This is a genomic window from Serratia marcescens, from assembly GCF_001902635.1.
In the GTDB taxonomy this organism is placed as follows: domain Bacteria; phylum Pseudomonadota; class Gammaproteobacteria; order Enterobacterales; family Enterobacteriaceae; genus Serratia; species Serratia marcescens_F.
Genome location: NZ_MJAO01000012.1, coordinates 56,633 through 112,562, shown reverse-complemented (window position 1 = coordinate 112,562; position 55,930 = coordinate 56,633). Strand labels below are relative to the sequence as shown.

Sequence of the window (55,930 nt, the reverse complement as noted above, 5' to 3'; positions counted from 1 at the left end):
TGGAAGCGCAGCCAGATCTTGCGCTCCCCCGCCATACGCAGCGCAATCAGGTTGGCGAGCGAACCGATCGCCAACCCGAAGCCGCCGGCGTTGACCGCATAGGCCAGCTGGGCGCTGGAAGGCACGTAATTGAGCAACAAAATGGTGGCCGGCACGTTGCTGACGACCTGCGACAACCCGACGCCCAGCGCATACACCCCGCCGTCGCTCAACCCGGCGATGGCGGCGAACGCCGGCTGGAGCGGCGGCAAACGAGTAAACAGGCCGACATCGATGAACATGGCGGCGAACACGAAAATCAGGCTCCAGTCGATCTGCAGCAACACCCGGCGCGCCAGCAGCAAAAAACCGGCGAATACCGCCAGCAGGCCATACAGCGGCAGGCTGATATCGAGGCACAGCAGGAAGATCGCATACAGTCCTACGCAGCTCAGCAGCAGCGGCCGCTGATAGGGATAGCCCTCGGTATTCGGCGTTTTCACGATTTCGCGCGCCGGGAAGCTGAACCAGGTCAGCGCCAACAGGCTCAGCATCATCGCGGCGCCAAATGGCGCCATCTGGCCGATGAAACTGAGGAAAGAGAGGCCGGAACGGCTCCACAGCAGGATATTTTGCGGGTTGCCGATCGGCGTCAGCAACGAACCGGCATTCACCGCCAGCGCCTGAAAGATGATCAAGCGGCCAACCGGCAGTGCCGACAGTTTTTTCAGCGTGATGGTCAGCGGAATGACGATAAACAGCGCTACGTCGTTGGTAAGAAACGACGACAGCAGCGCGGCGGAAAACACCAGGAACAGCGCCAGCCGCCGTTCACTATGCAAACGCTTGATGATCCTGCGGCCGACGAAATCGAAATAACCGCTGACCTCAACGCCTTTGGTCAACAGCATCAGCCCCAACAGGGTGATGAGGGTGCGGCCGTCGATAAAACCGCCCAGCGCCGGCAGCGGCTGCGGATGAAAGGCGAACATCGCGACGCCGGCCAACAGCAACGCATGGAGGAAACGATCTTTGACAAAGGGATGAATAAGCCGGGAAATGGCGGTTGAACTCATAGCGGCAGCTTGAAACCTCAGCGAAAAGCATGGGCGAGACGTTAGCTCAGGCGCGGCAGCAACGCCAGCAAAATGCTATTTTACCTTTATCCGCTTTTCATTTGCCGCGCTTTACTTTATTTGTAGCGGCTTTCACGGTTTCAAAGGACATGTTATGGCTTCCCTGTTCGCCAAAGGGGCGTTGTTGAGCGCCTTATGCGCCCTGCTCACCGCCTGCGACGACTCCTCTTCCCGCCCGCAAATCGAGATCGACGGCAAGACCATGGGCACCTTCTACAGCGTAAAAGTCAGCGGTGACGTTGCGATCGGTAAACAAGAGCTGCAGCGGCAGATCGACGCAGTGCTGGAACGGGCCAACGACGATATCTCCACCTATCGCGCCGACTCGGTGCTGTCGCGGTTTAACCGCAGCGCCAGCCTCGAACCGCAGCCAATCCCGCGCGGCATGGCAGACATTGTGTTGATGGCCCAGCGCATCGGCCGCGATACCGGTGGCGCGATGGACATCACCGTCGGCCCGTTGGTGAACCTGTGGGGATTCGGCCCCGACAAACACCCGGTCAAGGTGCCGAAGCAAGCGCAGATCGACGCGGCGAAGCAGCGCATCGGCCTGCAGCACCTGAAGCTGATAAGCGACCATCGTGGGGAGTGGCTGCAAAAAGATCTGCCGGACATGTATGTCGATCTCTCGACGCTGGGCGAAGGCTATGGCGCCGACGAACTGGTGCGCCTGATGAACCACAACGGCATCACCAACTATCTGGTATCCGTGGGCGGCGCTGTCTCTTCGCGCGGCGTCAACGGCCAGGGCAAACCCTGGCGGGTGGCGATCCAGAAGCCGACCGATCGTGAAAACGCGGTGCAGGCGCTGGTGGATCTGCACGGCTACGGCATCAGCACCTCCGGCAGTTACCGCAACTACTTCGAACAGAATGGCCAGCGCTATTCCCACGTGATCGATCCGGCTACCGGCAGACCGATCAACCACCGGCTGGTTTCCGCCACGGTGATCGCCCCTACCGCGCTTGAAGCCGACGGCTGGGATACCGGCTTGATGGTGCTGGGCACGGAGAAAGCGCTGAAGTTGGCGGAAGAGAAAGGGCTGGCAGTCTACCTGATCAGCAAAACTGACGAGGGCTTCAGCGCAGTGATGACGCCGCAGTTCAAGGCGTTTTTGGTGCAGTGATATAAAAAAGCCCGGCGCGCAATGGCCGGGCTTGTTGCATGCTACGCGCCGATCACTTGGTCAGCGCGATGATGCCGAGGGTCAGACCGGCAACCGCCGCCGCGCCGCCGGCGATGGCGCCCGCGGTTTCCCAGTTATCCTGAGTGGTGCCTTTCATGCAGGTGTTGGTATGCACCAGACGCCCCTGATCATCGTAGACCGGAACGCAGGGAGAATCGGTAGCGCATCCGGCCAACACGGCCGACAGTAACCCAACCGCAATTAACTTTTTCATACTTCTTGCCTCAATGTTCGATCACTTTAGAAAGCTACGCCGAGCGATAATCACGCTACCGGGCTATTGTATGCCCAACGTGTGTAATGGCGAGGTAATGATGTGTCAGGGGATGTGATTTGGGAAAACTCCGAGCGCCCGTCCGGCGGGCCTCGGGCAGTAAAAAGCCCGCAAAAATGCGGGCTTGATAACGGAGTGAAGCTCAGGCGGGATTATTTCGCCAGCTTGCGCATCACCAGGGTGGCGTTGGTGCCGCCGAAGCCGAAGCTGTTGGACATTACGGTGGTCAGTTCGCGCTGAGTCGGCTGAGTCACGATGTTCATGCCGGCTGCCTGCTCATCCAGGGTTTCGATGTTGATGCTCGGCGCGATAAAGCCGTGCTCCAGCATCAGCAAGCTGTAGATCGCTTCCTGTACGCCCGCGGCGCCCAACGAGTGGCCGGTCATCGCCTTGGTGGAAGAAATGGCCGGGGTATTGTCGCCGAACACTTCACGAATGGCGCCCAGCTCTTTCACGTCGCCCACCGGTGTGGAGGTGCCGTGCACGTTGATGTAGTCGATCGGCGCATCCAGATCCTGCATCGCCATCTTCATGCAGCGCACCGCGCCTTCGCCCGATGGCGCAACCATGTCGGCGCCGTCGGAAGTCGCGCCGTAGCCAACGATTTCTGCGTAGATGTGCGCACCGCGCGCCAGCGCGTGCTCCAGCTCTTCAACCACCACCATGCCGCCGCCGCCGGCGATGACGAACCCGTCACGATCGGCGTCGTAGGTGCGGGAGGCTTTTTCCGGCGTGTCGTTGTATTTGGTGGACAGCGCGCCCATCGCGTCGAACTCGCAGGCCATTTCCCAGCACAGCTCTTCGCCGCCGCCGGCGAACACGATGTCCTGTTTGCCCAGCTGGATTTGCTCAACCGCGTTGCCGATGCAGTGTGCGGAAGTAGCGCAAGCGGAGCTGATGGAGTAGTTTACGCCGTGGATTTTGAACGGCGTCGCCAGGCAGGCGGAAACGCCGGAAGCCATGGCTTTGGTGACCACATACGGGCCAACCGCTTTCAGGCCGCGCGGGCTGCGCATTGCATCGGCGCCGAATACCTGGAAGCGCGGAGAACCGCCGCCGGAACCGGCGATCAGGCCCACGCGCGGGTTGTTTTGATACTCTTCTTCCTTCAGGCCGGAAGAAGCGATCGCTTCCTGCATCGCCAGGAAGGCATAGATGGAAGCATCGCTCATGAAACGCACCGCCTTGCGGTCGATCAGGCCGGTAGTGTCGAGCTTAACTTGCCCCCATACGTGACTACGCATGCCGGAATCTTTCAGTTCCTGGGAAAAAGTGATCCCAGAACGTCCTTCCTGCAGGCTTGCCAGGACCTCCTGCTGGTTGTTACCAATGCTGGAGACAACTCCCAGGCCAGTAATCACTGCACGTTTCATTCAATACCTCTTCCACTATTTACCTACGGGATTTTGCATCGCACTTTAGCGTACAGATGTAAGCCGAACAAGTCCGATCAGCGTTTTTCAGCTTTATTGTTGTCCAGTTTGCGCCGGGGCGCCAGCGCCGTTAGAATTCGCGGCATCCCTTGAATTTCGAGCCATTGACCGTGAACCACGCCCCCATCCAAACCGCAACGCTAACCTGGAACGAACAGGGTACACCTGTTTCGAAACAGTTTGATGACGTCTATTTTTCCAATCAGGATGGGCTGGAAGAAACCCGCTACGTCTTCCTGCACGGCAACCGGCTGCCGCAACGTTTCGCCGTCCATCCGCGCCCGCTGTTGGTGGTGGCGGAAACCGGGTTCGGCACCGGGCTTAATTTCCTCACGCTGTGGCAGGCCTTCGCCGGCTTTCGCCAGGCCGAACCTGACGCAACGCTGCAACGCCTGCACTTTATCAGCTTCGAAAAATTCCCCCTGCAGCAGGCCGATCTGGCGGCGGCGCATGCGCGCTGGCCGGAGCTGGCGCCCTATGCCGACGAACTGCGCGCCCAATGGCCGCTGCCGCTGCCGGGCTGCCATCGCCTGCTGTTGGCCGAAGGCCGCATTACGCTCGATCTGTGGTTCGGCGACGTCAACGAACTGCTGCCGCAGTTCGACGCCAGCATGAATAATCAGGTCGACGCCTGGTTCCTCGACGGTTTCGCGCCGGCGAAAAATCCCGACATGTGGACCGAGCAGTTGTTCGCCGCCATGGCGCGCTTCGCCCGGCCGGAAGGCAGTTTCGCCACCTTTACCGCCGCAGGCTTCGTGCGCCGCGGCTTGCAACAGGCCGGTTTCCAGGTCAACCGCTGCAAAGGCTTCGGCCAAAAGCGTGAGATGCTCGCCGGCTATCTGCCGGCCGACGCGCAACCCGCCGTGCATCCGGCACCCTGGTATCGGCGTCCGGCAGCGGACAACACCGCCGACATCGCCCTGATTGGCGGCGGCGTCGCCAGCGCGCTCACCGCGTTGGCCCTGCTGCGGCGCGGCGCCACCGTCACGTTGTACTGCGCCGACGAGCAGGCGGCCGAGGGCGCTTCCGGCAACCGCCAGGGCGCGATTTATCCTCTGCTGAACGGCAGCGGCGACGCGCTGGAAAGTTTCTTCAGCGCCGCCTTTCCCTTCGCCCGCCGGCAATACGATGCCCTGTTGCGGCAAGGCGTCGCCTTTGATCACCAGTGGTGCGGCGTCAGTCAATTGGCCTATGACGAAAAGAGCGGCGCCAAGATCGCCAATATGCTGAAAACCGCCTGGCCGCCGGCGCTGGCGATGGCGGCCGACCGCGAGACGCTCAGCGCATTGTGCGGCGTCGATACCGGCTTTGGCGGCATCACCTACCCACAAGGCGGCTGGCTCTGCCCGGCCGAGCTGACGCGCGGCGTTATCGCGCTGGCGCAACGCCAGGGCCTGACCTGCCGCTACCGGCACGATGCGCAGGCGCTAACGCGCGAAGAAAACGGCTGGTGCATCGACTTCGCCCACGGTGAAAGCCACCGCCATGCAACGGTGATCCTGGCCAACGGCCACCGGTTGGCCGAGTTGACGCCGACGGCAGCCTTGCCGCTGTACTCGGTGCGCGGGCAGGTCTCGCATATCCCAACCTCGCCGGCCCTCGGTCAACTGAAGCAGGTACTGTGTTACGACGGCTACCTGACGCCGGTCAACGCCGGCAACGGTCAGCACTGCATCGGCGCCAGTTATCAGCGCGGCGACACCGCCACCGACTACCGCGAGCAGGAGCAACAGGATAATCGCGAGCGTCTGCTGCGCTGTCTGCCGGAACAGGACTGGCCGCAGCAGGTGGACGTCAGCGCTCACCAGGCGCGCTGCGGCGTGCGCAGCGCCACCCGCGATCATCTGCCGATGGTCGGCGCGCTGCCGGACTATCAGGCCACGTTGACGCAGTACCAGGATTTGCAGCAGCAGAACCAGCGGGGCGAAACCGTCGCCGATGCGCCGGTCTATCCCGGCCTGTTCGCTATCGGCGGGTTGGGATCGCGCGGGTTGTGCTCGGCGCCGCTGGCGGCGGAAATTTTGGCAGCGCAGCTGTTCGGCGAACCGTTGCCGGGCGATGCGCGCCTGCTGGCGGCGTTGAATCCGAACCGGATGTGGGTGCGGAAGTTGCTGAAAGGACGTGCGGTTTAATCAACCCTGAGGGGCGCGGCGACGCGCCCCGGCATGACGTTCAGGCAGCAGGTATTGCAGCCTGATAGAGGTTTTCCCACATGCCGTGCACCAGGATCTGATCCGGCGGCGAAAGTTCCCCGGCGGCGATCGCCTTGTGCAGGCTCTCTTCCACCCGCACTTTCAGAGCTTCGGCGGTGTGCTCGCCCTGCTCTTCCGCTTCGGCCACCGCCAACGTCAGATGACCGCGCAGGTAGCCACCGGCAAACAGTTCATCATCGCTGGCGTGCTCTACCATGTCATCAATCAGCGCCAAAATGCGCGCTTCAAATTCTGCGATCATCAAATTTCCTCATAAAATAACAGGCTGTGGCGTCAGTTGAGATCTTCCGGGTAAGGAAAATGCTCGGCCGCCAACGGTGGCGTATTGTAGAACGATTGCAACGCCTGAATAAAGCGTGCAGGCCTTGTGGGTATTCCCTGCTCCAGCAGCGCCAACACTCTGGCGCGCACCTTGCGTTGGAACGCGATGCGATCCGGTTCGCAGTCGCCGTTCAGGTTGTCGCAGCTGACGTTGAACGGGAAACCGGCCGCCACGCAGAACATCCACTCCAGCGCCTGCGGTTTGATCTCCACCGCTTCGAATTCACTCTGGGTTTGGGCATCGCGCCCGTCCGGGCAATACCAGTAACCGAAGTCCACCAATTGGCGGCGCGCTTCGCCGGCGATGCACCAGTGCGAGATTTCGTGCATGCCGCTGGCGTAAAAGCCGTGGGCGAACACGATGCGGTGATACGGCAGCTCGTCGTCGGCCGGCAGATAGATCGGCTCGTCGTCGCCCTTCACCAGGCGGGTGTTGTAGTCATCGCTGAAGCACCGATTAAAGATCTCGATCAGTTGCTCATAGTGATGACGGGTCTGCGTGTCTGACATAAAAAAACTCTATAACCACAAAAATAAAGAGGCCATTATACCCGATAACCGGCGGGGGGATATGGGCGCGTAAGCGGCGCCCATCCTGATTTTCAACCGTGCGCGAAAGCCGCCAACCACTGCTGAATCTCCGCGCCGTGATTGTCGTACAGCAGCTTGAGGCTCATCACCAGCGAGACGATCACGATCATCGGCCGAATCAACTTTTGCCCGCGGGTCAGCACCATGTGCGCACCCAGACGCGCCCCCAGCACCTGCCCCACCAGCATCACCAGACCGATGCTCCACACCACCTTGCCGCCGATAATGAACAGCGCCAGCCCGCCAACGTTGGAGGTGAAATTCAGCACCTTGGCGTGCGCCGTGGACTTGGCGAGGTTGAAGCCGCACAGCGTCACGTAGGCCAGCGCGTAGAACGACCCGGCACCGGGGCCGAAGAAGCCGTCGTAAAAACCGATGCAGCCGCCGGCCACCAGCCCAAACGGCAAGGCGCCCAAGCGACGTTGACGATCTTCCTCACCCAGCCGCGGCATCAGCAAGAAATAGAGACCGATGCCGATCACCAGCAGCGGCAACATCTGCCGCAGCAGATCGGCCCGCATGTGCTGCACCAGAATCGCCCCGACGATCGAACCGATCAGCGTCAGAAAAATCGTCAGTTTCTGATCGTTGAGATTCACCGCACGCCGACGAATAAAGTACAGGCTGGCGGAGAAAGAACCGCCGACCGACTGCAGTTTGTTGGTCGCCAGCGCCTGCGCCGGGGGAACCCCCACCGCCAGCAAGGCCGGCACCGTCAGCAACCCACCACCGCCGGCAATGGAGTCGATAAACCCCGCCAGCAACGCTACCGCAAACAAAACCCCGAGCATCTCGGGGCCAATGACGAACCAGTCCATGTATTATTCCGCTGAGAAATGGTGATCCAGCAATGCCTGACAAGTCGGCGGTAACGGCGGCGGCACGGATTTGCCCGGCTTCGCGTTCGGCTGATGCGGCACGAACCAGCTCGCCAGTTCAGCGCCGCAACCGTCGCCCGGCGGCGGCGTATCCTGCTCTTGGCACTCCAGGCTGCCGGCTGGACAACGCAGGCGCACGTGCATATGCGCGCGATGGCCGAACCACGGACGCACCTTGTGCAGCCAGGCGCGATCGGCGCCGGCATCCAGGCACAGACGCTGCTTGATCGCCGGGTTGACGAAGATACGCGTCACCTCCGCATCCTGCGCCGCCAGCTTGATCAGCGACTCAATCTGCGGCTGCCATTGGCTCGCCACCACCTGCTTGCCGTCCCCTGACACCAGGTCGATCGGCTGCGGCTTGAGCAATTGCTGCGCGCTCCAACGCTGACGCGGCAGCTGCAGCCAGATGTCGACGTCAAGCCCCGACTGATGGCTGGCGTGGCCGCTGCTGAAGCGCCCGCCAGCCGGCATCGCCATATCGCCGATCAGCACGGTGCCCAGCGCTTTCCGGTTCGCTTGGCTGCTGAGGCGCTGAATAAACGCCAGCAGATCCGGGTGGCCGAAATAGCGGCGCTGGTCGGTGCGCATCACCTGGTAGTCCGGCGAGTTCAGCGGCAGCGGCTGCGCGCCGATGATGCAACCGTTGGCGAAACCGCCCACCGCCTGCGGCGCGCCGGCCACCGGATGGTCGATCTTCTGCCACGGCGTCAGCGCCATGGCGGAGGCGGAGGCCGTCAGAGCCACCAGGCCCAACATCCAATTTTTCATGGCGATTACCAGCGAGGCACGTCGGAAACCACATCACCGTTTTGCGCACGCTGGCGCAGCAGGTGATCCATCAGCACGATCGCCATCATCGCTTCGGCGATTGGCACGGCGCGGATGCCCACGCACGGATCGTGGCGGCCGCGGGTGACCATTTCCACCGCTTCGCCCTGGCGATTGATGGTGCGGCCCGGCACCATGATGCTGGAGGTCGGTTTCAGCGCCAGATGTGCGATCACCGGCTGGCCGCTACTGATGCCGCCGAGAATGCCGCCGGCATGGTTGCTCTGGAAGCCCTCTGGAGTGATTTCGTCGCGGTTTTCGCTGCCGCGCTTGGTCACCACGGCAAACCCATCGCCGATCTCCACGCCTTTCACCGCGTTGATGCTCATCAGCGCGTGCGCCAGATCGGCGTCGAGGCGGTCAAACACCGGCTCGCCCAGGCCAACCGGCACGTTTTCAGCGATCACGCTGACCTTGGCGCCGATGGAGTCGCCCTCTTTTTTCAGCGCGCGCATCAGTTCGTCCAGCGCTTCCAGCTTGTCCGGATCCGGGCAGAAGAACGGGTTCTGCTCGACCTGCTCCCAGTCTTTCAGCTCGCAGGTCACGTCGCCGATCTGCGCCAGATAGCCGCGCACCTGCACGCCGAACTTCTGCTGCAGGTATTTCTTGGCGATGGCACCCGCCGCGACGCGCATGGCGGTTTCACGCGCCGAAGAACGGCCGCCGCCGCGATAGTCGCGCAGACCGTATTTCTGTTCGTAGGTGTAGTCGGCATGTCCCGGACGGAACACGTCTTTGATAGCGCTGTAGTCTTGCGAGCGTTGATCGGTGTTCTCAATGATCAAACCGATGCTGGTGCCGGTGGTCACGCCTTCGAATACGCCGGAGAGAATGCGTACCTGATCCGGTTCGCGGCGCTGGGTGGTATAACGCGAGGTGCCCGGACGACGGCGGTCCAGATCGTGTTGCAAATCGGCTTCGGTGAGCGGGATGCCGGGCGGCACGCCGTCGACGATACAACCCAGCGCCACCCCGTGAGATTCACCGAAGGTGGTGACGCGGAAAATCTGCCCAATACTGTTTCCTGCCATCACGGCTCCTTACCGTTAGTCTTTTATCGTTATGAGGCCCGCCGTGCGGGCCTTGGAAATGCGGCTTAGCTGCGATAGAGGCTGAAGTGTTCCTTGCAATCCACCAGCTGCTGCTTGGTCAGCATGAACACGCCGTCGCCGCCGTTTTCGAACTCCAGCCAGGTGAATGGAATATCCGGATATTGATCCATCAGGTGTACCATGCTGTTGCCCACTTCACAAATCAGCACGCCGTCGTCGGTCAGATAGTCCGGCGCGCAGGCCAGGATGCGGCGCACCAGCTTCAGGCCGTCGCTGCCCGCCGCCAGGCCCAGCTCCGGCTCGAAGCGGAACTCCTGCGGCAGATCGGACATGTCTTCCGCATCGACGTACGGCGGGTTGGTGACGATCAGATCGTACTGGATCGCGGGAACGTCGCGGAACAGATCGGAACGGATCGGGATCACCTGGTGTTCGACACCGTGCGCCTGAATGTTGCGCTCGGTCACCGCCAGCACGTCGCTGGAGATGTCCACCGCGTCCACTTCCGCTTCCGGGAAGGCGTAGCCGCAGGCGATGGCGATGCAGCCGCTGCCGGTGCACATGTCGAGGATATGGCGCGGCGGGTGCGGGATCAGCGCGCTGAAGCGATCGTTGATCAACTCGCCGATCGGCGAACGCGGCACCAGCACGCGCTCGTCGACGTAGAATTCCATGCCGCAGAACCAGGCCTTGTTGGTCAGGTAGGCCACCGGGATGCGCTCGTTGACGCGGCGGATCACGCGCTCAACGATGCGATGGCGCTCGCTGGAGGTCAAACGGGCGGTATGCATGTCCTCCGGAATGTCCAGCGGCAGGAACAGGCTTGGCAGCACCAATTGCACCGCTTCGTCCCACGGATTGTCGGTTCCGTGACCATAGTAGATATTGGCGGCGTTGAAGCGGCTTACCGCCCAGCGCAGCATATCTTGAATGGTGTGCAGTTCGTTCACTGCTTCGTCGACGAAAATTTTGTCCAATTTGCCCTCCGGCAGGCGCTGTGTTTCATGATTTAGCCGCATAGTTTGCCATGAAGCCCGCGACAAATCACGCTCGCCCCTCGCGCTTTTCACTCTGGCCCGAGTTTTGCGTCGACAGCGCTCATTCACAAGGTAAACTAGCGAAATAAACGATTTCCGGTGAATGAAGCATGAAGAACAAGCACCCTCTGAGCAAAGATGAACTGCAGCTCTTCAGAGAGTCGGTTGCGGGCGCGAAAAAATTGCGTCAGGACACCATCGTCCACCGCCCGCCCAAACCCAAAATAAAACAGATTGCGCCGCAGCGGCTGCTGCAGGAGCAGGTCGACGCCAGCTATTATTTTTCAGATGAATACCAGCCGCAGCTGGAAGAGGAAGGCCCGACGCGCTACGTGCGCCCCGGCAGCAGCCCGTATGAGCTGAAGAAACTGCGGCGCGGCGATTACTCGCCGGAACTGTTTCTCGATTTGCACGGCCTGACCCAATTGCAGGCCAAGCAGGAGCTGGGGGCGTTGATCGCCGCCTGCAAACGCGATCACGTACACTGCGCCTGCGTGATGCACGGGCACGGCAAGCACATCCTCAAACAGCAAACGCCGCTGTGGCTGGCGCAGCATCCCGACGTGCTGGCGTTCCATCAGGCGCCGAAGGAATGGGGCGGCAACGCCGCTATCCTGCTGTTGGTAGAGCTGGCCGAATAGCGCCCCGCAAAAACGACTCAGGGCGATGTCAGACATCGCCCTGGTTTATTCCGCGCCGCAGTCCGCGGCTCACACTTTGGCCATCACCTGCGACGGGCTGACCTGCCATTCAAATTTGCCGTAGCTGCCGTCCGCCGGCAGATCGACGTTGGCGATCGCCGAGGTCGCGAACATCGGCGGGCACTCACCCGGGCACAGTTCGGCCACCAGATACCCCACCAGCGGCAGGTGCGACACGATCAACACCGAACTCACCCCTTGCATCGCCAGCGCCTGCAGATAGCTGCCGACTTGTTCGGCGTTCCCGCCCGGCGTCAACTCGGGCAGCACTTCTGCGCCCTCCGGCAGCGTCAAGGCTTCGCGCACCGTCGCCAGCGTCTGTTCGGCCCGCAGATAGGGGCTGACCAGCACGCGTTCAATATCCACAGACTTGGTGTTCAACCAGGCCGCCATCTGACGGGACTCGTCGCGCCCGCACAGGGTAAGGGGCCTTACCGCATCGCTGGCCGCCTCGAGCGCCGCCTCTCCGTGACGCATAATCAAAACTTGCATATTGCACCGCTGTTGTTGACAAAGTAACGCTATACAGAAACGCCGTGCGTGCTGTACCGCCGAGTTTTACAACCCCAAAGCCAAAGCTTTAAAACGATAACGCGCCGTCTCTTTATGGCGGCCGGGCATTTTGCCTGAAAGTTTGCGTAAAGAAAATGCTGTTTTTTACAGCAACCGCCGCCTGACAGACCTCAGCCGCTCACAGAACAATCAATTCAACGGGTTAAATTTTAACCTTTTCGCCATGAAGTTTATTGATGGCGGTCAAGCTAACTTACCCCTGCCCCATCTCGCTGTACAGCCTCACCCACTGAAGGTGTTGCAAGGAGTGATGGCGATCACAACGCGGCCCTGTTGCAACTATAGTGCAAATCGGGCCGCCCTGCGTTCAGCTTCCCAGCGGGTAAAAACGCTCGCCCTGCTGCGCCATGCGCTGCAGGCGCTCGCACGGTGCGAAGTGCTCGCCGTGCTGCTGGCGCAGGTACTCCAGCGTTTTCACCACCTTCTCGGTGCCGAGCTCATCCATATAGCGGAACGGGCCACCGAGGAACGGCGGGAAGCCGATGCCGAACACCGCGCCGATGTCGCCGTCGCGCGCGCTGCGGATCACGCCTTCATCCAGACAGCGCGCCGCTTCGTTCAGCATCATCATCACGCAGCGCTGGGCGATAGTCGCCGGCAGCATGTGCGCTTTCGGCGTGACGCCGAGCAGCGTATACAGTGAGGTGTCCGCACGTTTACGCCGCTGCCGCTGCTGCCCTTCGCTCGGGTAGAGATAGAAACCGCGGCCGTTCTTGCGCCCTTTACGCCCGTCTTTCAGCACCGCATCGAACGCAGCCGGCGCGGCGAAGCGCGGCCCCAGCGCCTCAACCAAGACCGGGATGATTTTGGTGCCGACGTCGATACCCACTTCATCCAGCAGGGTGATCGGGCCGACCGGGAAACCGAAGTCCACCAGCGCCTTGTCCAGCGATTCGATCGGCTCGCCTTCCAGCAGGCAGCGCGCCGCCTCGTTGATGTACGGCGCCAGGATGCGGTTGACATAAAAACCGGCGCTGTCACCCACTACGATGGCGGTCTTGCCCTGTTTGTGCGCCAGCGCCACGGTGGTGGCGATGGTTTCTTCACTGGTGCCGGCATGCGGGATCACTTCCACCAGCGGCATTTTGTCCACCGGGCTAAAGTAGTGCAGGCCGATCACCTGCTGCGGCCGTTGCGCTTTCTCGGCGATTTGACCGATAGGCAACGAGGAGGTATTGGAGGCGAACACGGTGTGCGGCGCACAGTTCGCTTCGACCTCGGCCACCATCTGCTGCTTCAGCGCCAGATCTTCGAATACCGCCTCCACCACGATATCCACCTGCTCAAAGCCGGTGTAATCGGTGGAACCGGAGATCAGCATCATCTGCTTTTGCCGCTCCGCCGGACGCATGCGCTTGCTGCGCACCCGCTTGCCGAGCACGTCCCAGCTGTATTTCAGCGCGTGGTTGATGCCGGTTTCATTGATATCTTTGATGCGAACCGGTAAACCGCCGCGGGTCGCGGTGACGCAGGCGATACCGCCGCCCATCAGGCCACCGCCGAGAATGCCGACGCGGTGCAAGGCGTGCGGCTGGGCGTTGCCGCCCCGCTCTTTTTTCAGCGCGGTGGAGGCGAAGAACAGGCTGCGCAGCGCCGCCGACTGCGGGGTCATCGCCAGCTCGCCAAAGGCGCGCGCTTCGGCCTCATAGCCGCTGGCGCTGCCGTGATCCAGCCCGGTGCGTACCACCTGAATGATGCGCTCCGCCGCCGGATAATTGCCGTGGGTTTTCGCCAGCGTTTTCTTACGCACGATACTGAACAGCAGGTTTCTGCCCAACGGGCCGTTGAGCAGGCGATCCTGCCACGGCAGCTCGCGCTGGTGCTTCCAGCCCTGTTTCACCCGCTCGATGGCGGTCTGCAACAGAATCGACTGCGGCACGGCGTCGTCCACCAGCCCCATGCGCAGCGCCTGGCGGGCGCGAATGTGCTTGCCGGTCAGGATCATGTCCAGCGCCTTGGCGGCACCGACCAGGCGCGGCAGGCGCTGCGTGCCACCGGAGCCCGGCAGCAGGCCCAACTGCACCTCCGGCAGGCCGAGCGCGGTTTTGTCATCCAGCGAACAGACGCGGCCGTGGCAGGCCAGCGCCAACTCCAGGCCACCGCCCAGGCAGGCGCCGTGAATGGCCGCCACCACCGGCACCGGGAAAGCGGCGATCTGCGCCAGCGTGCTCTGCCCTTTCTTGGCCAGCGTTTCCGCCTCTTTGGCGCTGGTGCAGGCGGCGATCATGGTGATATCGGCGCCGGCGATAAACGAGTCCGGTTTGCCGGAAACGATCACCAACCCTTCCAGCGCGGTATGCTGCTGTGCCCGGATCAACACGTCATTCACCTGCTCGACGAACTCGGCCTTAAGCGTATTGACCTTGTCGCCCGGCACGTCGATGCTGATCACGCCGATATTGTCAGGGCGAATCGTCAGCTGAAAGGCCGACGGTTTGGCGCGCTGTTCGTGCAATGCGTTTTCAAAGCTCATTATTCCACCTCCACGATCATCGCGGCCCCTAACCCACCGGCGGCGCAGGCGGTGGTCAGACCCAACCCGCCGCCGCGGCGTTTCAGCTCACGCAGCGTCTGGGTGATCATGCGCGCGCCGGTGGCGGCGAACGGGTGGCCATAGGCGATGGAACCGCCCAATACGTTGAATTTTTCCATGTCTACCTCGCCGATTGCCTGGCTGCGGCCGAGCTTCTCACGGGCGAATTCTTCGCTGGCGAACATCTTCAGGTTAGCCAGCGTTTGCGCGGCGAAGGCTTCGTGCATATCGATGAGCGTCAGATCTGCCAGGCCGATGCCGGCACGATCCAGCGCCAGCGGCGTGGCGTAGGAAGGGCCCAGCAACATGTCTTCCCACACGTCGATGGCGGCGAAGGCAAAGCTGCGCAAATAACCCAGCGGCTGTAGCCCCAGCGCTTTGGCGCGCGATTCGCTCATCATCAATACCGCCGCCGCGCCGTCGGTCAGCGGCGTGCTGTTGGCCGCGGTAACGCTGCCATGTTTGCGATCGAACGCCGGCTTCAGCTTGGCGTAGGAAGCCAGGCTGGAATCTTTACGGATGTTGTTGTCTTCGGAAAGCTGCGCGCGGTAAGGCGGCACGTAGGCGGTCATCACCTCGTCGCGCAGCCACCCCTGCTGCCAGGCCTTGGCCGCCAGCTCATGGGAACGGTGCGCCAACGCATCCTGCGCCTCGCGGGTGATGCCGTGGCTTTTCGCCATCTGTTCGGCGGTATCGCCCATGCGCAGGCCGGTGGAATACTCCGCCACCGCCGGCGGCACCGGCATCAGATCGCGGAACTTCAGCCGGCTGAACAGTTTGAGACGCTGCGACAGCGTGCGCGCCTTGTTGACATCCACCAGCGTGCGCGCCAGCGCCTTGCTGACGCCGATCGGCAAGACGGAAGAAGAGTCCGCCCCGCCGGCAATGCCGACGCTGATGCTGCCGGCCATGATGCTTTCCGCCACGTTGGCGATCGCCTGGAAGCTGGTGGCGCAGGCGCGCGACACGCTGTAAGCGTCGGTATGGACGCTCATGCCGGTGCCCAGCACGATCTCACGCGCGATGTTTGGCGCTTCAGGCATTTGCACCACCTGGCCGAACACCAGCTGTTCGATAAGCTGCGGATCGATGCCGCTGCGCGCCAACAGCTCGCTCACCGCCGTTTTCCCTAAATCTACCGCCGGAATGCCATGATAGGCGGTCGCCTGTTTGGCAAAGGGGGTACGCAGTCCATCCACAATCGCAATGCGGTCACCATGACGGGTTACCAACGGCAGTGCCTTACTCATAAATGCTCCTGAAGAAAATAACGTCAGCGCAATGGGCAGAAAGAGGTCTGACCTGATGAGGTCATTGTTAACCAAACGGTTACATTTGGCAAACCGGCAGAGATCAAAACTGCGAGCAGGCGCACTTTCTCGCGAGGGCGGTATGGGGGAAGGCAATCCCCGGCGCGCGGCAGGCGGCGCCGGGGGGAAAACGGGGATTAGCGCAGGCCGAGCTGGAAGATCAGCGTTTCCGCCTGGCAGGCGAAGGTGAAATCGGCCACCAGTTGCACGCCGCCGTCAACCGGTTTAATGCTACTGTTGATGTCACAGGGGTCGGATTCTACCGCGCGCGCCTTTTCGCTCAGGGCCGCCAGCATCGCTTCCGCATCTTGTTGATTGCTGAACACCTGGCTGTAGGAAGCGGTGCAATCGGTATTATCCATCACGGTGCCGACATCCACGCAGCAGCAAGCGGCGGTTTCCTGGGCGCTGCATTTATTAATTGCATCTGACATGATTGGTTCTCCTCAAGGGCCTCGGTTATCGGCCCAGATTGCCGTTTGACTCACCGGCACAAAGCCACAAAATTCTGCGGGTATTTTACTCCCCCACGCCGGCAATCACTAGCACTTACTTTTACTGGGTGTTTTAAGTGATGGAAATCACAAATAAAAATGAGCGCCTGCTAAGAAATAGTAAGAATTTTGTTATTTACCGCTGGCTTTTTGTTAAGCAGATCTCTTTTTTGATATCAAGCCAGAAATATTTCAAAAACAAACTTGCAACATTTTCACAGGTCAGACCTATACTTCAGCCACTGGTCTGATTTGTCTGAATGATAACGGACCCTACAATCCCGCGCTCCTTGTTACTTTGCGTAACATAGTTTAAATAATAAACACATAATGATGAGGTTTTGGTCATGAGCCAGAAAAACCTATTGACTAAATCAGCTCTCGCAGCTGCAGTGGCAATTATTTCTTCAAACGTGTCTGCCGCAGGATTCCAGCTGAACGAGTTCTCAGCAGCTGGTTTAGGGCGTGCGTATTCTGGCGAAGGCGCCATGGCGGATACGGCGGCTTCCGCCAGCCGCAACCCCGCCCTTCTGATGATGTATACCCGCCCGGAACTCTCCATCGGTGCGGTATTTATCGATCCGGACGTGGACATTTCCGGCACCTCTCCTTCCGGCGCCAGCCTGGATGCGAAAAACATCGCGCCGACCGCCTGGGTACCGAACCTGCATTATGTGCAACCCCTTAACGACCAATTCGCCGTAGGCGCCTCGGTCACCAGCAACTTCGGTCTGGCGACCGAATTCAACGACGGCTACACCGCAGGCGCTTATGGCGGTAAAACCGATCTGCAGACGGTCAACCTGAACCTGAGCGGCGCTTACCGTCTGAACCAACACTTCAGCTTCGGTCTGGGCTTCGATGCGGTATACGCCAAGGCAAAACTGGAACGCTACGCCGGTGAATTGCCGAAGCTGGCCGCCGCTCAAGGTTTGCAAAACGGCCTATTTACGCCGCAGCAGGCCGGCATGATCGCTCGAATCCCTGGCGATACCCAGATTTCCCATCTGAAAGGCGATAAATGGGGTTACGGCTGGAACGCCGGTATCCTGTACGAAGTGGATGAAAACAACCGTTACGGCTTCACCTATCGCTCCGAAGTGAAAATCAAATTCCACGGCGATTACAAGAGCAGCCTGCCTGCAGGCCAACCCATGTTCCCAGGTTTGCCATGGGGCACCAGCGGCAACACCATCCCAGGCTCTCTGGATCTGAACCTGCCGGAAATGTGGGAGCTGTCCGGCTACAACAAGGTTGCGCCACAGTGGGCCGTCCACTACAGCCTGGCCTACACCAGCTGGAGCCAGTTCCAACAGTTGAAAGCCACCGGCAGCAACGGCCAGACCCTGTTCGAGAAACATGAAGGCTTCCGCGATGCCTACCGCATCGCGCTGGGTACCACTTACTTCTACGACGACAACTGGACCTTCCGCGGCGGTATCGCCTTCGATGACAGCCCGGTGCCGGCACAGAACCGTTCCATTTCCATTCCGGATCAGGATCGCTTCTGGGTCAGCGCAGGTACCTCTTACGCATTCAACAAAGATGCGTCGGTTGACGTCGGTGTTTCCTACATGCACGGCCAGAAAGTCACCATCAACGAAGGCCCTTACACCTTCAACTCCGTGGGCAAGGCCTGGCTGTACGGCGCCAACTTCAACTACCGCTTCTAATCGCGCAGTTTGATCGCGGACTCAAGCGCCCCTCGGGGCGCTTTTTCTTTGCCCGCCGTTTGCCGCCGGCATAAAAAAACCCGCCTGACGGCGGGTTTTCATTGGCGTAAAGCCAGCGATTATTGCGAGTCGATCTCGTCCAGCTCGCCCTGAATCGCCTTGGCGTTCGGATTCTCTTCCGGTTTGAGCGAACCGCCGTTGGCGATGAAATCGTGGCGCTGGAAATAAGCCTCGCGCACCATGATGTAAGGATCGGAGGAGTTGCGCAGCAGGCCGTCGGAATCCAACAGCTGGGCGCGGGTTTCGATGCCCTCGACCACCCATTTGCCCGCCGACATCCAGAAGGTCAGGTAGCTCAGCATCGGATACAGCGTATCCGCAAAATCACCGCCTTCGTCACGCAGCGTGAAACTGCCGTAGCCCGGCAGCATCACGTACGGGCCGTAACCCACATTGTAATGCCCCAACGTGCTGCCGAAGCGGTTCGGTTCTTCCCGCGCCAGTTTCGGGTTGGCCATGCCGGCCACGTCGATCAGGCCGCCCATCCCGAGCAGGGTGTTCAGGAAGAAACGGTTGAAGTGGATCATCCCGCGGTAGGGATCGCCTTTCAGGAAGGCGTTGACCATGCTGGCCGGCTCTTCCAGGTTAGAGGTGAAGTTGCTGATGCCGTTACGCGCCGGCATCGGCACATAGTCGCGCCAAGCCACCGCGACCGGGCGCAGCACATAAGGATCCAGGACGTTGTAGTTGAAGTCGAACATCGTCCGGTTAAATCCTTCCAGAGGATCGGATCGCCCTTGCGGCTCATTGTCTGGCGCGCTGGCGCAGCCCACCAATAATACCGTTGCGAATGCCACCCCAGTCAGGCGAAAGTTCATATTTTTCTCCATAAAAACACGTTCGGTCTTATTTTTCAGGGACCTGCTTGTTTATCTGAACGCTAACCTGCTCTTTACCGCTGAACGTCTGCAGCGCGCTTTCGCCGAACCAGTCCCCCGGCTGCGGCGTAGCCAACCCATCCTGCGAGAGGCGCACACGCACCTGCACCTGATGTTGCGCCGAGAGCAAACGCTCGGGCATCATGGCATTGCTGTCATCCAGAGAGAAAGACAGCGGGAAACGGCTCAACGGCAGTTGTTTTACCGCGACCGGCACCGGGCTGACGCCGTCGGTGACCGATATCACCAGCGTCCCCTGCGGCGGTAAGGCTTTCGCCGCCTGCGGTGACAGCGAAACAGTCACATTCAGTTTAACAGTTTCTTCGCCGGCCTGTGCTTTTGCTTGTGCAATGCTGCGCTTTATCACTTCCGCGCGCGGATCGTTGGCCGGCAGCAATTGCAACATCACCTGCCAGGCGCCGATCGCCTGCTTGAAATCGCCCTGTTCGAACGCATTGAACGCCAACAGGCTCAGCACCCGCGGATCGCTGTGATTTTCCGCGATCATGCGCCGCAGCAGCTGAGTGGCCTGTTTGTTATCCTCTGGATCGTTGGAGCGCGTCAAGACCTCGGCATAACCGAGCCGCACTTCCAGACTATTCGGATCCAATTGATAAGCATGGGCAAATGCCTGCGTAGCGGTAGTGGCGTTGTTCAAGGCCATGCCGACGCGCCCCAGCATCATCCAGTCGTTGATATTGCGATCGTCCTGCTGCAACTCGGTGCGCAGCCCCAGCCCGAGGCGGGCGATCTCTTCCATGCTCAGCGGTTTGGCGCGCTCATTGGCGACGCGCTCGCGCAACTCCGGCATTTGCGCCTGCACCAGACGCCAGTCCAGCACCTGCGCCAGCCCGCCGGTTTTCAGATAAAAGCCAACGGTCACCGCCAGCAATAACAGCACGCCCGGCACCAGTGCCCAGCGGTTGATCGGCTTCGCCTGCTCTATCTGCTCGACGGGGATATCGTTCAACAGGTTCTGTTGCAGCTCTTTGACCAGCTCAGGGCGCTCGGCCACCACGCCCTGCTGCTCATCCTGCTCCAGTTCGCTGAGGCGATCCTGATAAAACGCCTTGTTCAACGCATCACGCGTGGCGGCGCTTTGCTTGCCGTGGCGCATCGCCGGCACCACCAGCAACGCGGTGGCACCGGCCAGCAACACGCAAATAATCAGCCAAAAAGCCATTAGGGTTTCTTCCTGTCAGTCTCTTTCAACAATGCCGCCAGGCGCTGCCGCTCCCGTTCGGAGAATTCATCATCCACCGCCGCGCCAGGCCGGCGACGGGTGCGCAGGATCACCACCGCCCCGCCGATCAACACGAACAGCAGCGGGCCGATCCACAGGATCAGCGTGGCCGGCGTTACCGGCGGTTCGTAGGTGACGAAGTTGCCGTAGCGCGCCACCATATAATCGATGATCTGCTGCTTGCTTTGCCCCTGCATCATCAACTCGTACACCTTGGTGCGCATGTCAGCGGCGATGATGGCATTGGAATCGGCAATGCTGTTGTTCTGGCATTTCGGGCAACGCAGTTGCTCGGTCAGCTCGCGATACTGCTGCTCCTGCTCGACGGAGTTGAAACGATAGGTATCGATCGCCGCAGTGGCGCTCCAGCTCAGCAACGCGGCGAACAGCAGGACAACCAGCCTCATGCCTCACCCCCGTACTTTTTATACAGCGGCAACACTTCCTGCTGCCAGACGCGCTCGTTCATATCGCCGGCGTGGCGATAGCGAATGATCCCCTGACCGTCGATCAGGAAGGTTTCCGGCGCGCCGTACACCCCGAGATCCAGCCCCAGCATGCCGTCACCGTCGAACAGGCTGAGGGCGTAGGGATTGCCGAGGGAATTCAGCCAGGTCACCGCCTTGGCGCGATCGTCTTTATAATTCAGGCCAACCACCCGCACGCCGCGCGCCGCCAGCGTATTGAGATACTGGTGCTCCGCGCGGCAGGTCGGGCACCAGGTGGCCCAGACGTTGAGCAATATCGGCTTGCCGTCGCGCAGCACCGCCTGATCGTAGGTCTTGCCCGGCTGATCCAGCGATTCCAGCTTGAAGGTCGGCACCGGTTTGCCGATCAGCGCCGATTCCAGCATCGCCGGGTCTTCGCCGCCGGCGTTGCGCGTCAGCTGCACCATCAGCGCCGCCACCAACAGCAGGAAGAGAACCAAAGGGATAAACAACAGCTTACGCTTCATGGTTGCGCCTCCAGCTTGCCTTCGCGTTTGAGCTTTTTGCTCATGCGATAACGCGGGTCGAGAATGCACAGCAGGCCGCCGATCGCCATAAAGACGCCGCCGAACCAGATCCAGCGCACGAAAGGTTTGTAATACAGGCGCACCGCCCAGGAGCCGTCCTCCAGCTCCTCGCCCAGCGCCGCATACAGATCGCGGCTGAAACCGCCGTCGATCGCCGCCTCGGTCATCATGCTGCGCGCCACGCTGTAGTAGCGTTTCTCCGCGTGCAGCGTCGCCTCCGGCTTGCCGTTGCGCGTGACGTCGATGATGCCGACGCCGCCGCTGTAGTTCGGGCCGCGAATGTCGTGCACGTCGCGGAACACGAAGTGATAGTTGTGGATATCCACGCTGTCGCCGGCCTTCATCCGCACGTCGCGTTCCACGCTGTAGTTCTGGCTGAAGGCGATGCCGATCACCGTCACCGCCACGCCGAGGTGGCCGAGCACCATGCCCCAGTGGCTGCGGGACAGCTGGCGCAGGCCGCGCCAGAAACCGTGACGGTGGGTGGCGCGCTCATGCAACTCCATCAGCGTCAGGATGATCACCCACAGCGCCATGATCAGGCCCACCACCGTCATGCCGGCGATGCTGTCCTGCAGCAGCCACGGCAGCAGAATCGACAACACCAGCGTTGCCAGCAGCGCCACGCCGAGGCGACGCCACAGCTTGCTCGGCTCATCGCGGCGCCAGCGCACCAGCGGGCCGATGCCCAACAGCAGCGCCAACGGCGCCATCAGCCAGGTGAACATGGTATTGAAGAACGGCTCGCCGATCGAAATGCTGCCCAGGCCCAGCTGTTTGTGCACCAGCGGCAGCAGCGTGCCCAACAGCACCACCAGCATGGCGGCGATCAGCAGCACGTTGTTGCCCAGCAGGAAGGTCTCGCGCGAGAAGGTCTCGTGCTGCACCCGGCTGCGCACCTGGCCCCCCTTGACCGCATACAGCAGCAGCGAACCACCGATCACGATCACCAGATAGGCGAGGATAAACATGCCGCGCGCCGGATCGGAGGCGAAGGAGTGCACCGAGACCAGCACGCCAGAACGCACCAGGAAGGTGCCCAGCAGGCACAGCGAGAAGGCGGTGATCGCCAGCAACACCGTCCAGGCTTTGAACGTGCCGCGTTTTTCGGTCACCGCCAGCGAATGCATCAGCGCGGTGCCGGCCAACCACGGCATAAAGGAGGCGTTCTCCACCGGATCCCAGAACCACCAGCCGCCCCAGCCCAGCTCATAGTAGGCCCAGGCCGATCCGAGCATGATGCCCAGCGTGAGGAACACCCAGGCAGCGGTGGTCCAGGGGCGTGACCAGCGCGCCCAGGCGGTGTCGAGCCGGCCGGCCATCAGCGAGGCGATGGCGAAGGCGAAGGCAACCGAGAAGCCGACATAGCCCATATACAGCAGCGGCGGGTGGAAGATCAGGCCGATATCCTGCAGCAGCGGGTTCAGATCGCTGCCGTCGATCGGGAAGTTCGGCAGCGTGCGGGTAAACGGGTTGGAGGTCATGATGATGAACAACAGGAAACCGGCGGTGATCATGCCCATCACCGACAGCACCCGCGCCACCGCATCCTGCGGCATCGCCCGGCTGCACAGCGCCACCGCCAGCGACCAGCAGCTCAGCAGCAGCACCCACAGCAGTAACGAGCCTTCGTGCGCCCCCCAGGTGGCGGCGATGCGGTAATACACCGGCAACCGGGTATTGGAGTTGGTGGCCACATAAGCCACGGTAAAATCGTTGACCACGAAAGCATGCACCAGGCACAGGAACGCCAGCGCAATCGCGGCGAACATGCCGTAGGTCAGCGGCCGGGCCACCGCCATCATGCGGCTGTCCTGCCGCGCCGCGCCCCACTGCGGGTAAATGCTCAGCAACAGCGCGATCGCCAGCGCCAGGCACAGCAGAAAACTGCCCAGTTCCGGCATCATGACTTGGCGCCCTCCGCCTGCGGCGCGGCATACGCCTCCGCCGGGCCTTTGTGGTTCTCTTTCATCGCGTCGGCCACTTCCGGCGGCGTGTATTTCTCATCGTGTTTGGCCAGCACTTCGCGCGCGTTGACCACGTTGCCCTCGCCCAGCACCCCCTGCGCCACCACGCCCTGCCCTTCACGGAACAGATCCGGCAGAATGCCGGTGTAGGTCACGCCGATCGCGCCGCGCGCATCGTAAATCTTAAAGCTGACCTGCAGCGTATTGGGATCGCGTTTCACCGAGCCGGGCATCACCATGCCGCCGATGCGCAGGCGCTGGCCGACCTCGGGCTTCTCATGCTTTTCGCCCTTGCCCTGCAGAATTTCGCCCGGGGTGTAGAACAGATCGATATTGGAGCGCAGCGCGTACAGCATCAGGGTCGCGGTCAGCGCGATACCGATCAGCACAACGATCGCCAGATAAAGGCGGCTTTTACGACGTGGATTCACAATGATTTCTCCCGCGGTGCGGCGGATTTTTGTTTTGACTGCTGCGCATGGCGAATGCGCCGCTCGCGCGCCTGACGGCGGCCGATCTCGGCGAGCAACTGCCGCCGTTGCCAGACGGTATGCGCCACCAGCCCCAACAGCGAAATCAGCGTGGCGGCGACCGCCAGCCAGACATAGAAGGCGTAACCGCCCATGGCGAAAAACGCCGACCAGGAATCGAACGCGGCATTCATGACTGACGCTCCTTATTCACCAGCCCGGCGACCCACGGGCGCTGGCGCTCCTGGAACAGGATCAGATTGCGCAGGCGCATCAGCGTCAGCGTCACGAACAGCAACAGATAACCGAGGATCGCCCAACGCAGCGGAGTACGCATGCTTGGCGCGATGGATTGCTGCATATTGGTCGAACCCTGATGCAGCGTATTCCACCATTCGACAGAGAAATGGATGATCGGGATATTCACCACGCCCACCAGCACCAGAATCCCGGCGGCGCGGCCCGCCAGACGGCGGTCTTCAAAGGCGTTGTACAGCGCGATGACGCCCATATAAAGGAACAGCAACACCAGCTCGGAGGTCAGACGCGCGTCCCACACCCACCAGGTGCCCCACATCGGTTTGCCCCAGGCGGAGCCGGTCACCAACGCGATAAAAGTGAACACCGCGCCGACCGGTGCCATCGCCGCCACCACGGTATCAGACATTTTCATCTGCCACACCAGGCCGATAAACGCCGCCACCGCCATTGAGGCGTAGATGCCCATCGACCACATGGCCGCCGGCACGTGAATATAAATGATGCGGAAGCTGTCGCCCTGCTGATAATCCTTCGGCGCGAAACCAAAGCCCCATGCCCAGCCGAGCAGCAGGCTGGCCGCCGCCGCCAGCCCCAACCAGGGGATAAAGCGGCCGCAGACGTGATACAGCCGCTCAGGCCGCGCCAGTTGATGTAACCATTTCCACATTGTCGTCAGTGCTCACGGTAATTTTTATGCGTCAGCCGCCCCGAGCGATCGAAGCGGCGAAAACTTTCTGCGGGGATATGCTCTTGTCGGCCTTGCCCCGTCTGTTCATTCAATAAGTTAGCTAGTGCACGCTCACTCGCAGCGCCGCCGCGGTGGCGAAGGGCGCCAATGTCACGCTGCCCGCCAGCATCGCGCCGAGGATCGCCAGGTAACCGTCGATCGGCATACCCATCGAGGCGGCGTCGATCGCGCCGGTGGCGAAGATCAGCACCGGGATATACAGCGGCAACACCAACAGGCTGAGCAGCACGCCCCCTTTACGCAGGCCGACGGTCAGCCCCACGCCGATGGCACCGATCAGGCTCAGCGTCGGCGTGCCGAGCAGCAAAGTGCCCGCCACCGCCAGCCAGGTCTGCATATCGAGCGACAGCAGCAGCGCCACCAGCGGCGACAGGATCAACAGCGGCAACCCCGTCACGACCCAGTGAGCACACACTTTGCCCAGCACCGTCATCGGCAGCGGCGTCGGCAGCAGCAACAGCTGCTCCAGCGAGCCGTCGAGGAAATCGTCGCGAAACAGCCGCTCCAGCGACAGCAGCGAGGCCAACAGCGCCGCCACCCAAACGATGCCCGGTGCAATGCGCGCCAGCAGCTGCGGCTCCGGGCCAATCCCCAACGGAAACAGCGTGATCACAATCAGGAAAAACCACAGCGGGTTGACGATCTCCGAGCCTTTACGGCAGGCGATCTTCAGTTCGCGACGCACCAGGGTCAAAAACATCACACCGTCCCCACGTCATGTTCCGCCAAACGGATTTTGCCCACCGTTTGCGTGGCGCCGGTCAAATCCTGATGAGTGGTCAACAATACCATGCCGCCCCGCTGCGCATGTTGTTCAAAAAGGCTAATCAACTCAGCCACGCCCTGTTTATCGATCGCCGTCAGCGGTTCATCGAGGATCCACAGCGGCGCCGCGCTGAGCCACAGCCGCGCCAGCGCCACGCGCCGCTGCTGCCCGGCAGACAGCTGCGCCACCGGCAGATCTTCGTAACCCACCAGCCCCACCTGCTCCAGCGCGCGCCAGATGGCCTGACGCTCGGTTGCACCGCGCACCGCCTGATAAAACTGCAGATTCTCGAAGGGCGTCAATACGGCTTTGATGCCAGGCTGATGGCCGATAAACAGTAACTCCTGCTGGTAGGCCGCACGATCGCGCAACGTGTTGCGCCCGTGCCAGCACACCTCACCGCCGTCCGGCCGCGCCAGGCCGGCAAGGATGCGCAGTAAACTGGTCTTGCCCGCGCCGTTCGGCCCTTCCACCTGAACGATATCGCCCGGCTGAACTGAAAAGCTTAGCTCGCTAAACAGGATGCGTTCATCACGCACGCAACTCAGACTTTTGGCTTCCAGCATCGGGGGAACTCATATGTTTCTTTGGGATAGCGAATCATAGCATAAGCCCTCCCCCGCACGCAGCCCGCGGCGGGCGCGCCAATGGGCCAATATGGCGAGTCGGATCAAGAATGCGTGGAAAAAACCGGCGGATTTTAACTCTTGTTACTTTTTTCTGTATTTCGCCGCATTTAGACCCGGCATCGGCGTTCAATCGCACGCCTTAACGCGCAGGATGCAAATGCGGTGCGACGCAGCGAAAAAAGCGTGATCGCCGTCGGTGAGACGAAGACATTTCGGCGCAAACTGGCGAGGTATTGAGCAAACGAACCGCTAAGCGCTTATTCTGCGGGTAAAAAAGGGTATACTGCCCCGGCAGCTTCGGTTGCCGCCCACAGCGTCCCCGTAGTTAAACGGATATAACAAGCCCCTCCTAAGGGCTAGTTACTGGTTCGATTCCAGTCGGGGACACCATTTCTGTCTTACCCTTCAATTTCCGGTTCCAGTCATCATCGTTCTGCCCCCCACCCTGCATTACAGCTTGAATGTCACTTGAAAAATTCACCAAGCATCATATTAACGAAAGAGACAGGATAATTATCTATATCTTTACGGCTAGAAGTCACAAGCCAAGAAAATAAAAAACCACCACCGGGTCATAGAATAAATAATCAAATCAACCACCATCAGTAACGATTACATGTAAATTTCAATTTCAGACCCACCATAGAAAATCCACAAACCCCATTTCACGAGAAAATAACATCGACCAGGCACCATGACATTCATGATAAACAACCGCCAGCCAACTTTTTATCTAAAAAATGAGCGCATGAATAAAACTGGGTTTATCACTCACATCATTAAATGTTAATATCGGCATATTGCGTGCACGGAGAAATAGCATGTTCCCCAGTAAAAAGCATTCACAGCGGGCCACCCCGCTGACCAGCTATCAATTTTCCCGGCTGCACACCTTCGAATGCGTCGCCCGTCATTTATCCTTTGCACTGGCGGCAGAAGAATTGTCGATCACCCCCAGCGCTGTAAGCCATCGCATTAATTTGCTCGAGAAGGAGTTGGGCTTTCTGTTATTCCAGCGTTTTCATCGCAGAATTACCCTGACGCCGGAAGGTGAGCGCATGCAATGGGCGTTGGACAGCTCCTTCACTACCTTGAATCAAGAAATTCTGGATATCAAAAACCGCGAGCTGACCGGTACCCTGACCCTCTACTCGCACCCATCCCTGGTGCAATGCCTGCTGCTGCCACGCATCGGCGACTTTATCACCCAACACCCAACCATTCACCTGAACATTCTGACCGGGCAAGAAATCATCAACCTGGCCAACCGCGGCGTGGATCTGGCGATGTACTTCGGCAAACTGCCCTCAGGGCGGCATCTGGACGAAGCCTTTATGCAGGAATCGATGGTGCCGATCTGCACCCCACAGTACGCCGCAGCGCATAATTTGTACGATGCACCGGAAAGTCTGGCCCACTGTACGCTGCTGCACGATCGCTACAATTCCGGTGAAGATGAATGGCAAACCTGGTCGCAACACTTTGCGCTGGGGCTGGATACCGACAGCAAAAGCATGGAGTTCGACCGCTCCGATCTGGCAGTGCTGGCCGCCACCCGGCACCTTGGCGTCGCCATGGGGCGGCTCAATCTGGTGCAGGACTGGATCAAAAGCGGCGAGCTGATCATTCCTTTCACCAATATGACCGTGCCTTGCGAACATTGCTATTTTACCTCGACCATCTCCGAGCGGCAGTGGCCGAAGATCCTCGCGTTTAAGCAGTGGATCATGAAAATTCCCCCTCTGGTCTGACGGCCAGAGGGTCATTGCCATATATTGGAGGAATAAGAGAAATGCAGCGCACAGGCATAGCGTCGACCAGCCTTTGAGTAAGAGATAGACTTTCGGTTTTCATCCCAAGACAGCCGAGTATTATTGGCAAAGTGATAAACCTCCAGCCGTCTCCCGTTAGCCAACCTCGACCAGCCTCGGCTTTTTATCACGGTGAAGTCACCGTTATCACTGAGCGTAATCAACGGCACGCCCCAGGCATAGCGAGACATTTGCATCTGAATAATAAATTGGCTTTCACAGCTTATTTGGTAATTCTGTACATCAACATCCATAATTTATATTATCACCCACCCCTATCAAAAAAGAGACGCGTAATTCACCGCTGGTGGGTTTGACGGCATCGTTTTAAACCAGCCGTCCATTTATTCTTTATAAACCACAATTTCTTGATAAAGTTTAATAACCTCACCATCGCTGTCGACAGAGTCGGTATATTCCGTTTGCTGCGCCAAATGAATCACCTTCCATCCTTTGCGCGCTAATTCAGGGATCGTCAGGTGCCCCACACCGCGGCAGGTGAACAGGGTATCGTCAGACAGCCTGAGTTTACTAACCTCTGCATATTCATAAGCTTGAGAATGACAAACGTGCGACTCCGCCGCCATCGCCGGCAATGAAAACAGCCCCACTAACAACACTGACAGATTTCTCATGGCGACCTCCCAATCGCTTACTCATGCCGACCATTCACGCAGACAAGGGCTGACGTGAATACGGTAGCGGCAGGCTGAAATTAATTATCTCTTGCACGGCAGAAATTACAGGCAGGGGCCGGTCACTGACAAATGAAAAATATAGACCTTGGCGTTAAATGAATTCATCCGAATCGAGAGACAGGAACAGCGCCCCTTTGCACCGCACGGAACGGTCAAAAACCGGCCAATAATTAGCAAGAAAAGTAATTCTTTATGCCACCGTTTATGCTACAAATGCCGCCCGCCGCTAAAACACCAAAAAAAACCGTCAAAATGCGCAAAAACGCAGCGTTCTGCGCAAAACATCGGCATGGCGGCGCTGATGGGGGCGGTCATACATAAAACAGGGATAACACATGGCAATGAAATTGCGCGTATTGACTCAGGCGGTGGCGCTGGGTCTGGCGATCGGCAGCGCGTCGTTCGCCGCTCAGGCGGAAATCACCCTGCTGAAGCAGGATCCACAGGCCGGCGATCCGCTCAGCCGCCTGAACTTCACCGTTGGCGGCAGCATCCGTCCACAGTTCAACAACATGACGGGCGACGGTGACAAAGGCTCCTACAAACGCAACGGCTTCGACGGCGGCACCCGCTTCCGTTTCGCGGCGGACTACTACCTGTTCGACGATATCAGCTGGATCAGCTACTACGAGCTGGGCGTGAACATTCCGGCGCTGTTCGACTGGGATCATCACTATGCCGACGGCGCGAGAAACACCAGCCGCCGCATGCTGTATACCGGCCTGAAAAGCAACACCTGGGGACAGCTGACCTTCGGCCAGCAGAACAGCGTTTACTATGACGTGGTTGGCGCCAAGACCGACATCTGGGACTACGACATGCTGGCCCAGGCACCGGGCAACGGCATCAACGGCGACTACGACGGTTCTTACCGTTCACGCAAAATGCTGAAGTACAAGAACCGCTTCGGCGATGCAGACGTTTACGCTTCATACCTGTTCAGCGACAACGACTACCTGCCGGGCAACGGCCTGCGCTATCAGCGCAAGGGCGGCGGCTCGCTGGGCGTGGATTACCACATTACGCCGGATCTGACCTGGGGCACCGCCTGGAACTACACGCGTGCCGAAATGCGTAACCCGTCCACCAGCGGCGGCAAGAGCTACGATCAGAACATCGTCGGCACCGCCATCAGTTGGAAACCGGACAACTGGACCCTGACCTTCGGCGGCGGTTACTACCATGACTTCCTGACCACCAAGAAAGCCGACGTCAACAATTACTTCGCCGGCGATGCCTGGGGTATCGAATATCTGGCCGGTTATACCGTGCCGGTTGGGCAGTACGCGGTGAAATCGGTGATGCCGTACTTTATGGGCGACCGCCTGGAATACGTGACCGGCCGCAACTATCAGCGCATCGACAACGGCCTCGGGGTCACCGTACAGTTTGACTACGGCTTCCGCGTTGACGTGGAGCACGTGCTGACATCGAGCACCGACAACCTCGGCGATATGACCGTAGTGCGTCTGCGTTACGATTTCTGATTGCTCAGAACGTAAAAAAGGCCGCGCAAGCGGCCTTTTTCGTTTATCGGCACAGCGTCAGAAACCGCCGCGCGCCGAGCGCCCTACCGCTTCGCCCAGCTGCCACACCGCCATCGCGTAGTGGGTGCTGTGGTTATAGCGGGTGATGACATAGAAGTTCGGCAGGCCGTACCAATACTGGTAGCCGGTGCCGATATCCAGCCGCAGCAGGCTGGCTTCCTGGTTATCGCCAAGCGAGTTCTGCGGGCTCAGACCGGCCCCCGCCAACGTGGCGACCGAGTAGCGGGTCTTGAAACCGTTTTCCAGCCCCGGCGCCTGGCCGTTGGCCTGAATGGCGACCGGTTCGCCTTTGGACCAGCCGTGCGCCTTGAAGTAATTGGCCACGCTGCCGATGGCGTCAACCGGGTCCCACAGGTTGATGTGGCCATCACCGTTGAAGTCGACCGCATAGCTCTTGAAGGAAGAAGGCATGAACTGACCATAGCCCATCGCGCCGGCGAAGGAGCCGCGCAGTTCGAGCGGATCGTCGCCTTCGGTGCGCGACATCAGCAGGAAGGTTTCCAGCTCGCCGGCGAAGTAATCGGCGCGGCGTGGGTAGTCGAAGGCCAGCGTCGCCAGCGCATCGATAATGCGGGTTTTACCCATTACGCGGCCCCAGCGGGTCTCCACGCCGATAATCCCCACGATGATCTCCGGCGGCACGCCGTACACCTGCCAGGCGCGCTGCAGCGCATCCTGATATTGATTCCAGAACACCACGCCGTTTTGCACGTTATCCGGCGTGATGAACTTATTGCGATAGCGCAGCCAGGAGCCGTTCGGCCCGCTCGGCCCTTGGGTGGACGGCGTTGGCGCCTGCCGCTCCATCAGCCGCAGCACCGAATCCAATCGTCTGGCCTGCGCCAGCACGTCGTGCAACTGCTGCCGATCAAAACCGTGTTCCTGCACCATCTTATCGATAAAGCGCGCGGTATTCGGGTTATTGGCAAAATCCCCACCCAACGGCGCGCCGCTGTGTGCCGGGCTCAGCAAAAAGCCGCCCTTTACCGGCGTGCTCTGAGGCGTAGCGGTAGTACTGGGTTTCGGCGTGCTGCTACAGGCAGCAAGCAGGGTAATCAGCGGTAAAAGCGCAACCAGGTGACGCATCGGATATCCATATAGCCATGCAAGAGATAAGTGGGAGTTATGTTAATGCATTGTTCGGCGCGAACAAACAGGATTATGCCGCCAATGACCGCCTCAGGTGGCCAAACGTGCCAAATTGTGAGGTTTACACGGCAAGCGAAAGCCCGATGCGGCAATGCGGAATCTCAACCGCGACTAAATGAGAAAAATTATCACCTTGACGCCCACTTTTACCCCGATAAAATGCCCGGCTGCTTGCCATCAGGCCACAGCCAGACGGCCATTCATTGCAATTATCGCTACAACGGACTGTTATGGAATCTCTCGGACAACTCGCCAGGGCGCTCTACCGCGGGCGCGTCTCGCGCAAAACCTTTATTGTCTCACTGGCGATCTTCGCCATCGGCATCGCGCTGCTGTCGTTTCTGTCGACCTATCTGGACAAGAACCATTTTCGCGCCCACGCGCACAGTGACACCGAAGCATTCGTCTCGGTGCTGCTGTACCTGTTGTGCATTATGGTCTGGGCGCTGTTCTGTTTCGGCCTGGTGACGTGGTTCATGGCCAAAACCGCGTTCCGGCTCAACGATATCGGCCTGCCCGGTTGGGCGTTAGCCGTGGCTTGCTATGTTTGCTCGGTGCTCAACAACTACTCCCCCGGCCCGGTGGCGCGCTGGCTGCCGCTGTTCAGCCTGGCAGGCATGATATGCGCCCTACTGCTGCCGCCCGACTTGCTGCGCCGCAAGCCGGGTGAGCGGGCCGATTGATCGCCGCCTCCGTCCCCACGGCACTGGCTATCTCTCGGCCATGTCGTCACAATAGCGCCTCATTCAGGTTTCAATCAGGGATCGCCATGTTCAGCCACTACCCCGCCCATTACGCCTTCGATCGCGACAGCGACGCCTGGCAGATCGGTTTTCACGACTTCCCCGAGTGGCAAGCCGCCTGCTATAAACGCGAAGACGTTGAACTGGAGGCGCAGGAAAACCTGCTGGCCGCCATCGCCGCCGCCATAGATGAAGGGCAGCCCCTGCCCGCCCCTTCCCCCCTGCAAACCGGTGAACTGGCGGTCCACCTGCCGGTGCTGGTGGCGCTGAAGATAGAATTGCATAACACGATGCTGCGTAAAAATACCGGCAAAGCAGAGCTGGCGCGCAAGCTGGGGTTCAACGGCGGGCAAATGGAACGGTTGCTGGATATCGGCTATGCCTCGAAGGTTGAAGCGCTGGAGCAGGCGCTGTATCTGTTAGGCTACGAAGTGCGCGTAACGATAAGTGAAGTTTGTCAATAAGTTAGCAATAAGTTAGCGAAATATTATCCAATAGGGCTAAATTTTCCCCATTTGGCGCCGATATGATCGTTACCTAATCACTTGTCGCAACAACGAAGGCTAAAAATGGAGTGGAGTCGCCGTCATATCTGGGCCGTCATTCTGCTGTCTTGTCTCGTTTTTTGGGTCATTTTGGCGACCGGCATCCACGCCGTCGCCTGACCGTCTGCCACAACATTGCAACCGCCCTATTTTAAAGCCCGCAACAGCGGGCTACTTCATGCCGCCCGCCAATAAAAAGCGTTATAAAACAGTGCACCGCGTTTAAAAAACAGCCGAAAATTGTGATCAAAAACACAGTATTGAAATCAGACCAGTATTGAGAGTACATTAGCGCCGATCCTGTCGCGGTTCGGATTTTACCTCACGGAGCATGAGGCGCGACAACCGGACAACCCGCGCTCGAGGACGTTGTTCTTTCGCTTGGAAGAACCCGCCCGAAAAGCAGGTTGCCCATAAAACACTCAGCACAACAATCGGGATCATTGCTGGCGAGGACTCCAGACAGGAGTTGTTCAGTGAAGTATTTTTTGATGGGCGTTTCATTCATGCTGGTTGCTTGGGTTGGCACCTTCATGTTGATGGTTGCCTGACGGCAGCCTGACCAGGAACACAGCCAAAGGGACGCGCACGCGTCCCTTTGTCGTTTCCGCCGCTCGCTCATTTGCCCGGCATCATGCGGCGCAGGGTATCGTCCTTGCGCAGGTAGTGGTGATACAGCGCGGCCAACGCATGCGCACCAATGACAAAGTAGCCGATGTTAGCCAGCGTCTCATGGACCGTTTTGACCAACTTGCGCATCACCGGATCCGGCGTCACCCACTGTGGCACCGGCCAGCCCAGCAAAGACCACGATTTCCCGCCGTAAGCCAGGGTCAACATCCCCAGCAGCGGCAACATCAGAAAGACCACATACAGCAGCCAGTGAAAGATCTTGGCGCCCACTTCTTGCCATTCGGCCAGCGGTGGCGTCGTCGGCGGTACGGCATAAAAAGAACGCGCCGCCAGCCGAATAAGCATCAGGACAAAGACCGATACGCCAAAGTTAAAATGCAGGTTTTTAACTATCGGTACCAGATCGTCCGGCACCGAGTCCTTCAGCCACATCGCCGCGTAGGTGAGGATCACCATCAGCAGCGTCAGCCAATGTAAAACGATTTGCGATCGCGCGTAGCGGTTGCTCATACACTCTATCCAAAAAATAAAAATCAGCGTAGTTGAGCATAATGGGGAAATGATGAAGAAAACCTTGGGACAGAAAAAATAAGGCCGGGCGAACGCCCGGCCTGACAGGGTTATTTGGCGCCGCCTTTGGCCGGTTTCAACAGCCCGTCAGCACGGAACATCGCCTTGATGCCGCGCACCGCCTGGCGAATGCGATCCTGATTCTCGATCAGTGCGAAACGCACGTGGGTATCGCCGTAGTCGCCGAAGCCGATACCCGGCGAGACGCAAACCTTGGCTTCCGCCAACAGGCGTTTGGCGAACTCCAGCGAGCCGAGATGGGCATAAGGCTCGGGAATTTTCGCCCACACGTACATCGATGCCTTCGGATTTTCCACCATCCAGCCGGCCTCATGCAGCCCCTTCACCAGCACATTGCGGCGCTGCCGATACTGCTCGGCGATATCGCGCACGCACTGCTGATCGCCCTCCAGCGCGGCGATGGCCGCCACCTGCAGCGGCGTAAAGGTGCCGTAATCGTGATAACTCTTGATGCGCGCCAGTGCGCTGACCAGCTCGGGGTTACCAACCATAAAGCCGATGCGCCAGCCGGCCATGTTATAGCTCTTCGACAGGGTGAAGAACTCCACCGCAATGTCTTTCGCCCCCGGCACCTGCATGATCGACGGCGCTTTCCAGCCGTCATAGACGATGTCGGCATAGGCCAGGTCGTGGATCACCAGCACGTTATACTGTTTGGCCAGCGCCACCACCCGCTCGAAGAAATCCAACTCCACGCACTGTGCGGTCGGGTTGGACGGGAAGCCGAGGATCATCATTTTCGGGCGTGGAATGGTTTCCCGAATGGCGCGCTCCAGCTCACCGAAGAAATCCACGCCGTCCACCAGCGGCACCGAACGCACCTGAGCGCCGGCGATCACCGCACCGTAAATGTGGATCGGATAACTGGGGTTAGGCACCAGCACGGTATCGCCGTGATCGAGGGTCGCCAACATCAGGTGCGCCAGGCCCTCTTTCGAACCGATGGTGACGATGGCTTCGCTTTCCGGATCGATATCCACCTGATAACGATCGGCATACCAGCGCGAAATGGCGCGGCGCAGGCGCGGAATGCCGCGTGAGGTGGAGTAACCGTGGGTGTCGTCGCGCTGGGCGACGGCGCACAGTTTTTCCACGATGTGCGGCGGCGTCGGGCCGTCGGGGTTACCCATGCTGAAGTCGATAATATCCTCGCCGCGACGGCGGGCGGCCATCTTCAGTTCGGCGGTGATGTTGAATACGTAAGGGGGAAGACGTTCAATGCGCGTGAAACGGCGCTGTGGACTGTTATCAGCCATAGGGGATTCCTCGATAAACGTTAGCGCCCGGACCGTCCGAGCGACGCAGGCCAGCGAACTGACCGAACACCGAACATAGCGCAGCGCCGACGAGCTTGTCGATACCCGGCGCGATATTTTTATTCGCCGCCCTGAAACTCCGCCGCCAACAGCCCGAACAGCCAGTCGTCGCGCCACTGCCCCGCCAGACGGTAGTTGTCGCGCAGCGTACCTTCCAGCTGAAAGCCGCAGGACTCCAGCAGGCCGCGCGAGGCGAGGTTGCCCGCGGTCACGGTGGCGGTCAGCTTGTGAAAGCCGCAGCCGTTCACCGCAAAATCCAGCACCGCCCGCAGCGACTCCTTGCCATAACCCTTGCCCTGCCCGGAAGGCAAACTCCCGTATCCCACCTCCGCCTGCCGATACGGCAACCACCGAGGGCGAAAGCCGGTAATGCCCACCGCTTCCCCGCTGTGTTTCTCATGCATCACCAGGCATAGCCACTGCTCGCCGTGTTTGTCCCAGGCCGGCAGCCGCGTTTCGAAACGCTCTCGGATCTCCGCTTCGCTGAGCGGATCGGCGATATAGCGGATCACATCAGGATCCTGATACAGGCGCAGAAACAGCGGCCAGTCGTCGGCGGTTATCGACTGCAAGTTCAGACGTTCAGTGACCAGCTTCATAAAATCTCCGAAAAACGAAAAAGATGAACTTACGAATGAAAGATATCTCTTTATTTTCCCCGATTGGTTGCCGATAATCATTCACGTTAAAACCACAAAACCATAACGTCTTGCCCGATTCCCTACAACTGCCGGCCGCGCTAACCACGCGGCACGAGGAGAACACCATGGCCTCTTTAATCATCGACGATATTCCGCAGGCGATCGTTAACGTCAAACGCCGGCTGCGCCAGGCGTTGCCCAACTACCGCGAGGTGTTCCTGGCGCTAGAGGAGAACATCCGCGGTCAGGTCGAGCAGATCCGCCGCGAACTGGCCGCCGGCCACAACCCGGTGCCGCAGATCGACGCGGAAGATATCCTGCAGCAGCGCGTCAGCGAGCAACAGAAAGCACTGATCAAACAGCGCGGCGCCTGCGCCATTCGCGGCGTGTTTCCCCGTGCCAAAGCCGAGGGCTGGAACCGGGAAATCGGCGACTACCTCGATCGCAACAACTTCGTCGAGCGGTTGAAAAATGCCGCCGAAGACAACTATTTCGGCAAGCTGGCCGCCGGCAAACCGCAGATTTACGGCATCTATTGGTCGAAACCGCAGGTCGAAGCGCGGCAGGATGCACGCATGCATGCGGTGCAGGTGTTCCTCAACGGCCTGTGGGCCACCGAGAGTAACGGCAAACAGCATTTCGATCCGACCCGCGTCGCCACCTACGCCGATCGCACCCGCCGCCGCCCGCCAAACTCTTCGTCGCTGGGCCTGTCGCCGCACGTCGATAGCGGCACCATCGAGCGCTGGCTGGACGAAAACTTCCGCTATGTGTATCGCCACGTGTTCTCCGGCGACTGGCAGCAGTACGATCCCTTCGCCGCCGACGGCCGCACCGAGGTGCGTGAGATAGCCTCCCCGGCGGTCTGCTCGATGTTCCGCACCTTCCAGGGCTGGACGGCATTGACGCCGCAGCGCACCAACGCCGGCACGCTGAACCTGGTGCCGATCGCCAACGCGATGGCCTATGTGCTGCTGCGCGCGCTGCAGGACGACGTCGCCGACGACGACCTGTGCGATGCGGCGCCGGGCCGCGCGCTGTCGATCTCGGAAAAATGGCATCCCCTTTTATTGAGTGGGATTTCCCCTATTCCCGATCTGGAGCCGGGCGACACGGTCTTTTGGCACTGCGACGTGATCCACGCGGTGGAGAACGAGCATCACGGCGAGTTCGACAGCAACGTGATGTACATCGCCGCCGCGCCGGGCTGCGAGAAAAACGACGCCTATCTGCAGCGCCAGCTGCCGAGCTTTATCAATGGCAGAACGCCGCCGGACTTCGCCCCCGACGACTTCGAGGTGGATTTCGACGGCCGCGCCACCGCCGACCTGCTGACGCCGCTGGGCAAAGCGCAGCTCGGCATGGGCTGATCCCCCGCCCGTGGCGCCCGCCACGGGCCGCTCTCGCTGTGGTATACTGCCGCCATCCGTAGGCCGCAGCGAGAACCCGTCGTGCACCCTTTTTTTGAAATGCTGTTGGCGGTGTTTGATCGCGCCGCGCTGATGTTGATCTGTCTGTTTTTCCTGACCCGCACCCGGCTGTTCCGCCAACTGCTGCAAAAAGAAGACCATACGCCGCTCGAGCTCGGCATCGTCACGGCGATCTTCTCGCTGTTCGCGCTGTTCAGCACCTACTCCGGCATCAACGTCGAAGGATCGCTGGTCAACGTGCGCGTCATCGCCATCATGGCCGGCGGCATCCTGTTCGGCCCCTGGGTAGGGATCGTCACCGGCATCGTCGCCGGGGTGCACCGTTATCTGATCGATATCGGCGGCATCACCTCGGTGCCCTGCCTGATCACCAGCATCATCGCCGGCATCAGCGCCGGTTACATCAACCTCAAGGTGAAAAAAGAGCAGCGCTGGCGCGCCGGCATCGTCGGCGGCATGCTGTGTGAATCCCTTACCATGCTGCTGATCGTGCTGTGGGCCAAGCCGACCGAGCTCGGGTTGGACATCGTGTCGCAGATCGCGCTGCCGATGATCCTCGGCACGGTGTGCATCGGCCTGATCGTGCTGCTGGTGCAGAGCGTCGAGGATGAAAAAGAGGTGATCGCCGCGCGCCAGGCCAAGCTGGCGCTGGATATTGCCCACAAGACGCTGCCCTATTTCCGCAACATCAACAGTGAATCGCTGGCCACCATCTGCGATATCATCCGCCAGGACATCCGTGCCGACGCCGTGGCGATCACCGATACCCATCAGGTGCTGGCCTACGTCGGCGTGGGGCGCGAAGCCTACCCGATCGGCCGCGAAGGGTTGAGCCGCGTCACCCGCGAAAGCATTCGCCACGGCAAAATCATCATCAAGAACAACCTGGAAAACCCGGCGGCGCCGCAGATCCATTCGCAGCTGGTGGTGCCGCTGTGGGAAAAAGGCGAAGTGACCGGGGCACTGAAAATCTACTACTGTCACGCCCACCAGATCACCAACACGCTGAAGGTGATGGCGGTCGGGCTGTCGCAGATCATCTCCACGCAGATGGAGGTTTCCCGCATTGAGCACCTGCGCCAAATGGCGGACAAAGCCGAAATGCGCGCGCTGCAGAGCAAGATTAATCCGCACTTCCTGTTCAACGCGCTGAACGCCATCTCTTCCTCTATCCGCCTGAATCCGGATACCGCGCGCCAACTGATCATCAACCTGTCGCGCTACCTGCGCTACAACCTGGAGCTGAACGACGAACTGATCGATATCCGCAAAGAACTGCATCAGATTCAGGACTATATCGCCATCGAACAGGCGCGCTTCGGCGCCAAGCTGACGGTGATTTACGACATCGACGACGACGTCTCGGTGCGCATTCCCAGCCTGCTGATCCAGCCGCTGGTGGAGAACGCCATCGTGCACGGCATCCAGCCCTGCAAGGGTAAAGGGGTGGTGGTGATCGCGGTGAAAGATCAGGGCGATCGGGTGAAAATTTCGGTGAAGGATACTGGCCACGGCATCAATCAGGAAACCATCGACCGGGTGGCGCGCAACGAGATGCCGGGCCACAATATTGGCCTGCTCAACGTGCACCACCGCGTGTCGCTGCTGTACGGTGAAGGGCTGCATATCCGCCGCCTGGAGCCGGGTACCGAAATCGCGTTCTACATCAGCAAAAACGGCGGCAAGCTGCACCAAGAGCCGAGCGCGCCGCCGGTCGGGGAGGCCTCATGAAAGCCATCATCGTGGAAGACGAATTCCTGGCACAGGAAGAACTCAGCTATCTGATCAAGAAACACAGCAATATCGATATCGTCGCCACCTTCGAGGACGGCCTCGACGTCTTGAAATACCTGCAAACCCACCAGGTCGACGCCATTTTCCTCGACATCAACATCCCGTCGCTGGATGGCGTGCTGCTGGCGCAAAACATCAGCAAGTTCGCCCATCGCCCGTCGATCGTGTTCATCACCGCCTATAAAGAGCACGCGGTGGAAGCATTCGAGATCGAGGCGTTCGACTATATCCTCAAGCCCTACCACGAGGCGCGCATCGTCACCATGCTGCAAAAGTTGGAGGCACTGCATAATCGCCCCGCCGGCGCGGCGGAGCCGACCAGCGCGCCGAGCCGCGGCAGCCATAGCATCAACCTGATCAAAGACGAGCGGATCATCGTTACCGACATCAACGACATCTACTACGCCGCCGCCGATGAAAAGGTGACGCGGGTCTATACCCGCCGGGAAGAGTTCGTGATGCCGATGAACATCACCGAGTTTTACGGCCGGCTGCCGGAAGCGCATTTCTTCCGCTGCCACCGCTCTTACTGCGTTAACCTGGCGAAGATCCGCGAGATCGTGCCCTGGTTCAACAACACCTACATTCTGCGGCTGAGCGACCTGGAATTTGAAGTGCCGGTCAGCCGCAGCAAGGTGAAAGAGTTCCGCAAGCTGATGCGCCTGTAAGCGCTTACCAGCGCGGGCCTGGGCGGTAATAGTAGTAACCCGGCGGCGGCGGTGGCGGCGGCATACGGTAATGCGGCCGGTCGCGCCAGTCGCGCGGCGGCGGCCCGTAGTAAATCACCCGTGGCGGCGGGCCGTAATAATACCCGCGCGGGCGTTCATACCGGTGGTGATCGGCCCACCAGCGCGGGTCGCGCCAGCGATAGCCGTCCCAATAGTGGCCACGATTGTCGCGATCGCCGATATGCAGCGACAGGCCCGGCACGTTTACGCCGATGGACACGTCGGCCTGGCTCGCCAGCGGCAGCGCCAGCAGCGCGGCCAGTAACAACAGCGTTTTTTTCATTTCACAGACTCCTGCAGAGCGGACCTTATCCGATCGCAGATAACATAGTCCCGCGCTCACCGCCGCTCTATAGGCGCAATGCCGATTTACGCCTTTCAGACGCATCCTTCACAATTTCACCACAATCGTTCACCGATGATTAACAATAAATCGTTGATATCTTTGATGTAGATCACGTGTCACTCACGGCATTTCACGCGCTTTTCGGCGCTAAAACGGCAACTCACGCCGCATAAAATGCATTTCATTCCTTCCGTCGTGCAACTCATTCCCGATCCGCCGTCCGCCGGCGGCGCCGGCCATATAATAAGCCCATACCGCGGGAACACAGATTCACCCCGCAAATTTCAGCCAGCGGCTCACGCCCGGCAACGCACACACAGGAAGGAGACCGGCCATGAACACCAAACCGGCAAATCGCAGCTTAATCGTTCTCGGCACCATCATCTGTCAGATGGGTCTGGGCACCATCTACACCTGGAGCCTGTTCAACCAGCCGCTGGTCGACAAGTTCCACTGGGGTTTGGCGGACGTCGCCACCACCTTCTCCATCACCAGCTTCTTCCTGGCCTTCGCCACGCTGTTCGCCGGCAAACTGCAAGAACGCTTCGGCATCCGCAATCTGACGCTGTGTTCCGGCATTCTGGTCGGCCTGGGTCTTATCGCCAGTGCCCACGTCAGCTCGCTCGACATGATCTACCTGCTGGCCGGCGTGGTGGTGGGCTTTGCGGTCGGCATCGCCTACATCTCTACCCTGTCCAACCTGATTAAGTGGTTCCCGGCCAACAAGGGCCTGATTTCCGGCATCTCCGTCGGCGCCTTCGGCAGCGGCAGCCTGCTGTTCAAATACGTCAACGCCGCATTGATCGCCGACGTCGGCGTTTCCGGCGCCTTCTTCTACTGGGGCGCCATCGTGATGGGCCTGATCGTCGTCGGTTCACTGCTGCTGAAAGAGCCGGTACTGGCGACCCACGCCGCACAGCCAGGCGCCAACGGTCTGGGCAACGACTTCAGCGTGCGCCAGATGCTGGCCACCAAAGAAGCTTACCTGCTGTTCACCATCTTCTTCGCGGCCTGCATGAGCGGTCTGTACCTGATCGGCATCGTGAAAGACATGGGCGTTCAGCTGGCCGGGATGGATTTGGCCACCGCCGCCAACACCGTGTCCGCCGTCGCCATCTTCAACACCGCCGGCCGCATCATCCTGGGCACGCTGTCCGATAAAGTGGGCCGCATGCGCGTCATCAGCTTCACCATGTTGGTTACCGTGCTGGCGATTGTCGCGCTGAGCTGCCTGACCCTGAACCACACGCTGTTCTTCATCTGCGTCGGCGCGGTGGCCTTCTGCTTCGGCGGTAACATCACCGTATTCCCGGCGATTGTCGGCGACTTCTTCGGCCTGAAAAACCACAGCAAGAACTACGGCATCATCTACCAGGGCTTCGGTCTGGGTGCGCTGGCCGGTTCGTTCGTCGCCAAATACTTCGGCGGCTTCCACGCCACCTTCATGGTGATTGGCGTCCTGTCCGCCGCTTCTCTGCTGATTACGCTGTTCATCAAAGCGCCGAAGGCGGTGGAAGCGGAAACGGAAGACGCCGCACAGACGGCGGAGCTGGCCAAAGCCTGATCCCCCGCAAAAACGACAAGGGGCGCAACCCACGGGTTGCGCCCCTTTTTTTATTGCCTTACCGCAGCGCTTACAGATGCATGCCCAGCGTCTGGCGCAGATGCGCGCCGGCACCCAACAGGCCCGGCTGGCCGTGAGCGATCATAAACACCGGGATATCGCGCACATAATCGCGGAAGCGCCCTTTGTCTTCGAAGGCGGCGCGGAAACCCGAAGCCTTGAAGAATTCCATAAAGCGCGGCACGATGCCGCCGGCGATGTACACGCCGCCAAAGGTGCCCAGATTCAGCGCCAGGTTGCCGCCGAAGCGCCCCATGATCACGCAAAACAGCGACAGCGCGCGGCGGCAGTCGATGCAGCTGTCGGCCAGTGCCCGCTCGGTAATATCCTTCGGCTCCAATTTCTCCGGCAGGCGGTTGTCCGCCTTGACGATAGCGCGATACAGGTTGACCAGGCCCGGCCCGGACAGCACGCGCTCGGCGGAAACGTGCCCCACTTCAGCACGCAACACCGCCAGGATGCTGTCTTCTTCTTCGCTGTTCGGCGCGAAATCGACATGGCCGCCCTCGCCCGGCAGGCTAACCCAGCGGCGATCGACGTGCACCAGGTGGGCGACGCCCAACCCGGTGCCGGCGCCGTACACCGCGATCGGTTTGCCCGGCTGCGCATCGCCACCGCCAAACTGCAGCACGTCGTCCGGCGAGAGCATCGGGATCGCCATCGATACGGCGGTAAAATCGTTGATCACTTCCAGGTGGCTCAGCCCCAGGCTGGCCTTCATCGCTTTGATCGAGAACGCCCAGCTGTGGTTGGTCATCGCCACCCAGTCTTCAGTCACCGGGCAAGCGATCGCAATGCAGGCGTCCTGCACCTGGATATCGCACTCTTTCAGATACTGGCGGATCACCGCCTCCAAGCTGTCGAACTCCAGGCCGGAATAGGTTTTCGCCTGGGTAATCTCACCCGTCGCAACAGTGCACAGCGCCAGGCGGGCATTAGTGCCGCCAACATCACCTACGAGGGCATAGGTCATTGATTTCGTCTCCGCAAAATGAAAAATAAAAAGCTGCCCACACTGTAAAATCCTGCTGCAAAAACAACAATCACCCGCCTCGGATCTGCGCCCCAATAGCGATCCGGATCACAAAAAACGTTTCAGCTTGCCCGCGACGCCGCGCTTTGAAACAAATTGCGGCAAAAAACGCCCCCCGGCGACTGTTAACCGTCATCGACGCCGGGCAATATCAATGCGTGCCTGCGCGCCGATAGTCTGGCAAGCTGTGGCCACTGCCCAACCACCCGCTCTCCCTGCCCTGCATGGAGGCATCGACAAGGGATTATCCATGCTGCATCCGCGCGCCAATGCCATGTTGGCCTTTGCTTTGCCTGCGCTGATTATCGGTTCCGCTTCCAGTCTGGTGCTGCTGTTGGTGATGAAAGTCGCCGCCGTGCTGCAGCAATGGCTGTGGGTGACGCTGCCCGATACGCTGAGCCTGGACGCCCAGTCGCCCTGGTGGCCGATCGGTATTCTGACGCTGACCGGCGTGGCGGTCGGCCTGATTGTGCGCTATATGCCGGGCCACGCCGGGCCGGATCCGGCGACGGAATCGCTGATCGGCATGCCGCTGCCGCTCTCCGCCCTGCCGGGTTTGGGGCTGGCGCTGATCGTCGGCCTGGCCGGCGGCGTCAGCCTGGGGCCGGAAAACCCGATCACCGCCATCAATATCGCCCTGGTGGCAGCCGCCGGTGCACGCCTGCTGCCGAAGGTGCCGCGCATGGACTGGATCATACTGGCGGCCGCGGGCACCATCGGCGCGATGTTCGGCACCCCGGTCGCCGCCGCGCTGATCTTCTCGCAAACCCTGGCGGGCAATAACGAAACGCCGCTGTGGGATCGGCTGTTCGCCCCGTTGGTGGCCGCCGCCGCCGGTGCAGTCACCACCCAAATGTTCTTCGTGCCCAACTTCGCCCTGCAACTCGACGCCTACGACGTGACGCGGCTGCCGGACATCTTCAGCGGCGCCATCGTGGCGCTGATCGCCATTGCGCTCGGTATGGTCGCGCTGTGGTGCTTCCCGCACGTTCACCGCCTGTTCCATTCAATGAAGAACCCGGTACTGATGCTGGGGCTGGGCGGCTTTGTACTGGGCCTGTTGGCGCTGTTCGGCGGGGAGATTACCCTGTTCAAAGGGCTGGATGAGATGAAGCGCCTGGCGCAAGACGACGGCTATTCGGTGCCGGCGCTGTTGACCATTACCCTGACCAAACTGGCGGCGCTGGTGATCGCCGCCGCCTGCGGTTTTCGCGGCGGGCGTATCTTCCCGGCGGTGTTCGTCGGCGTGGCGCTGGGGCTGATGCTGCATCAGCACGTTCCGGCGGTACCCGCGGCGATCACCGTCTCCTGCGCCATCATGGGACTGGTGCTGGTGGTCACGCGCGACGGCTGGCTCAGCCTGTTTATGGCGGTGGCAGTGGTGCCGGATCTGCACCTATTACCGGTATTGTGCATCGTGATGCTGCCCGCCTGGCTGGCACTGGCGGGCAAACCACTGATGCTGGTGAACCACCGGCGGCCACCGCACGACGATTAGGCCAGCGCGAATGCCGCAGCGGCACGGGCGTGGATCGCGGTGGTGTCGAACACCGGCACCGACGCATCGCGCTCGCTCACCAGCAATCCGATTTCGGTGCAGCCGAAAATGATCCCCTGCACTCCCTGCTGCTCCAGATCGCTGATGATACGGCGATACTCGTCGCGCGAGGCGTCGCGAATCTTACCGAGGCACAGTTCGTCATAGATAATCCGGTGCACGATGTCACGATCGGCGCTGACCGGCGTCACCACTTCGATGCCGTGCATTTCCTGCAGGCGGCCACGATAGAAGGTCTGCTCCATGGTAAAGCGCGTGCCCAACAGCCCAACACGGCGGATATTTTTTTCCCTCACCTGCAGCGCCGTGGCGTCGGCGATGTGGATCAGCGGCAGGCCGCTGGCCTGCTCGACCGCCTCCGCCACCTTGTGCATAGTGTTGGTGCAGATCACGATAGCTTCGGCGCCGGCTGCGCGTAAAGCCACCGCGGCGGCCGCCAGCACCCGGCCGGCGCCATCCCAATCACCCTGGTGCTGCAACCGCTCAATCTCTTGAAAATCAACGCTATAGAGCACGATTTTGGCCGAATGCAGCCCACCGAGGCGCGCCTTTACCTGCTCGTTGATGGTGCGGTAATAAGGAATGGTGGATTCCCAGCTCATGCCGCCCAGCAAGCCCAACACTTTCATTTTTACTTCCTCAGCATTCTCCGACGATCCTCTGACCTTACCTGAGAATCGCCGGGCTGACGACGCCTTATTTGGCGGTGGAATTGATCGGCTGGCGCGCGTCGAACCAGCGCTGGCGCAGCGTGTCGTACACCCAGTTATAGGCCATGGTGTACGGCAGGAAGAACAGGAAGAAACCGATCTCCAGCATAAAGGCCTGCGCCCAAGAAATGCTCAGCATCCAGGCGGCGATCGGCACGCCGATCAGGATAAAACCGGCTTCAAAACCGACGGCGTGCAGCGCACGCACTTTCAGATTACGGGCCACCCGGCTGACCGGCCACAGGCGGTCGAACACCGTGTTGTACACCATGTTCCAAACCATAGCGACGGTGGACAGCATCACCGCCAACGCACCGACCTGCACCATAGAGCGATTCAGCAGCCACGCGCCCAACGGGGCGCAAATCATCACGGCAATGGCCTCGAAACCAACGGCATGGACGATACGTTCAACGAAAGACTTGTTTTGCAGTTGCATACATCACCTTTTTTCAACAGTTGTTGCGAAAGCCAGGTGATTATCATCGTTTTTTCGGGTAGGTTAAAAATAGATTCCATCGATAAAGTAGATAGGTTATGCACTATTCTCCGGAAGCGCTGCATGCGTTTGTCGAAGCCGCCGCCCTCGGCTCGTTTTCCGCCGCCGCGCGCAAGCTGCGCAAAAGCCAATCCACCATCAGCACCGCAATCGCCAATCTGGAGGCCGACCTGGCGCTGACGCTGTTCGATCGCAGCGCACGCCAACCGGTGCTCACCGCCGCCGGCCGCAAGGTGCTGGGGCATGTGCAGGCGATCCTCGCGGCCAGCGAACGGCTCGATGCCCTGAGCATTCAGCTGGCGGGCGAGGTTGAACCGCGCCTGAGCATGGTGTTTTCCGATACCTACCAGCCCAAGCATCACGATCGGTTGATGCAGCTGTTCGAACAGCGCTACCCAGAGATTGAGCTGGAATGGATGATCGCCGAAGACGGCGACGTCATCGATCTGTTGCAAAGCGGCCGCGCGCACCTGGGCATGGTGGAGGTGCAGAAAAGTTACCCACCGGATATCGCCTTCTCCCGTTTGCCGGAGCAGACCGACATGGGGCTGTTCGTCGCCCATCAGCATCCGCTGGCGCAGGTCGCCGCGCCGACCCCGGAGCAGTTGTCCAGCACCCGCCAGCTGATCCTGAACACCTACTCCGGCGCCGAGGCGGCCAGACAGGGCGGCCTGGTGTGGTCGGCGCCCAGCTATCTGCTGTTGCTGGAGATGGCTGAACAGGGGTTCGGTTGGGCGGTGCTGCCGCACTGGTTGGTGCAACAATACGGCCACAACATGCTGACCGAGCTGCGGCCGCGCGGCTGGCCGAAAATGATCTCGGTGGACGCGGTGTGGTCAAAACTCACCCCGCCGGGCCCGGCGGGGTTCTGGGTGTTGGAGCGCCTGTTAGGCGATACCCTGCTTTAAGCGGCGACGTTGCGCGCCTGAATGGCGCGCGAGACGGTATCGAGTAGTTCAGGAATGTCCATCTTCGGCAGCATCACTTCGATAAAGGCCAGCCGATCGCCGTCCGCCACCTCAAGCAGCGCCTGGCGCAACCCTTCCGGGTCACTGACCTGCAACGCCTTCACCGGCCGCTCGCCGGCCAGCGCCGGCGGCAGCTGCGTCCAGTTCCACCGCGCGATGTCGTTATAACTTTGCTCCGGCCCGTGGATGGCACGCTCGACGGTATACCCCTGATTGTTCAGCACGAAGATCACCGGTTTAAGCCCGTCGCGCAGCATCGATCCCAGTTCCTGTACGGTAAGCTGCGCGGCGCCGTCGCCGATCAGCAGCACCGCCCGGCGCTGCGGTTCGGCGGTCTGTACGCCAAACGTCGCCGGCAGGGTATAGCCGATAGATCCCCAGAGGGACTGCACGATCAACCGGCAGCCGCGCGGCAACGTCAGCACCGCCGCGCCAAAACAGGCGGTGCCCTGATCGGCCAGCACGATATCCCCCGGCCGCAGAAAATCCTGCATCTGCCGCCAGAAGGCGTGCTGATCCAACCCCTCTCCGGTGGCTTCCGGCAACGCCGGGCGGGCGATCGGCGGCAATGGCCAACGCGACGCCAGCGACAAGCTCAGGCGGTGCAGCGCCTGCACCGCGTCGCGCATCGGAATGCGGCTGAAACGCTGCCGCCCGACCCAGGCTTCGAACGGCTGGATATCGATGCATTTTTCCACCGGCAGATGATGCGTGAAACCGGCGGTGATGGTGTCGGTCAAGCGCACGCCGACGCTGATCACCACGTCGGCGTTTTCGATCAGCTGTTTCACCGCCGGATCGCTGGCGCCGCCGCAGTAGGTACCAACGAAACCGGCGCGATTCTCATCCAGCACGCCTTTGCCGAGCAACAGAGTGGCGTGTGGGATATCGACCTCCCGCATCCACTCATCCAGCTCTGCTTCGGCACCGAAGCGATCGGCCAGAAAGTCCGCCAGCAGCGACACCCGCCGCGCGGACAGCAGCTTTTCGCGCGCCGCGACGAGAAACGCCGACAATGCGTTGCGCGACAGCCTGGCCTGACGCAGCATCAGCGGCGCCGGTTTGGCCGACAGCGGTGCTTCCGCTACGTCGCTGGGCAGCATCAGATAAACCGGACGATGTTCCAGCAAGGCAGTGCCGATCAGACGGTCGATCTCCACCGCGGCGTTGTCGGCGGTCAGGTTGGCCTGCGCGACGGTCACCTCTTTGGCTATCCGGGCGAAGTGGCCGAAGTCGCCATCGCCCAGCGAATGATGCAGCAAATCGCCGGCGCGTTGGGCGCGCTGCGCCGGCGTGCCGACCACGTGGATCACCGGCAGGTATTCGGCATAGCTGCCGGCCACGCCGTTCAGCGCGCTCAATTCCCCGACGCCAAAGGTAGTGAGCAGCGCCGCCGCCGGCTTGCAGCGGGCGTAGCCGTCGGCGGCATAAGCGGCGTTCAGCTCGTTGGCGCAGCCTACCCAGGTAATTTGCGGATGAGCGAGGACGTGGTCGAGGAATTGCAGGTTGTAATCCCCCGGCACGCCGAAGACGTGACGAATACCGATCTGGGCCAGACGATCGAGCAGATAATCGGCCACCGTGTAGGACTGAGTCATGATCATCACCTGTCTGAAGCTGGGGGGATTATCTTTAAGTATCGAAGATGCCGTTCAAATTTCGAACAATCGCTATCTCATCGATCGGCAACCTGCCGTTACATGCCGGCGCTGTGATCGCTCGCCCGGCGGCACGCTGTGAAAGCGCATACACTCAAAGCACGCCTCCTCTCCCCCGCCGATAAGGATAACTATGCCCTACCAAGCCTCCCCCTCGCGTTATCAGGATATGGAATACCGGCGTTGCGGCCGCAGCGGGCTGAAGCTACCCGCCGTTTCTCTCGGGCTGTGGCACAACTTTGGCGACGCCACGCTGTACGACAACGCCCGCAACCTGATCCGCTGCGCCTTCGATCGCGGTATTACCCACTTCGATCTGGCCAACAACTATGGCCCGCCGCCCGGCGCCGCCGAGGAAAACTTCGGCCGCATTCTCAGCAGCGATCTGCAGGCCTGGCGCGACGAGCTGATCGTCTCATCCAAAGCCGGCTACACCATGTGGCCCGGCCCCTGCGGCGACTGGGGATCGAAAAAGCACCTGGTCGCCAGCCTCGATCAGAGCCTGAAGCGCATGGGGTTAGAGTATGTGGACATCTTTTATCACCACCGGCCGGACCCGGACACGCCGCTGGAAGAAACCATGACGGCGCTGGATCTGTTGGTGCGCCAAGGCAAGGCACTGTATGTCGGCTTATCCAACTACCCGGCCGAGCGTGCGCGGCAGGCGTTCGACATTTTGCAGCGGCTGGGCACGCCGTGCGTGATCCATCAGCCCAAGTATTCAATGTTTGAACGCGGGCCGGAGGCCGAGTTGCTGGATACGCTGGCGGCATATGGCGTCGGAGCGATCGCCTTCTCGCCGCTGGCGGGCGGCCTGCTGACCGACCGTTACCTGCACGGTATTCCGCAGGATTCCCGCGCCGCCAGCGGCAGCCGCTTCCTGCAGCCGGAGCAGCTGACCGCCGAACGGCTGGACAAGGTGCGCCGCCTTGATGCGCTGGCGCGGCAACGCGGGCAGAAGCTGTCGCAAATGGCGCTGGCCTGGGTGCTGCGCGGCGATCGCGTCACCTCGGTGCTGATCGGCGCCAGCAAGAATGCGCAGATAGAAGATGCGGTAGGCATGCTGGCCAATCGCCACTTCAGTGAGGAAGAGATTGCGCAAATCGAACACATTCTGCTGTAATCGCTTACAAATACCGCCGCTCAGCCGAGCGGCGGCACTCCAGAAAAATCTCAAATCTCGCTCTCCTGCGCCGTTTTCAGAGTTATTCTCTGATGCAACCCTGTGCGCCGGCGCTATGATGCCGAGATTGCAGCAAAAATAACGATAAGGCCGTTTTTTAAACTGATGAACGCGCTTCATAAAGTGATAACCGGCCAGGCCGCGCAAGCGGAAAGGAGAAGTCATGTTTAAACCTCTGCTCTTGGCCGCCATCTTGGCGGCGACGGTGCTGCCCGCCGCACAGCCGGCACACGCCGAAGGGATCAGCATCGATCTGATGCCGGGCGTTTCATTGCGCATCGGCGATCAGGATAATCGCGGCCGCTACTGGGATGGTTACGACTGGCGCGACCGCGACTGGTGGCAAGACCATCAGGGCCGCTATCTCGGCGATCGCAGCCGGCGCGGCTACTACTGGGACGGCTATCGCTGGCGCGACGGCGACTATTGGCGCAAATATTACTACTATCGCGATGACCGCTATTACAAGTGCGATCGCCATTGCGACAAGCATTACTGGAAGAAAGAGAAAAAACACCACCACGACCATGACCGCGATCGCTGGCGCCGCCACGGCGATGACGACCGCGATTAACGACGACGGGCCGGCGTAATGCCGGCCCGCTCTTTTTTTCGCTTACAGCACGCTGCCGATCAGCAGGTAGCCGTTCAATCCCACCACCACCAGAACGATCAGCTTGCCCAGGTTTTGCACCAGCGGGCCGTTGACCATCTCGCCCATCAGCGCTCGATTGCCGGTGAAAGCCAGTAGCGGCACCAGCGCCAGCGCAATGCCGAAGCTGAGCAGCACCTGGCTCAGCACCAGAATGCGCGTCGCGTCCATCCCCAGCATGATGACGATAAACGACGGCAGCATGGTCACGGCACGCCGCAGCCACAGTGGAATATGGAAATGCACGAACCCCTGCATCACCACCTGCCCCGCCAGCGTGCCCACCACGGTGGAAGAGAGGCCGGCAGCCACCAGGCTCAGGCCAAACACGGTGGCAGCGGCTTGCCCGAGCAGCGGTTGCAGCGTCAGGTAAGCCACGTCGAGATCGGCGATGCCGCTGTGGCCGCTGAAATGAAACGCGGCGGCGGCGGTGGCCATCATCGCCAGATTGACGAAACCGGCGATGGTCATGGCCACGGCGACGTCGACTTTGGTGGCGGCATAGCGCTCCGCCTTGCCGTGCTCGCCACCGGTTTGGGTGAGCGATGAGTGCAGGTAGATCACATGCGGCATGATGGTGGCGCCCAGTACCCCGGCGGCCAGGAATACCGCATCGCCGTTAGGCAAGTCGGGCAACGCCATGCCCTTCAGCAGCGGCGCAAGCTGCGGCTGAGAAAACGCCAGCTCGACGATGTAAGCGGCAGCGACGAACAGCAGCAGACCGCCAATCACCAGCTCCAGCGGCTTTTGCCCGCGCTTTTGCAGCATCAGAATTAAAAAGGTGGCGATGCCGGTCAGCACCGCGCCCTGTAACAGGGAAACGCCGAGCAGCAGCTTGAAACCGATCGCCGCGCCGATAAATTCGGCCAGATCGGTCGCCATGGCGATGATCTCCGCCTGCACCCAATAGGCCCATACCGCCGGCCGCGGAAAGCGGTCGCGAATATGCTCGGCCAGGTTTTTCCCGGTGGCGATCCCCAGTTTGGCGGACAGCAGTTGGATCAGCATCGCCATCACGTTGGCCCAGACCACCACCCACAGCAGGCTATAACCGAACGAGGCGCCGGCCTGGATGTTGGTGGCGAAGTTGCCGGGGTCGATATAGCCGATAGCGGCGATGAAGGCGGGCCCCATCAGCGAGAGTTTGATTTTTCTGGCGGAGCGACCGGAGGTGGTTTCAACCACGCGACTGTTCAGCATATGTTGAACCCTTACTGAGATTACGTTTATCACCACTCTATATAAATGATAATAATTATCAAGCGCATTTAGAGCGGTAAAACTTATCTCTGTAATAGCCAACATTAACGGTTTTATCGAAGGGTTCAGCGCGGAACTTGCCGACTTTCGTGCTTTTCTGATGGGATTTTGGCTGCAATACCCCTGAAAGACAGGTTAGCACAAGAATACGAATTTCCTATGTCGGCTTTAACATCTTGATTTTTTATGCTTTTGCGCAATAGTTTAGGAGAACTCCCACTATGATTTTCTATATTTGCTATAGAAGTCTCGTTTTTAAACGTAGCGTTACATAAAATGACAGCCGAAATTCAGCCTGCCTCAAATTTGGAGCAAACATGTCCCATATTGCGCACTTTGCGTTGGCGATAGTGGTGGTGGCGATCCTGGCCCTGTTGGTGTGCCGCGATCGCAAAAGCATCCGCATTCGCTATGTTATTCAATTACTGGTTATCGAAGTACTGCTGGCCTACTTTTTCCTGCATTCGGAAGCGGGTTTAGGCTTCGTAAAAGGATTCGCCGCGCTGTTTGACAAACTGCTCGGGTTTGCGGGACAAGGGACTGATTTCGTATTCGGCGGCATGGGCGACAAAGGCCTGGCGTTCTTCTTCCTGAAAGTGCTGTGTCCAATCGTCTTCATTTCGGCGCTGATCGGCATTCTGCAGTACATCAAGGTGCTGCCATTCATCATCCGCATTATCGGTACCGTGCTGTCGAAAGTGAACGGCATGGGCAAGCTGGAGTCGTTCAACGCCGTCAGCTCGCTGATCCTTGGCCAATCCGAAAACTTCATCGCCTATAAGGATATCCTGGGCAAGATGTCGGAAAAGCGCATGTACACCATGGCGGCAACCGCGATGTCCACGGTTTCCATGTCCATCGTCGGCGCTTACATGACGATGCTGGACGCCAAGTTCGTGGTGGCGGCGCTGGTACTGAACATGTTCAGCACCTTTATCGTGCTGTCTCTGGTTAACCCTTACGACACCAATAAAGAAGAAGAGCTGCACCTGGGCAACCTGCACGAAGGCCAGAGCTTCTTCGAAATGTTGGGTGAATACATCTTGGCCGGCTTTAAAGTAGCGATTATCGTTGCCGCCATGCTGATCGGTTTCATCGCCCTGATCGCCGCGCTCAACGGCCTGTTCAGCGCCATCTTCGGCCTGAGCTTCCAGGAAATCCTCGGCTACTTCTTCTATCCGTTCGCCTGGATCATGGGTATTCCTAAGCACGAAGCCCTGCAGGTCGGCAGTATCATGGCCACCAAGCTGGTTTCCAACGAATTCGTGGCGATGATGGAGTTGCAGAAAGTCTCCGCCGAGCTGTCGCCGCGCAGCCTGGGCATTCTGTCGGTGTTCCTGGTGTCCTTCGCCAACTTCTCCTCCATCGGCATCGTGGCCGGTGCGATCAAGGGCCTGAACGAACACCAGGGCAACGTGGTGTCGCGCTTTGGTCTGAAGCTGGTGTACGGCTCTACGCTGGTCAGCATCCTGTCCGCTTCCATCGCGGGCCTGGTACTGGGTTAAACCTCGAACCGACTGTGATAACAAGGCGCCTGCGGGCGCCTTTTTTATTGGCCGGCATTCGGCGAAGGTGAAATAACGAAAAGCAAAAAGCCGACCCTAAGGTCGGCTTTTCAAATGGTGGTGGAGCTAGACGGGATCGAACCGTCGACCTCTTGCATGCCATGCAAGCGCTCTCCCAGCTGAGCTATAGCCCCACAAAAGTGGTACGCATTAACCGGCGTTACGGTATTCCCCAACCGCTCTGAGAAGAAGGTTGGTGGAGCTAGACGGGATCGAACCGTCGACCTCTTGCATGCCATGCAAGCGCTCTCCCAGCTGAGCTATAGCCCCGTTCCACAATCACTTTGTGCTGTGAACGGGGCGCATAATATGAAACCCACTCAAAGCTGTCAACGGCTAAATTGAATTACTGAATCAAGCGCTGAAAAAGCCGCCAAATCAGCATGTTTGGCGCCAAAAAATCATCACTTTGCGCAGAGTTCATCCATTTTGCGCGCTACTTCTCAAAACGACAAAAGCCCTGCATATCGCGTTGATTTTTAATTAATGGAATGTTAGTGAAATGCGCTTGAGTCGCCTTCCCGAGCGGCATAGACTGCCCGCGCCATAAACTTCATTACGATAAACCGAGTCAGTCATGTCTTTGCATTCACCAAAAGAAATCGCCGCCCTCGCCGTTCAGGCCGGGGTAAACAAAAGCCGCGCACCTCTCGCTAACCTGTTGATCCTGGGCTTTCTCGCCGGCGCCTTTATCGCCACCGGCTTCCTGCTGGATATTCACATCATCGGCACCCTGCCGGCCGAATGGGGCTCTTTCGGCGCCCTGTTGGGGGCTGCGGTCTTCCCTATCGGCCTGATCCTGACCATTCTGGCCGGCGGCGAACTGCTGACCGGCAACATGATGACCTTACCGATGGCCTGGTTTGCCCGCGAAATCCCCGCCGTCGCCGTGCTGCGCAACTGGTTTTGGGTCACCCTGGCCAACTTCGCCGGCAGCGTGGCCGTCGCCTACTTCTTCGGCCATCTGCTGGGCCTGACCGAAGGCGCGTTTTTGCATAAGACGCTGGCGATCGCGCAGGCCAAAGTGGATGCGGACTTCCTGCACGCCTTCATTTCCGGCGTCGGCTGCAACTGGCTGGTATGCCTGGCGGTGTGGCTAGCCTTCGCCAGCAGGGACGTGCCGGGCAAAGTGATCGGCATGTGGTTCCCGGTGATGGCTTTTGTCGCCATCGGCTTCCAACACGTGGTGGCGAACATGTTCATCATCCCGGCGGCCATCTTTGCCGGCGGCATGAGCTGGGAGCAGTATCTGCCCAATTTCGCCGCGGTATTTCTCGGCAACGCGCTGGGCGGCGCCGGTTTTGTCGGATTGATGTACTTCCTCGCCTACCGCCCAGGTTTGCCGGCCGGCGAACAAGCCTGACAGAGAGCGATGAAAAAAGCCCCGGATCGCTCCACTAATGCTGGTCAGTTAGCATTTTTCTGCAGACGTTCGTGACGTTTTCAGTCGATAAAGGCGAGGTGCGCCATGCGGCTCACGCGCCTCGACCGAGCCAGGGGCCGTAGGCGCGGGTGTCGGGGGCGCGCCTTCGTCCCCGACAATTGCCGTTCACTACGGCATCGGAGAAATGCGGGATATTGACGGCAATTCCTCTTGCACGGCGCGTACAGAGACGGGATAAAAAAATGCCGGTCAGGCTTAACTGACCGGCATTGCGGGATCACTCCTCGGGGCTTTTTCTTTATGGCGTATCAGCGAATCAGGCTTGCGCTTCGCGCTCGGCGATGTAAGCCAGCGCCATGTCGATGCGCTGCAGCGAACGCTTCTGGCCGATCGCCTGCACGGTCACGTCCATACCCGGCGACTGACCGGCGCCGGTCACCGCGACGCGCAGCGGCATGCCGACTTTACCCATGCCGACGCCCAGCTCATCCGCCGTGCCCTGAATGGCGTCGTGCACATTTTCCGGCGTCCAGACGGTGATAGCGGCCAGCTTGGCGCGCACCGCTTCCAGCGGCTGACGCGCAACCGGGCGCAGGTGCTTCTTGGCGGCGTCGGCATCGAACTCGCTGAAGTCTTCGTAGAAGTAACGGCAAGACTCCGCCATCTCTTTCAGCGTTTTGCAGCGCTCGCCCAGCAGCTTGACGATGTCCTTCAGTTCCGGGCCGTTGCGGGTTTCAAGGCCCAGTTGCTCAACGTGCCATGCCAGATGCACCGCCACTTCTTCCGCCGGCATATGGTTGATGTAGTGGTGGTTCAGCCACTGCAGCTTCTCAGTGTTGAACGCGCTGGCGGATTTGTTGATCGCTTCCAGCGTGAAGAACTCTTTCATCTCATCGATGGAGAAGATCTCCTGATCGCCGTGGGACCAGCCCAGACGCACCAGGTAGTTCAGCAGCGCCTGCGGCAGATAGCCGTCGTCGCGGTACTGCATGACGCCCACGGCGCCGTGACGCTTGGACAGCTTTTTACCGTCGTCGCCGAGGATCATCGATACGTGCGCGTATTCCGGCACCGGCGCGCCCAGCGCTTTCAGAATGTTGATCTGGCGCGGGGTGTTGTTGATGTGGTCTTCACCGCGGATCACATGGGTGATTTCCATGTCCCAGTCGTCGACGACGACGCAGAAGTTATAGGTTGGCGAACCGTCGGTGCGGCGGATGATCAGATCGTCCAGTTCCTGGTTGCTGAATTCGATCGGGCCACGAATTTTGTCGTCGAAGATCACCGAGCCTTCCTGCGGGTTGCGGAAGCGCACCACGTGCGGTTCGTCGTCGGTGTGGCTGCATTGGCTGTCGCGGCAGTGGCCGTCGTAACGCGGCTTCTCGCCGTTTTCCATCTGCTTCTCGCGCAGCGCTTCCAGACGTTCCTTGGAGCAATAACATTTATAGGCGGTGCCCTGCTCCAGCATTTCGTCGATGACCGCGTTGTAGCGATCGAAACGCTTGGTCTGGAAATACGGGCCTTCATCCCAATCCAGGTTCAACCAGTTCATGCCATCCATAATTGCGTCGATCGCGTCCTGAGTGGAGCGTTCCAGATCGGTATCTTCGAT

54 protein-coding genes and 3 tRNA genes (2 of these 57 cut by a window edge) are annotated in these 55,930 nt (G+C 60.1%); 20 read left to right on the top strand and 37 right to left on the bottom strand.

Annotated elements, in window-relative coordinates:
- Positions 1-1,055: the 5' portion of an SLC13 family permease gene (locus BHU62_RS13810; RefSeq protein WP_073532518.1), read on the bottom strand. 58 nt of this gene lie to the left of the window's left edge; only the first 1,055 of its 1,113 coding nucleotides appear in the window; its start codon is at positions 1,053-1,055; its stop codon lies off the left edge, out of view.
- Positions 1,056-1,209: 154 nt separating this feature from the next.
- Here BHU62_RS13810 and apbE point away from each other — a divergent pair, with 154 nt between their 5' ends.
- Complete coding sequence (gene apbE / locus BHU62_RS13805) at positions 1,210-2,241, top strand: FAD:protein FMN transferase ApbE (protein ID WP_073532517.1); 1,032 nt, start codon at positions 1,210-1,212, stop codon at positions 2,239-2,241.
- A 52-nt stretch (positions 2,242-2,293) separates the two neighbouring features.
- Here apbE and BHU62_RS13800 read toward each other — a convergent pair whose 3' ends face one another.
- Positions 2,294-2,515 (bottom strand): hypothetical protein, encoded by a 222-nt coding sequence (locus BHU62_RS13800; protein WP_004936201.1) that lies wholly within the window; start codon positions 2,513-2,515, stop codon positions 2,294-2,296.
- A gap of 212 nt (positions 2,516-2,727) precedes the next feature.
- The gene (gene fabB, locus BHU62_RS13795) at positions 2,728-3,948 is read right to left on the bottom strand and encodes a beta-ketoacyl-ACP synthase I (protein WP_016926857.1); all 1,221 of its coding nucleotides are present in this window, start codon (positions 3,946-3,948) and stop codon (positions 2,728-2,730) included.
- 170 nt (positions 3,949-4,118) lie between these two features.
- On the opposite strand from fabB, the gene mnmC reads away from it, so the two are divergent.
- Positions 4,119-6,140, top strand: a complete 2,022-nt coding sequence (gene mnmC, locus BHU62_RS13790) for a bifunctional tRNA (5-methylaminomethyl-2-thiouridine)(34)-methyltransferase MnmD/FAD-dependent 5-carboxymethylaminomethyl-2-thiouridine(34) oxidoreductase MnmC (RefSeq protein WP_073532571.1) — start codon at positions 4,119-4,121, stop codon at positions 6,138-6,140.
- 40 nt (positions 6,141-6,180) lie between these two features.
- Here mnmC and BHU62_RS13785 read toward each other — a convergent pair whose 3' ends face one another.
- The 6 genes from BHU62_RS13785 to prmB form a co-directional block, all read right to left on the bottom strand.
- Positions 6,181-6,462, bottom strand: coding sequence for a YfcL family protein (locus BHU62_RS13785; RefSeq protein WP_073532516.1), 282 nt, complete (start codon positions 6,460-6,462; stop codon positions 6,181-6,183).
- A gap of 32 nt (positions 6,463-6,494) precedes the next feature.
- Positions 6,495-7,052: an elongation factor P hydroxylase gene (locus BHU62_RS13780; RefSeq protein ID WP_073532515.1), complete on the bottom strand. Its 558-nt coding sequence runs from the start codon at positions 7,050-7,052 to the stop codon at positions 6,495-6,497.
- 92 nt (positions 7,053-7,144) lie between these two features.
- Positions 7,145-7,951, bottom strand: a complete 807-nt coding sequence (locus BHU62_RS13775; protein ID WP_073532514.1) for a sulfite exporter TauE/SafE family protein — start codon at positions 7,949-7,951, stop codon at positions 7,145-7,147.
- Between the two features lie 3 nt (positions 7,952-7,954).
- A complete protein-coding gene (gene mepA / locus BHU62_RS13770; RefSeq protein ID WP_073532513.1) occupies positions 7,955-8,782 on the bottom strand; it encodes a penicillin-insensitive murein endopeptidase in 828 nt (275 codons plus the stop codon).
- 5 nt (positions 8,783-8,787) lie between these two features.
- A complete protein-coding gene (aroC, locus tag BHU62_RS13765; protein WP_019453775.1) occupies positions 8,788-9,873 on the bottom strand; it encodes a chorismate synthase in 1,086 nt (361 codons plus the stop codon).
- A 65-nt stretch (positions 9,874-9,938) separates the two neighbouring features.
- Positions 9,939-10,871, bottom strand: a complete 933-nt coding sequence (prmB, locus tag BHU62_RS13760) for a 50S ribosomal protein L3 N(5)-glutamine methyltransferase (RefSeq protein WP_073532570.1) — start codon at positions 10,869-10,871, stop codon at positions 9,939-9,941.
- 170 nt (positions 10,872-11,041) lie between these two features.
- On the opposite strand from prmB, the gene smrB reads away from it, so the two are divergent.
- A complete protein-coding gene (smrB, locus tag BHU62_RS13755; protein ID WP_073532512.1) occupies positions 11,042-11,572 on the top strand; it encodes an endonuclease SmrB in 531 nt (176 codons plus the stop codon).
- A 69-nt stretch (positions 11,573-11,641) separates the two neighbouring features.
- On the opposite strand, the gene sixA is transcribed toward smrB, so the two are convergent.
- The 4 genes from sixA to BHU62_RS13735 form a co-directional block, all read right to left on the bottom strand.
- Positions 11,642-12,124, bottom strand: coding sequence for a phosphohistidine phosphatase SixA (sixA, locus tag BHU62_RS13750; protein WP_073532511.1), 483 nt, complete (start codon positions 12,122-12,124; stop codon positions 11,642-11,644).
- A 388-nt stretch (positions 12,125-12,512) separates the two neighbouring features.
- Positions 12,513-14,678, bottom strand: a complete 2,166-nt coding sequence (gene fadJ, locus BHU62_RS13745) for a fatty acid oxidation complex subunit alpha FadJ (protein ID WP_073532510.1) — start codon at positions 14,676-14,678, stop codon at positions 12,513-12,515.
- Positions 14,678-15,988, bottom strand: a complete 1,311-nt coding sequence (gene fadI, locus BHU62_RS13740) for an acetyl-CoA C-acyltransferase FadI (protein WP_073532509.1) — start codon at positions 15,986-15,988, stop codon at positions 14,678-14,680. Before fadI ends, fadJ begins: the two co-directional genes overlap by 1 nt.
- 197 nt (positions 15,989-16,185) lie before the next feature.
- Positions 16,186-16,482 (bottom strand): YfcZ/YiiS family protein, encoded by a 297-nt coding sequence (locus tag BHU62_RS13735; protein ID WP_073532508.1) that lies wholly within the window; start codon positions 16,480-16,482, stop codon positions 16,186-16,188.
- A 407-nt stretch (positions 16,483-16,889) separates the two neighbouring features.
- Between BHU62_RS13735 and fadL the strand changes: the two genes are divergently transcribed.
- Entirely contained in the window at positions 16,890-18,215 is a 1,326-nt protein-coding gene (gene fadL, locus BHU62_RS13730) for a long-chain fatty acid transporter FadL (RefSeq protein ID WP_073532507.1), read from the top strand.
- Positions 18,216-18,334: 119 nt separating this feature from the next.
- Here the strand turns inward: fadL and mlaA are convergent, their stop codons facing one another.
- The 10 genes from mlaA to ccmA all read right to left on the bottom strand — a co-directional run bounded on the left by mlaA (position 18,335) and on the right by ccmA (position 26,189).
- Complete coding sequence (gene mlaA / locus BHU62_RS13725) at positions 18,335-19,093, bottom strand: phospholipid-binding lipoprotein MlaA (RefSeq protein ID WP_073532506.1); 759 nt, start codon at positions 19,091-19,093, stop codon at positions 18,335-18,337.
- A 28-nt stretch (positions 19,094-19,121) separates the two neighbouring features.
- The gene (gene ccmI / locus BHU62_RS13720; protein ID WP_073532505.1) at positions 19,122-20,336 is read right to left on the bottom strand and encodes a c-type cytochrome biogenesis protein CcmI; all 1,215 of its coding nucleotides are present in this window, start codon (positions 20,334-20,336) and stop codon (positions 19,122-19,124) included.
- Positions 20,336-20,803: a cytochrome c-type biogenesis protein CcmH gene (locus BHU62_RS13715; RefSeq protein WP_073532504.1), complete on the bottom strand. Its 468-nt coding sequence runs from the start codon at positions 20,801-20,803 to the stop codon at positions 20,336-20,338. The genes ccmI and BHU62_RS13715 overlap by 1 nt, the downstream gene beginning before the upstream one ends.
- Complete coding sequence (locus BHU62_RS13710; RefSeq protein ID WP_073532503.1) at positions 20,800-21,351, bottom strand: DsbE family thiol:disulfide interchange protein; 552 nt, start codon at positions 21,349-21,351, stop codon at positions 20,800-20,802. Before BHU62_RS13710 ends, BHU62_RS13715 begins: the two co-directional genes overlap by 4 nt.
- Positions 21,348-23,318, bottom strand: coding sequence for a heme lyase CcmF/NrfE family subunit (locus BHU62_RS13705; RefSeq protein WP_073532502.1), 1,971 nt, complete (start codon positions 23,316-23,318; stop codon positions 21,348-21,350). The genes BHU62_RS13710 and BHU62_RS13705 overlap by 4 nt, the downstream gene beginning before the upstream one ends.
- Positions 23,315-23,809: a cytochrome c maturation protein CcmE gene (ccmE, locus tag BHU62_RS13700; RefSeq protein ID WP_073532501.1), complete on the bottom strand. Its 495-nt coding sequence runs from the start codon at positions 23,807-23,809 to the stop codon at positions 23,315-23,317. Before ccmE ends, BHU62_RS13705 begins: the two co-directional genes overlap by 4 nt.
- Positions 23,806-24,042, bottom strand: a complete 237-nt coding sequence (gene ccmD, locus BHU62_RS13695; protein ID WP_004936267.1) for a heme exporter protein CcmD — start codon at positions 24,040-24,042, stop codon at positions 23,806-23,808. The genes ccmE and ccmD overlap by 4 nt, the downstream gene beginning before the upstream one ends.
- Positions 24,039-24,776: a heme ABC transporter permease gene (locus tag BHU62_RS13690; RefSeq protein WP_073532500.1), complete on the bottom strand. Its 738-nt coding sequence runs from the start codon at positions 24,774-24,776 to the stop codon at positions 24,039-24,041. Before BHU62_RS13690 ends, ccmD begins: the two co-directional genes overlap by 4 nt.
- 121 nt (positions 24,777-24,897) lie before the next feature.
- Positions 24,898-25,557 carry a heme exporter protein CcmB gene (gene ccmB, locus BHU62_RS13685; protein WP_025303731.1) on the bottom strand — a complete coding sequence of 220 codons (660 nt, stop codon included), beginning with the start codon at positions 25,555-25,557 and terminating at the stop codon, positions 24,898-24,900.
- Positions 25,557-26,189: a cytochrome c biogenesis heme-transporting ATPase CcmA gene (ccmA, locus tag BHU62_RS13680; RefSeq protein WP_073532499.1), complete on the bottom strand. Its 633-nt coding sequence runs from the start codon at positions 26,187-26,189 to the stop codon at positions 25,557-25,559. Before ccmA ends, ccmB begins: the two co-directional genes overlap by 1 nt.
- A 378-nt stretch (positions 26,190-26,567) precedes the next feature.
- On the opposite strand from ccmA, the gene BHU62_RS13675 reads away from it, so the two are divergent.
- Together BHU62_RS13675 and dsdC are read left to right on the top strand one after the other, a co-directional pair.
- Positions 26,568-26,642 (top strand) — tRNA-Arg (locus tag BHU62_RS13675).
- Between the two features lie 431 nt (positions 26,643-27,073).
- On the top strand, positions 27,074-28,003 hold the full coding sequence (gene dsdC, locus BHU62_RS13670) for a DNA-binding transcriptional regulator DsdC (protein WP_073532498.1): 930 nt from the start codon (positions 27,074-27,076) through the stop codon (positions 28,001-28,003).
- Between the two features lie 404 nt (positions 28,004-28,407).
- Here dsdC and BHU62_RS13660 read toward each other — a convergent pair whose 3' ends face one another.
- Positions 28,408-28,698: a hypothetical protein gene (locus BHU62_RS13660; protein ID WP_073532496.1), complete on the bottom strand. Its 291-nt coding sequence runs from the start codon at positions 28,696-28,698 to the stop codon at positions 28,408-28,410.
- A 398-nt stretch (positions 28,699-29,096) separates the two neighbouring features.
- On the opposite strand from BHU62_RS13660, the gene BHU62_RS13655 reads away from it, so the two are divergent.
- On the top strand, positions 29,097-30,248 hold the full coding sequence (locus tag BHU62_RS13655; RefSeq protein WP_073532495.1) for a porin: 1,152 nt from the start codon (positions 29,097-29,099) through the stop codon (positions 30,246-30,248).
- Between the two features lie 57 nt (positions 30,249-30,305).
- On the opposite strand, the gene mltB is transcribed toward BHU62_RS13655, so the two are convergent.
- Positions 30,306-31,394 (bottom strand): lytic murein transglycosylase B, encoded by a 1,089-nt coding sequence (mltB, locus tag BHU62_RS13650; RefSeq protein WP_073532494.1) that lies wholly within the window; start codon positions 31,392-31,394, stop codon positions 30,306-30,308.
- Positions 31,395-31,687: 293 nt separating this feature from the next.
- Here mltB and BHU62_RS13645 point away from each other — a divergent pair, with 293 nt between their 5' ends.
- The 3 genes from BHU62_RS13645 (at position 31,688) to ypdK (ending at position 33,296) form a co-directional block, all read left to right on the top strand.
- Positions 31,688-32,140 carry a DUF805 domain-containing protein gene (locus BHU62_RS13645; protein ID WP_073532493.1) on the top strand — a complete coding sequence of 151 codons (453 nt, stop codon included), beginning with the start codon at positions 31,688-31,690 and terminating at the stop codon, positions 32,138-32,140.
- Positions 32,141-32,226: 86 nt separating this feature from the next.
- Positions 32,227-32,664, top strand: a complete 438-nt coding sequence (locus BHU62_RS13640) for a hypothetical protein (RefSeq protein WP_073532492.1) — start codon at positions 32,227-32,229, stop codon at positions 32,662-32,664.
- A 557-nt stretch (positions 32,665-33,221) separates the two neighbouring features.
- Positions 33,222-33,296: a membrane protein YpdK gene (gene ypdK, locus BHU62_RS24980; RefSeq protein ID WP_099782600.1), complete on the top strand. Its 75-nt coding sequence runs from the start codon at positions 33,222-33,224 to the stop codon at positions 33,294-33,296.
- A 67-nt stretch (positions 33,297-33,363) separates the two neighbouring features.
- Here the strand turns inward: ypdK and BHU62_RS13635 are convergent, their stop codons facing one another.
- The 3 genes from BHU62_RS13635 to BHU62_RS13625 all read right to left on the bottom strand — a co-directional run bounded on the left by BHU62_RS13635 (position 33,364) and on the right by BHU62_RS13625 (position 35,884).
- Entirely contained in the window at positions 33,364-33,888 is a 525-nt protein-coding gene (locus tag BHU62_RS13635) for a cytochrome b (RefSeq protein ID WP_073532491.1), read from the bottom strand.
- Between the two features lie 110 nt (positions 33,889-33,998).
- Complete coding sequence (gene alaC / locus BHU62_RS13630) at positions 33,999-35,225, bottom strand: alanine transaminase (protein ID WP_073532490.1); 1,227 nt, start codon at positions 35,223-35,225, stop codon at positions 33,999-34,001.
- A 119-nt stretch (positions 35,226-35,344) separates the two neighbouring features.
- Positions 35,345-35,884, bottom strand: a complete 540-nt coding sequence (locus BHU62_RS13625) for a GNAT family N-acetyltransferase (protein WP_073532489.1) — start codon at positions 35,882-35,884, stop codon at positions 35,345-35,347.
- Positions 35,885-36,051: 167 nt separating this feature from the next.
- Here BHU62_RS13625 and BHU62_RS13620 point away from each other — a divergent pair, with 167 nt between their 5' ends.
- From BHU62_RS13620 to BHU62_RS13610, 3 genes are all read left to right on the top strand, one after another.
- The gene (locus BHU62_RS13620) at positions 36,052-37,296 is read left to right on the top strand and encodes a DUF1479 domain-containing protein (RefSeq protein ID WP_073532488.1); all 1,245 of its coding nucleotides are present in this window, start codon (positions 36,052-36,054) and stop codon (positions 37,294-37,296) included.
- Between the two features lie 99 nt (positions 37,297-37,395).
- Positions 37,396-39,087, top strand: coding sequence for a sensor histidine kinase (locus BHU62_RS13615; RefSeq protein ID WP_049273355.1), 1,692 nt, complete (start codon positions 37,396-37,398; stop codon positions 39,085-39,087).
- Entirely contained in the window at positions 39,084-39,818 is a 735-nt protein-coding gene (locus BHU62_RS13610; RefSeq protein WP_073532487.1) for a LytR/AlgR family response regulator transcription factor, read from the top strand. Before BHU62_RS13615 ends, BHU62_RS13610 begins: the two co-directional genes overlap by 4 nt.
- 4 nt (positions 39,819-39,822) lie before the next feature.
- Here BHU62_RS13610 and BHU62_RS13605 read toward each other — a convergent pair whose 3' ends face one another.
- The gene (locus BHU62_RS13605) at positions 39,823-40,161 is read right to left on the bottom strand and encodes a DUF2502 domain-containing protein (RefSeq protein ID WP_073532486.1); all 339 of its coding nucleotides are present in this window, start codon (positions 40,159-40,161) and stop codon (positions 39,823-39,825) included.
- A gap of 397 nt (positions 40,162-40,558) precedes the next feature.
- Between BHU62_RS13605 and BHU62_RS13600 the strand changes: the two genes are divergently transcribed.
- On the top strand, positions 40,559-41,788 hold the full coding sequence (locus BHU62_RS13600; protein WP_073532485.1) for an OFA family MFS transporter: 1,230 nt from the start codon (positions 40,559-40,561) through the stop codon (positions 41,786-41,788).
- A gap of 70 nt (positions 41,789-41,858) precedes the next feature.
- On the opposite strand, the gene glk is transcribed toward BHU62_RS13600, so the two are convergent.
- On the bottom strand, positions 41,859-42,821 hold the full coding sequence (gene glk / locus BHU62_RS13595) for a glucokinase (protein ID WP_073532484.1): 963 nt from the start codon (positions 42,819-42,821) through the stop codon (positions 41,859-41,861).
- Positions 42,822-43,131: 310 nt separating this feature from the next.
- On the opposite strand from glk, the gene BHU62_RS13590 reads away from it, so the two are divergent.
- Positions 43,132-44,379, top strand: a complete 1,248-nt coding sequence (locus BHU62_RS13590) for an ion channel protein (RefSeq protein ID WP_073532483.1) — start codon at positions 43,132-43,134, stop codon at positions 44,377-44,379.
- Here the strand turns inward: BHU62_RS13590 and BHU62_RS13585 are convergent.
- Positions 44,376-45,068, bottom strand: coding sequence for an aspartate/glutamate racemase family protein (locus BHU62_RS13585; protein WP_073532482.1), 693 nt, complete (start codon positions 45,066-45,068; stop codon positions 44,376-44,378). The genes BHU62_RS13590 and BHU62_RS13585 overlap by 4 nt on opposite strands.
- A 67-nt stretch (positions 45,069-45,135) precedes the next feature.
- A complete protein-coding gene (locus BHU62_RS13580) occupies positions 45,136-45,588 on the bottom strand; it encodes a multidrug/biocide efflux PACE transporter (protein ID WP_073532481.1) in 453 nt (150 codons plus the stop codon).
- Between the two features lie 98 nt (positions 45,589-45,686).
- Between BHU62_RS13580 and BHU62_RS13575 the strand changes: the two genes are divergently transcribed.
- The gene (locus tag BHU62_RS13575; RefSeq protein WP_073532480.1) at positions 45,687-46,556 is read left to right on the top strand and encodes a LysR family transcriptional regulator; all 870 of its coding nucleotides are present in this window, start codon (positions 45,687-45,689) and stop codon (positions 46,554-46,556) included.
- Here BHU62_RS13575 and BHU62_RS13570 read toward each other — a convergent pair.
- Positions 46,553-48,214: an alpha-keto acid decarboxylase family protein gene (locus BHU62_RS13570; RefSeq protein WP_073532569.1), complete on the bottom strand. Its 1,662-nt coding sequence runs from the start codon at positions 48,212-48,214 to the stop codon at positions 46,553-46,555. The two genes, BHU62_RS13575 and BHU62_RS13570, sit on opposite strands and share 4 nt — an antisense overlap.
- A gap of 193 nt (positions 48,215-48,407) precedes the next feature.
- Here BHU62_RS13570 and BHU62_RS13565 point away from each other — a divergent pair, with 193 nt between their 5' ends.
- Positions 48,408-49,397: an aldo/keto reductase gene (locus tag BHU62_RS13565; protein ID WP_073532479.1), complete on the top strand. Its 990-nt coding sequence runs from the start codon at positions 48,408-48,410 to the stop codon at positions 49,395-49,397.
- A 223-nt stretch (positions 49,398-49,620) separates the two neighbouring features.
- Positions 49,621-50,031: a DUF2502 domain-containing protein gene (locus BHU62_RS13560; protein ID WP_073532478.1), complete on the top strand. Its 411-nt coding sequence runs from the start codon at positions 49,621-49,623 to the stop codon at positions 50,029-50,031.
- Between the two features lie 42 nt (positions 50,032-50,073).
- On the opposite strand, the gene BHU62_RS13555 is transcribed toward BHU62_RS13560, so the two are convergent.
- Complete coding sequence (locus BHU62_RS13555) at positions 50,074-51,309, bottom strand: Nramp family divalent metal transporter (RefSeq protein WP_073532477.1); 1,236 nt, start codon at positions 51,307-51,309, stop codon at positions 50,074-50,076.
- Positions 51,310-51,686: 377 nt separating this feature from the next.
- Here BHU62_RS13555 and BHU62_RS13550 point away from each other — a divergent pair, with 377 nt between their 5' ends.
- Positions 51,687-52,874: a NupC/NupG family nucleoside CNT transporter gene (locus BHU62_RS13550; RefSeq protein ID WP_073532476.1), complete on the top strand. Its 1,188-nt coding sequence runs from the start codon at positions 51,687-51,689 to the stop codon at positions 52,872-52,874.
- Positions 52,875-52,992: 118 nt separating this feature from the next.
- Here BHU62_RS13550 and BHU62_RS13545 read toward each other — a convergent pair.
- Both BHU62_RS13545 and BHU62_RS13540 read right to left on the bottom strand, forming a co-directional pair.
- A tRNA-Ala gene (locus tag BHU62_RS13545) sits at positions 52,993-53,068 on the bottom strand.
- Between the two features lie 60 nt (positions 53,069-53,128).
- A tRNA-Ala gene (locus BHU62_RS13540) sits at positions 53,129-53,204 on the bottom strand.
- Between the two features lie 307 nt (positions 53,205-53,511).
- On the opposite strand from BHU62_RS13540, the gene BHU62_RS13535 reads away from it, so the two are divergent.
- Positions 53,512-54,297, top strand: a complete 786-nt coding sequence (locus tag BHU62_RS13535; RefSeq protein ID WP_073532475.1) for a formate/nitrite transporter family protein — start codon at positions 53,512-53,514, stop codon at positions 54,295-54,297.
- A 337-nt stretch (positions 54,298-54,634) separates the two neighbouring features.
- Here BHU62_RS13535 and gltX read toward each other — a convergent pair whose 3' ends face one another.
- A protein-coding gene (gene gltX / locus BHU62_RS13530; protein ID WP_073532474.1) for a glutamate--tRNA ligase crosses the window boundary here: on the bottom strand, positions 54,635-55,930 show its 3' portion. It continues 120 nt past the right edge of the window; the window shows 1,296 of its 1,416 coding nt (coding positions 121-1,416); its start codon lies off the right edge, out of view — the gene reads right to left on this strand; its stop codon occupies positions 54,635-54,637.

What these genes read in the sequence shown, in the direction of transcription:
- fadL (WP_073532507.1), top strand. Translation starts at nt 16,890, where the DNA reads ATGAGCCAGAAAAACCTATTGACTAAATCAGCTCTCGCAGCTGCAGTG.
- BHU62_RS13565 (WP_073532479.1), top strand. Translation starts at nt 48,408, where the DNA reads ATGCCCTACCAAGCCTCCCCCTCGCGTTATCAGGATATGGAATACCGG.
- BHU62_RS13620 (WP_073532488.1), top strand. Translation starts at nt 36,052, where the DNA reads ATGGCCTCTTTAATCATCGACGATATTCCGCAGGCGATCGTTAACGTC.
- apbE (WP_073532517.1), top strand. Translation starts at nt 1,210, where the DNA reads ATGGCTTCCCTGTTCGCCAAAGGGGCGTTGTTGAGCGCCTTATGCGCC.
- BHU62_RS13705 (WP_073532502.1), bottom strand. Translation starts at nt 23,318, where the DNA reads ATGATGCCGGAACTGGGCAGTTTTCTGCTGTGCCTGGCGCTGGCGATC.
- fadJ (WP_073532510.1), bottom strand. Translation starts at nt 14,678, where the DNA reads ATGAGCTTTGAAAACGCATTGCACGAACAGCGCGCCAAACCGTCGGCC.
- BHU62_RS13645 (WP_073532493.1), top strand. Translation starts at nt 31,688, where the DNA reads ATGGAATCTCTCGGACAACTCGCCAGGGCGCTCTACCGCGGGCGCGTC.
- mltB (WP_073532494.1), bottom strand. Translation starts at nt 31,394, where the DNA reads ATGCGTCACCTGGTTGCGCTTTTACCGCTGATTACCCTGCTTGCTGCC.
- ccmI (WP_073532505.1), bottom strand. Translation starts at nt 20,336, where the DNA reads ATGGCTTTTTGGCTGATTATTTGCGTGTTGCTGGCCGGTGCCACCGCG.
- mepA (WP_073532513.1), bottom strand. Translation starts at nt 8,782, where the DNA reads ATGAAAAATTGGATGTTGGGCCTGGTGGCTCTGACGGCCTCCGCCTCC.
- BHU62_RS13550 (WP_073532476.1), top strand. Translation starts at nt 51,687, where the DNA reads ATGTCCCATATTGCGCACTTTGCGTTGGCGATAGTGGTGGTGGCGATC.
- BHU62_RS13780 (WP_073532515.1), bottom strand. Translation starts at nt 7,052, where the DNA reads ATGTCAGACACGCAGACCCGTCATCACTATGAGCAACTGATCGAGATC.
- BHU62_RS13655 (WP_073532495.1), top strand. Translation starts at nt 29,097, where the DNA reads ATGGCAATGAAATTGCGCGTATTGACTCAGGCGGTGGCGCTGGGTCTG.
- sixA (WP_073532511.1), bottom strand. Translation starts at nt 12,124, where the DNA reads ATGCAAGTTTTGATTATGCGTCACGGAGAGGCGGCGCTCGAGGCGGCC.
- BHU62_RS13590 (WP_073532483.1), top strand. Translation starts at nt 43,132, where the DNA reads ATGCTGCATCCGCGCGCCAATGCCATGTTGGCCTTTGCTTTGCCTGCG.
- aroC (WP_019453775.1), bottom strand. Translation starts at nt 9,873, where the DNA reads ATGGCAGGAAACAGTATTGGGCAGATTTTCCGCGTCACCACCTTCGGT.
- BHU62_RS13775 (WP_073532514.1), bottom strand. Translation starts at nt 7,951, where the DNA reads ATGGACTGGTTCGTCATTGGCCCCGAGATGCTCGGGGTTTTGTTTGCG.
- ccmB (WP_025303731.1), bottom strand. Translation starts at nt 25,557, where the DNA reads ATGTTTTTGACCCTGGTGCGTCGCGAACTGAAGATCGCCTGCCGTAAA.
- BHU62_RS13635 (WP_073532491.1), bottom strand. Translation starts at nt 33,888, where the DNA reads ATGAGCAACCGCTACGCGCGATCGCAAATCGTTTTACATTGGCTGACG.
- BHU62_RS13710 (WP_073532503.1), bottom strand. Translation starts at nt 21,351, where the DNA reads ATGAAGCGTAAGCTGTTGTTTATCCCTTTGGTTCTCTTCCTGCTGTTG.
- BHU62_RS13800 (WP_004936201.1), bottom strand. Translation starts at nt 2,515, where the DNA reads ATGAAAAAGTTAATTGCGGTTGGGTTACTGTCGGCCGTGTTGGCCGGA.
- BHU62_RS13715 (WP_073532504.1), bottom strand. Translation starts at nt 20,803, where the DNA reads ATGAGGCTGGTTGTCCTGCTGTTCGCCGCGTTGCTGAGCTGGAGCGCC.
- BHU62_RS13640 (WP_073532492.1), top strand. Translation starts at nt 32,227, where the DNA reads ATGTTCAGCCACTACCCCGCCCATTACGCCTTCGATCGCGACAGCGAC.
- smrB (WP_073532512.1), top strand. Translation starts at nt 11,042, where the DNA reads ATGAAGAACAAGCACCCTCTGAGCAAAGATGAACTGCAGCTCTTCAGA.
- BHU62_RS13660 (WP_073532496.1), bottom strand. Translation starts at nt 28,698, where the DNA reads ATGAGAAATCTGTCAGTGTTGTTAGTGGGGCTGTTTTCATTGCCGGCG.
- BHU62_RS13575 (WP_073532480.1), top strand. Translation starts at nt 45,687, where the DNA reads ATGCACTATTCTCCGGAAGCGCTGCATGCGTTTGTCGAAGCCGCCGCC.
- BHU62_RS13615 (WP_049273355.1), top strand. Translation starts at nt 37,396, where the DNA reads ATGCTGTTGGCGGTGTTTGATCGCGCCGCGCTGATGTTGATCTGTCTG.
- fabB (WP_016926857.1), bottom strand. Translation starts at nt 3,948, where the DNA reads ATGAAACGTGCAGTGATTACTGGCCTGGGAGTTGTCTCCAGCATTGGT.
- BHU62_RS13535 (WP_073532475.1), top strand. Translation starts at nt 53,512, where the DNA reads ATGTCTTTGCATTCACCAAAAGAAATCGCCGCCCTCGCCGTTCAGGCC.
- BHU62_RS13580 (WP_073532481.1), bottom strand. Translation starts at nt 45,588, where the DNA reads ATGCAACTGCAAAACAAGTCTTTCGTTGAACGTATCGTCCATGCCGTT.
- glk (WP_073532484.1), bottom strand. Translation starts at nt 42,821, where the DNA reads ATGACCTATGCCCTCGTAGGTGATGTTGGCGGCACTAATGCCCGCCTG.
- BHU62_RS13690 (WP_073532500.1), bottom strand. Translation starts at nt 24,776, where the DNA reads ATGTGGAAATGGTTACATCAACTGGCGCGGCCTGAGCGGCTGTATCAC.
- BHU62_RS13625 (WP_073532489.1), bottom strand. Translation starts at nt 35,884, where the DNA reads ATGAAGCTGGTCACTGAACGTCTGAACTTGCAGTCGATAACCGCCGAC.
- BHU62_RS13610 (WP_073532487.1), top strand. Translation starts at nt 39,084, where the DNA reads ATGAAAGCCATCATCGTGGAAGACGAATTCCTGGCACAGGAAGAACTC.
- BHU62_RS13555 (WP_073532477.1), bottom strand. Translation starts at nt 51,309, where the DNA reads ATGCTGAACAGTCGCGTGGTTGAAACCACCTCCGGTCGCTCCGCCAGA.
- BHU62_RS13785 (WP_073532516.1), bottom strand. Translation starts at nt 6,462, where the DNA reads ATGATCGCAGAATTTGAAGCGCGCATTTTGGCGCTGATTGATGACATG.
- dsdC (WP_073532498.1), top strand. Translation starts at nt 27,074, where the DNA reads ATGTTCCCCAGTAAAAAGCATTCACAGCGGGCCACCCCGCTGACCAGC.
- ccmA (WP_073532499.1), bottom strand. Translation starts at nt 26,189, where the DNA reads ATGCTGGAAGCCAAAAGTCTGAGTTGCGTGCGTGATGAACGCATCCTG.
- mlaA (WP_073532506.1), bottom strand. Translation starts at nt 19,093, where the DNA reads ATGAACTTTCGCCTGACTGGGGTGGCATTCGCAACGGTATTATTGGTG.
- BHU62_RS13600 (WP_073532485.1), top strand. Translation starts at nt 40,559, where the DNA reads ATGAACACCAAACCGGCAAATCGCAGCTTAATCGTTCTCGGCACCATC.
- alaC (WP_073532490.1), bottom strand. Translation starts at nt 35,225, where the DNA reads ATGGCTGATAACAGTCCACAGCGCCGTTTCACGCGCATTGAACGTCTT.
- BHU62_RS13735 (WP_073532508.1), bottom strand. Translation starts at nt 16,482, where the DNA reads ATGTCAGATGCAATTAATAAATGCAGCGCCCAGGAAACCGCCGCTTGC.
- BHU62_RS13585 (WP_073532482.1), bottom strand. Translation starts at nt 45,068, where the DNA reads ATGAAAGTGTTGGGCTTGCTGGGCGGCATGAGCTGGGAATCCACCATT.
- ccmD (WP_004936267.1), bottom strand. Translation starts at nt 24,042, where the DNA reads ATGAATGCCGCGTTCGATTCCTGGTCGGCGTTTTTCGCCATGGGCGGT.
- BHU62_RS13605 (WP_073532486.1), bottom strand. Translation starts at nt 40,161, where the DNA reads ATGAAAAAAACGCTGTTGTTACTGGCCGCGCTGCTGGCGCTGCCGCTG.
- BHU62_RS13560 (WP_073532478.1), top strand. Translation starts at nt 49,621, where the DNA reads ATGTTTAAACCTCTGCTCTTGGCCGCCATCTTGGCGGCGACGGTGCTG.
- fadI (WP_073532509.1), bottom strand. Translation starts at nt 15,988, where the DNA reads ATGAGTAAGGCACTGCCGTTGGTAACCCGTCATGGTGACCGCATTGCG.
- BHU62_RS13570 (WP_073532569.1), bottom strand. Translation starts at nt 48,214, where the DNA reads ATGACTCAGTCCTACACGGTGGCCGATTATCTGCTCGATCGTCTGGCC.